The following is a 51359-nucleotide window of genomic DNA, read 5'->3' on the forward strand; positions in this document are numbered from 1 at the left end:
GATTGTCATTGAAACTGGAATTGCTTCTGTAACAACTCCTGCTGTTGTCTTAACGAGTGTTTCTCCACCATTAGCTAAAGTTAGAGGAATAGAACCAGAAAGCCCTCCATGCCAGATAACGAATCCCGAATACGCAGAAGCAATAAGGAGTCTGTAATCCACTCCTCGTACGCTCTTGGCAATTTCTTTAGCAAAAATTGCACTAATTACCAATCCAAATCCCCAATTAATCCAATTTGCCACCAAACCCAACAAAGTAACCAATACAATGGCACTAAGATAGGTTTTAGGTAAGCTAGCAAGATACTTAAGAAACTTCGCAATAATCTTTGCGCTTGCCAAAGCTTGTCCCAATACCAGAACTAACGCCATTTGCATAGAGAATCCAAGCAACGACCAAGCTCCTCCTCCCCAATGCTGCATCATATCTAGCGCGCTTTGCTGTGTAGAAAACATAGCGACACAAAAAACAAAAAGCGTAAGAATAGCAACAATAACAAACGAATCAGGTAAATACCTAGAGGCTAACACTACACAGGCATGAGTGAATCTTTGTAATAAAAACATTAAAAGTCTCCTTCTATAATATTTAATTATGCGGTATTACATAACATTACATAATCAACTCGGTACACAATTAAACATAATAATTGCCATACAGATTTTAAGAGTTTATAAATTTTGGATTGTAAGCTACCTACTATAACCAGAAATCTTGACTTACGTAGGTTCTCGTTATTTGATTCCGCGACTTCCATCAATCATGTATCAATTAGTAACCCATTACCCAAGAAGAATCTACATCATGTTTTAACATAACACAATGTTCTTAACGAAGTTTTACAGACTAAAATAATAATCAATAAATACCAAAATAGACCATTATTATCCCGACTATCAAGGCAACAATAGGGATAATGACTGCTACCACACAAATATCCAAATAGCTCTTTTTATGCGTCATACCTGTAATAGCCAATAAAGTGAGGACAGCACCATTATGTGGTAAGGCATCAAGCCCTCCTGATGCAATGGAAGCGACACGGTGAAAAAGTTCTAAAGGGATATTCTGCGTTATCGCTATTTCTTTATATTTCTCACTTAATGCTTGTAGTGCTATTCCCATGCCTCCCGATGCAGAGCCTGTGGCACCTGCTAGAATATTCACTGCAATTGCTTCCGAAATAAGTGGACTACCCTTGATGCTTAAAAGCAAATCAGTCAAACTATTAAACCCTGGTGCGGACTTTACGACAGAACCAAACCCCACTGCGGCACTTGTATTTAATATAGCAATCACAGAACCTTGTGCACCCTCATTAATCGCCGCGACAAAACTTTTGGCTTTTTTGAAACTCAAAAGAAATATAGCACCTATACCACAAAGCAAGGCATTAATAATCTCAAATTGAAAAACATTAAGAGCTACAACTACACACAATAATGGAACTAAAGAAATAACAAAATGCGGGGGATTAGAATCTGTTTGATTTGCTTTAATATTCTCTGAAATATCAAAATGTTCGCCTTTAAGCCTCAAAGTACTTTCTCTATACTTGAGATAAAAATATCCACCCAAAAACATAATAAGACTTGCGATAATCCCCATAATCGGAGCAGCCATAGGCGTTGTCCCAAAATACTTCATAGGAATGAGATTCTGTATTTGTGGCGTCCCAGGTATAGCTACCATAGTGAAAGTGAAAGCACCAAGCGCAATAGTAGCAGGGATAAGTCTCCTTGGAATGTCTGCTGCCTTAAATAAAGAAAGTGCTAAAGGATACACAGCAAAAACAACAACAAAGAGGCTAACTCCCCCGTATGTAAGGATTGTTGCAGAAAGAATAACGCCTAAAATTGCTCTTTTCTCACCTAAAAGCCTACCAATTAAAAGAGAAATAGAAGATGCCATTTGAGTAACTTCCATTAACTTACCAAAAATAGCACCCAACATAAATACAGGAAACCACTTCACAACAAAATCTGTTAGTCCATTCATATAAACATTTGTGTAGCTTTCAAATAAATTTAACCCACTCCATGCCGCTACAATCCCAGCTGCAAGAGGTGCTACCCATAAGATAGACCAACCAAAATAAGCAAATAGCATTAGGGCTATCAATCCCACAATAATAGCTGTCATGTTGTTCCTTATCGTGCTATTATTGCGCGGTATAACCTGCATCAATCACTAAAGATTGCCCTGTAATATGTTTTGCAGAATCTGAAGCAAGAAATAATGCTAAAGCGGCAACATCCTGAATATCAATAAGCTTCTTTTGTGGAATAAGCGGATACAGCACTTCATCTAAAACTTGCTCTAAGCTTACATCTCTAGTATTTGCTAAATCCTGCATCTGCCCTCTTACTAAAGGTGTGTCTATATATCCTGGACAAATTGCATTGGCTGTGATTCCATATTGCGCACATTCCAATGCAATAACCTTAGTTAATCCTATAAGTCCATGTTTTGCACTATTATAGGCAGCTTTGCCAGCAAAACCTATCAAGCCATTGATAGAAGACATATTAATAATACGTCCAAATTGTTGCTTTTTCATAATTGGTAAAACATGTTTTACTGAAATAAATGCTCCAACCAGCATAATCTTAATCATAAGTTCAAATTTATTTGTAGGAAAATCTTCAATCTTAGCAACATGTTGCAACCCTGCATTATTAATCAATACATCAATGCGTTTGTAATGTTTGTATGCTCCATTTATAAGTTCTTTAATTGCTTCCTCATCACTCACATCACAAAGGATTCCTATGCAACTATTTGACTTATTGTGTAATGCCACCACAGAATCTAATGCTTCTTTATTAATATCTGAAAAAACAACTCTGTATTGAGAATCTAAGAAAGCCTTTGCCATCTCTAATCCTATGCCGCTCGCACTACCCGTAATAATTGCAACTTTCTCCATCTATAACCTTTCAATAAAATGAAATTATACTAACAGAAGTTAGTATAATACTTTTGAAAAAAAGGACTTTTATTGCGTTTACTTATTTGCTAAAGAATAATTTTGTAACATTACTTTCTGCAAAAACAACATTGGTTCAGAAAATAATTTAAATTCTTAGCATATCTTCAAAATTATCTTTAATTTCTTTATCCATATTGCATTTATAGTGAAATTATTGTAAGATTAGCTTAAATATAACCGCAGATTATACATTCACTATAAGGAGTCAGCTTTATGGAAAATACGCAAAACTCAGCTAGAAGAGAGATTTTAAAGATTGGAGCACTTATTGGCGGTACGTTTGCCTTAGGAGGAATGTTATCCCCCATGAATGCTGCCACAACGCAATTCAAACAACCAACTAGAGACAATCCTTTAATGCTTAATTATAATGAAAACGCTTATGGGTATTCACAACTAGCTCGAAAGGCTATTGAAAGGAGTTTAACTAAGATTCCTTTCTATCCACATGAAGCAGTAGATAAATTACGAACTGATATTGCGAATTTCCACCAAATCAAGGCAGATAAAATTTGTCTTACCAATGGCTCATCTGCTGGAATCCAATCTTCTATCTATGCCGCTAATAAAATGGCACAAGAGCTTAATTTGCCGATTCGCATTATTATCCCCAATCCAACTTTCGAATTTATTGAAGAATATGCTAGACCTTTGAATATTGAAGTTGTAAAATTTAACCTCGATTCTGAATTTAATGTTGACATTGATTCTATGAAAAGAAATGAAAGGGAATTTGATGGCGTTTCCCTCGTTTACTTATGTAATCCCAATAATCCTACCTCTAACATCATAGGAGCAAATGACTTATACTCTTGGATACGCACAGCAAAAACTACTACCGTTTTTTTAATAGACGAAGCATACGCTGAGTATGTTGTAAGCAATCTATTCAAAAGCGGTATTGATATTCTTAAGGATAGTACAAAGAATGTTATTGTGTTACGTTCTTTCTCTAAAATTTTTGGACTTGCTGGATTGCGTGTGGGTTACATTATCACGACGTCAGAATTAAAACGTAGGATTGATGAATTTTTGGAGCTTGAATCTATTAACGTACTAGGAGCAATTGCTGCGAGTGCTGCCATTAAGGATTTTAATTTTAGACAATATTGTGTAAATTCTAATCTCAAATCAAAGCAAATCATTACTAAAACCTTAGATTCTCTTGACTTGAAATACGCCCCATCACATGCAAACTTTATTTTTCATGAAATTACGGGTCAATTCGATGATTTTGCAAACAACATGAAACTTCAAAATATCCTTGTAGGAAGACAATTCACCAGATATGATAACTTTTGTCGAGTCACATTAGGAACTCCAGATCAAATGCAATATTACACAAAAGTCCTTAAAGACTTTAGAAAGAAAAGGTTAATATAAGTTCCCTGGTATTGCCAAACAAATCAAAGAGATTCATCAAAATCTCATGAAAGATTTTGGTATAAGATTCCAAAGTATTTGATATTCTATAAAATGAACAAATTACCACAGATACCACAATCAAGAAACTGCCACAGAACACTTGACATAAATAACCATAATGTAGATAGCCAATGTTTAGTGGATTAATTCGACAATTTGCACGCGTTAGAAATTATCGCAATAATATCTTATGTTTAGAGTCTCCTCTATTCCCGAGTTTAGGCGATAGTATTGCAATAAATGGTGCATGTCTTACAGCTATCGAAACGCAAAAAGATTATTTTTGTGTAGAGATCAGTAAAGAAACTGCACAGAGCATTGCCATCGAAAATTTAATAGGGCTTGTACATATTGAACCTGCATTACAATTTAGCGATGGATTACATGGGCATATTGTTCAAGGGCATATAGATTCAATAGGTTTAATTATCAAAAAAGAAACAATAAGCAATCAAACTATTTTTCATGTCCAAGCAGATTCTAAAACATTAGAACTTATGATTAATAAGGGAAGTGTATGTGTTGATGGAGTAAGCCTTACAATTAACTATGTGTGTGATAAATATTTTGAGTTAGTTGTTATTCCGCATACAATGCAAACAACACTTTTCCATGCCTATCAAACAGGCAGAAGAGTGAACATTGAAACAGATATTATTGTTCGCTCATTGTTTTCCCTTATGCAAAAACACATAGCCAACAAGCAGCACAACAATATCACACAAGCAATATTTGATAGTATCACACTAGGATACTAAAATAAATTTTTGTCAATGAATAAAAACTCTCTTGTGAAATATTAGAATCACAAAAATTGAAGAGCATGCTCCTAAAATAAAAAATATTCGTATGCAATCAGTGTGCCATATCTTTCTTAAATATTTCTTAAATTCACTATATCAATGCTTATCGATAACATTTCAAAATACTCTTCTCTAACATCGTATTGTCAGAATTCATTGTAAAATAGCGATATATTTCAGGGGGAGTGATATGGAAATTTACATATATATTGCTATTATAGCCTTGTCTACTGCTTTTACACGTTTTGTGCCTTTTATAGTTTTCTATAAATACATTCCGAAAATAGTTTCTATTTTAGGTATAATCCTGCCTCCAAGTCTTATTGCTATGATATTTATATATGCGTGTAAGGACATTGTTTTACGCTTTCCTGATTTGCATGAAATAGATCTTTGTAATATTGTGGGCATTATTTTTGCATTAACTATACATAGTATTTTCAAAAATATTTTACTTAGCATTATTGGTAGCACGATTTTTGTTGTAATACTGCAAAGTGAAATCTTCTAATGTTTGCCTATCTAATTACTTCAAGAGAGTATTATGGTAATCTTGACAACATAGATTTATTACATTTCAGACAAAAATTACATTATGCACACAATAAGATGACGCAATTTAACAAACAATCTCTTCCTATTAAACTTAAATTTGCTTCTTTGCGCTATCACAATGCTATTTGCGATCGACAACCCCTTAGCCGTAAAGAATGGGATTTAATTGAAATTTTTCTATCAATGTGTAGCACGCTTGACATAACGCCGATTCTTAATTTTTCATCTAATAAACTAGCAATCCTGCAAACACTCTATGAGCAAGAAAAATTTGTAGGTATTCATCTAAAGGAATCAGATATGCCGCTCCTAGAGACAGGGATATTATTTAAGATTCTGCCATTAGAAACCATTAAAGCTTGCTCTGCGCCCATTATTTACAGTGCACATAACCTTGCCAACGCGCAAAAGGCTATTGGGCTAGGTAGTAATTTTGTAACACTTAGTCCAATTTTCTATGAGAAAAATGGCAACAAGGCTTTGGGTACAACGACATTACAGAAAATAAACAACAAACTCAAACAACATATCATTGCGCTTGGGGGTATCACTACTGATACAAGAATTTCAGAAATACAACAATGTGGAATTGCTGGATTTGCAAGCATAAGCTATTTTTTAGAAGAATCTTAATAATCCATTTCCAATAATATTGCCAAATGCTGCTGTATTATAGATGATCAAATGTCTAAATAATAATTCTCATAGCACCTCAATAAATGGAACAATTCGCCTATTGTTTTTCATAAACACTTAAAACACTCTACTGCCTTTCTCAATGCAAATAAACTAAGGTAAACAATGTATCACGTCTTATCAAAGACTCGAGTTTAGCTATACGTCTTATTCATAAACGTCATAAAAGTTAAGACACTAAATTAATATATAACAGACAATCATCTAAACTATAAGTGCTCTAATCCCTCTATTTCAGAATCCGCACAAAGAAACACAGACTTTGTATTATCGTCATTCGCTCTAAGTACTGCTCTAAGAAAAATATCTGCTTCATTGAGATTTGAAAAAATCGTTATTGTATCTGCAAAAGTCATAACCTCATAAAGATTCGAAAAAACGCCCATCTTTTCCATGGTTGTCTCAAACCCGCTTACATTATTTTTAAATTGCCTTTCTTCAGAATCAAGTTTTCTCATAGTAAGTTTGTAAAGATAGAATTTATGCACCACGCCCTGGGTAGAACGTACATCAAATCTACCGCCTGCTTTTGGCAAAATGATATTTGTTCCATAAAACTCATTAGCACTTGCCACTAATTCATCAGCTTTTACCACAGAAAAAACCATAGGTAAATCTACAAAGAAATCTGATTTGTTATCATTGTTTTTGATAGCCATAGCACTCTCCTGAATCTTATGCGTAACTTTTTAGTAAAATCAAAACAAACTGCCAATATTGAGAATCATATCAATAGATAAAATAACTTCAGTTCTAACGTTATTGCAACTATGATTGTTTCAATGCCCATAAAATACAACGCAATTATACATTAATTTTACATAAAGAATATGGCAATAATCAAAAACTTACTAACACAACAAGCTAAAATCGATGAGACTGGAAAATGGGAATATAAGGAATATAATATAGTTTGCTCTTAAAGGCTTAAAAAAGCAATTTCGTTATTTTGCCTACAATCCATAATTGTACATAGTAAATATAAATATTTCTTTTGAAAATCTATCAGTAAAATATCAAAATAAGTCAAAACAAAGTTATAATTAGTAGGTATATCGCATCAACATTTATTGGAGAAAAAGAATATGACAATAAAGTTACTGTGTCTTTCTGCTGCAGCCACAAGTCCTTTTGCAAAAGCATTCCTAGAGTATATGTCAAAAAATGGTCAAATCGAATATGATTTTGCTGAAATCGAACCTCATATTCTCGCAAATCCAAAATTTCCATTAAGCAAATTACTTTCTCATTTTTGTTCCACGACTCCAGATTTTATCATGTCATTTGACGGACATTATCGCTATATGAAAACCGAACCAAGTATTCCATTTATCGAAATGAGCAATTCTATTGCAGGTCCAACAAGACATAACAGACCTTTCGTTAAAACGCCAGTAGAGTGGGAAAAAAAGGTAGTTAAAGTTGAACCGCAATGGTATAGCAAGATATTGCCTCTCGAAGAACAAACTATTTATCAAATGGTTGACTCATATCGTTATGTTTATTTGCGCACTCTAGTGTCAACTTATAAAACAAATCCGCCAAAAACAGAACCGTCTGTCGCCTTTTATCTTCCTGATTGGAATACTCACACAGATGACATCTTACAGAGTGCTTACCGTTATCTGGATTTTTGTCGTGACGTACAATGCGGTTTATATATTGGGCTTTCAAAAGCCGTACTTGATTCTAAAGACACAAGTTTAGAATCAAAATACAAAATAAAACGTAAAAGTATTGACATTACATTGAAAATCTTACATGATGAAATCAATAAATTTAACAAAGAGTATCAAGAAGATGGACTTGTAGCACGTATTGAAAATAACCTCAATTGGCATCTCGCTCTATTACAACACGACATTAAATTATTATCTATCGAACCTAGCAGCACAACATGGCTAGAAGCCCTCTATCTTTTAAAAACAAAAGAAGTAGTTTGCAATAAAAAAGAAATGGCTTGTAACAAAATACGTTTAGTTCTTGCTAATGGACAGAGGTTTCCAGGAACAGATGATTTTGACAATGAGTTACGAGAAGTAGAAAAATACTTTAAAGAAAACCTTATGAGAAAAGACAGACATTCTACATTGGGGCAGATATTTACAACAACAGACAGATTTTATCATTTCTTGGGATTCCAAGAAAATTTTGCATTAAGCATGGATTTCGATAAAATCGCTAGCTTATACCCAAAACAAAATTAATAGTCGCACTCAACAATCTATTATTTTTTATTAACCTAGAATCAAAGTGCATAAAGCACTTGATTGTAAATGAAATTTCTCTTATAATTATGCTCTTTAAATATTCCGGATTAGCTCAGCGGTAGAGTAGGTGGCTGTTAACCACTTGGTCGCAGGTTCGAATCCTGCATCCGGAGCCACTTCATTTTCCTCCTTTTATCTATTAAATTTAAAATATAATCAAACCATTATGCGTTATCTATAATGGGGTAGCGCCGCGCGAATTAATTACGGCTCATTTCATTGAAAAAGTCTCGATAATTCTATCTTTTACACTCTATAAATATTACAATAAAGAATAAATCATTAAAGTTAAACACACAACAACTCTATAATAAGGAAAAATATGAAAGTTTCTCAAAATTTTTTTACTCTTGACTGGGAGAAAACTAAAGCAGCAATTTTGCGAAATGTAGGCAATATCTGTTATCTACACCCCATAGAAGAACTTGATATTGTGCAAGAAACTGACTTATTGGGGTTGCAGACAGAAATAACAAGATTGGATTCTAACACCTTCGCTTTTTTAACAGGCAAACCAGCCTGTAACGCGCTTTTATGGGGTGCTAGAGGTTGCGGGAAAAGCTCTGTAGTCAAAGCCGTCTTAAGTAAATATCTTGCAGAATCACCTTTGCGAATCCTTGAAATCGAGGGCAAAGATATTGCAATGTTTCCTATTATCATGGACTTTTTACGTCCCTACAAACAATATTCCTTTATTATTTTTTGTGATGATTTGGCTTTTTCACTTAACGATTATTCATATCGCAGTCTGAAAAGCTCGCTAGAGGGTTCATTTGAGAAAAAACCTTGTAATATACTTATCTATGCGACATCAAATCTTCGCCGTATTATACAAGAAGACACTTCACAGAATCAGGAATATACTCATGAAATACTCTCTCTTAGTGATAGATTTCCCTTAAGTATAGGATTCTACACGTTTGGCACAACAGAATATCTCACAGTGTTAGAATTTATTATCCTAAAAAGCTTTCAAGAAACAAATAAGAGAGGAGCAAAAGCCAAAGCAAAAAAGCTATTTGAAACCATACAACAAGACGCTATCAATTTTGCTACACAAGCAGGCAATAAAAGTCCTCGAACTGCGCATGAATTTTGGAATCTCTACAAAAATCAAAAGAAATCTAATCATTGCTAGAAAATAAGTAAGAAATACAATAGTGAAAGAAGTGGTGGATCTTGTAGGACTTGAACCTACGACCACTCGGTTATGAGCCGAGCGCTCTAACCAACTGAGCTAAAGATCCTCATTGGAATTAAAAGATAAGAATTATACTTTAAAAAGACAAATAAAGACTACTATTTGTATCAAACTAAGTAACTTTAATACATGTGTTGTATCTTGAAATCAGTAAAACCATCTATGAAGTGTCTTGTTATGAGGCTTAATTGCGTTGACTTAATTGCAAATCTAACAAACACACTAATTTATAACCTCTTGTGTGTTATCACTTATTTTAGCTATATCATAGTCTCCCTCTTTCAATAGCTCTGCTTCAAAGAGAAAAACAGAAGGTTTATAATGTCTCTGCTCGCGCATATCTTGTAAAGCAAAAGATAAATAAAGCAAATCCTTTGCGCGCGTACAAGCTACATAAAAAAGTCTGCGCTCCTCTTCTATACTCCCACCTTTGGAAACAAGTTTATGATTCGGAAATCTCCCATCCATCAAATCCACCAAAAACACACAAGAAAATTCTAAGCCCTTACTCGCATGAACACTAAGAAGGTTAACGCCTGCGCCCTCGCCCATTTCACTACTTCCTAACACCATAGCATTTAAGAATCCTTGCAAATCTTTATAGTTTTTTGAAATATTATGCAAAATCGCAAGTTTAGAATCAATCCTTTTTTTTGTAGATTCTAAAAGCAATGTGTCAACTTTCCCTTCTTTGTCTTTAGCGCGTTCTTTAAGGAGCGTTTGCAAATATTTTTGATAAAAATGAGAATCTATAAGATTACTTAAAAGTAGAGAAGGATTATAAGTCGTGCAATTTCGCTGATACGCAACAAAAAAGTCATTCAAAAAGACCGCCGCCTCTTTGGTGATTCTATAATGCTCTAAAAGTGGATGAGAACGAAAATCTGGGTGTAGGATAGAATCGAATCGACTTCTTTCTTCTTTGCGGAAAAATTCATCAAAAAGCCCGACACCGCTATTATTCGCGCGCATGCGATAGCATTCTTTTTGCTTATTTGGTTGTAGCAATCCCTTTTTACAATCTCCATCGCCTACTATCATGAGTGCTTCAAACAAATCTTTCGCTATAGAATTTCCAATACCCTTTGCATGACTGAAAATATGGATATAGCTCATCATGTCCTTTGTATTTGCCAAGACGCCACACAAACAAAGCAGAAATTCTATTTCTTTGCTATCAAAAAAACTTGTGCTTCCCTTACGTTTGCTATTGATATTAAGAGCTCTAAGTCCAGCTTGGATTCCGTCAGCACTTGCATTATTGCGATAAATAATGGCTATGGAATCATAGGCAACCCCTCTATGGTGCAACTTTTGAATCTGCCTAGCAATGCCACTATACTGCGCAAACAAATCATTATATTGTAGAAGCACAGGAGTATGTGCATGCCCCGTTTTGACTACCTCAAGAACTTTAGGGTAAATTCTAGGATTATTAGAGATAACCTTATTGGCAAGCTGCAAAATATATCGCGTGGAACGGTAGTTCTTACTTAAAGAAAAAACTTTCGCGTTAGCATAATTTTGCATGAAATTGGTGATAATCTTAATATCTGCCCCATTAAAAGCATAGATACTTTGATCATAGTCTCCCACACAAAAAAGGCTCTTTGGATTAATAGTGCGCAAAAGAGAATCTTGCAAAGGATTAGTATCTTGATATTCATCACAAAGCACCTCAATATAAGGAATAGAATCATCGTCTGCTAATTGCTTTAGTTCTTCACGATAGAGAATCAATAAATCATTATAATCCACATAGCCATAGCTTCTCTTAAGCTTATTAAATTCAGCAAAAATATCCTCATAAATCTCTATAAACTCTAATTGCTCAACATTCTTTTGTTGCAACCAATCACGATAACTTCCATTCACTGTGGTGTTATGGAAAAGTCCATAGGATTCATAAAGGTATTGATAAGAATAAGGCATTTTATCTCTGCCAAAGAATCGTCTCTCATAAATACTTTTAAAAAGTATTTTTAACTCCCTGTGTTGTTTGAGTACAATAGGCTTGCATGCCTTAAGATAACGATAAGCTACGCTATGAAAAGTCCCTGATTCTATTTTATCTGCGACATCTTTACCAAACATCGTTGCCACTCGCGTAATCATTTCATTAGCAGCCTTATTCGTAAATGTAAGCAATAGAATCTGTTCCGGGCGAATATCTTGCTGCAACAAATGCGCTATACGGCCGACTATAGTTGAAGTTTTGCCTGTGCCTGCACTTGCGATAACAAGGTTGTAGCCCAAGGGCGCATTGCACGCAAGCTGTTGTTCATGATTGAGATTCATAGCCGCCTCATTGAAGAAATAACTTATAATTGTAACAAAATAGCACAAACGCTATCTTATGCCTTTCAATCACCCCATAAGAATCCGCTTATTACAAATTCCTAGCATTTCTAGCAGCCTTGCATAACATCTTTTAAGTGTCACTAAGAAATTAGATTCCAATGTTTGCAAGATTTTTAGAAATTATTTATTTTTTGCTTGAATAAATCGCAAGATTCTTTCAAGGATTAAGGAAACACTGCCTAGCAAATTCATTTGTCAATCAATTATCTATTTCAATCCAAATCAAGAAGAAATTATGCAAGATGCAAATATTTTTATTAAAGAACACATTAAAGTAATTGACGTAATCTTAGTTGCCCCAAATATTCCAGAGAAAAAGCTCAATAACGTAATTAAGGCATTTGAATGCGAAGATTGCATGAAATCTATCTTAGCCTTGTATGATAATACGCTTTTTGGCTCTGCTAAAGAAGGTTTAGTTTTTACGGGTGAAAAGATGGTTTTCAAGTCTAGCAGTCGACAAGCCAAAGGGTTCTTCAATGGATAAAAATTTCCTTAAAGATGAGGGCAATGCATTGCTAGTGCAAAAGCATCAATTGAATCAGGCTGGAAATAAGCTTGCCGAAGTTAATAATGTGCTTGATTCCCTTTTGGAGAAGCAAAAAAAGACGTTGCCAATCTTGATAAGCTCATGCAAGATATGGATTTGATGCTAGCAAATATAGACTATGATGGGCGCTATTGGCTATCAGAAGAGGAAGAGCAAACGCATCTTGTAGCCTGCAAGCAGAGTTAGATTCTACAGCAGATAAAACAAACTTTACTATTTCCCTTGTTAAAGAGCTAGATAGTGTAGAATTTAACGAAACAATGAGCTTTAGCGACTATGTTGCTTCTTTTGAATCTTACGCGCAAAGAAATGGGCTAGATTTAAGCAAAGAACCATTTGATAGCTTAATGAGCAAAACAGAACAAATTGCATTGCAGAAAAGAATCCAAGAGAATTTACCTACAAAAATGCGTAATGTGATGAATATGATTATCTCATAGCGGGCACTTGTGGTGTGATTGGAGGGGTTATTGATATTGTCTTTGTTGGTGCTCCCAATACTATAAAAAACCCAAATAATAGTAAGCTAGGAAACTTTACCGATAAAATGGCACAAGGCTACGGAGAAGCTTGCAAGATTGTGCGGCTGGGAAGGCGAAGGCACAAAAAGCACGATTGGATTTTTGGAGAATAAATTTAGAGTAAATTATGAGCAAACAACAACAAACGGTAAAAATGGCACAGATGGCAAAGTTGCTAATCTTAACACAAAAAATCATCGCCTCAAAAGTTTAGGACATTCGCCTGATTTAATCGGACTATTCTTTTTGATTCTGAATCAATTCACAAATACATCGAGTTTTCTTAGTAATGGGCAGCTTATTACAATTGAGACAGAAGAGTCACAGATTAACCTGCAAGGTGGAAATTTCATTGCAAAAATCTTTTGTGGCTTTGTGAATTGGCTTGGACATCTTATGTCGGATTGGACGGGCTCTAGTGGCGCACAAGGGAGAGGGAGTGGGATTTTGATACCCTTTTATAATCTTTTTCAGCTTTGTAATTTTGGGAGATTCGGAGAAAAGGGACAAGAAACATTTGCAGTTATTACAAGCAAAGTCTTTGAACAAGGCTATGATTTTCGGCATGGAATGGTGATGGCGATTCCTGTTGTTGTTACGTAGTTATTGATTCGCTTGATGTATGTTATAAGAGCTAGATTTATCAATGGCAAGGATTGGAACGATTGCGTGCCAAAGAGTAGTATTCCAGAATTACGTAGAATGCTCTTGGTTGGGCATGGCACACTTTGCGCAATAGATGGTATTGATGCAGCCGTGCGCAGTGGAAATCCAATTGCAAATCCTGTGCAATTCTTGCTAAGAACAAATCTGATTGCATGGGCGAATTTTGGACAATTAGCGTTGAGAGAAGTTTATGCTTGGTGGAATGCAGGCAAAATAGACACAAAAGCACTTGATGATTATTTGGACAAAGACTTAAAGGCAATGATAAGAAAATAACGACATTACACTAAGATAAAGTAATAAACATAGACAACAAACAAAAAACAACTCTAACTACAATCACATATTAGCAAACCTTAAACTCAATTGCTAAGAATCAAGTAGCGTAATGAATATTAAAATGGCTAACTATCATAAATTATAAATCAAGGATTCTGGATTGATACTCAAATGGTTAATCCACAAGACAGACGTTAAATAATCAAAGTAGAAAAATGGAAAGGCGAATTTTACTTTTACTATTGCTCATTAATTCGGGAAAGATACAACATTTATCCTCAAATTGTTATTGGGATTCTCTGTGTTACTAGCAAGTAAAAGGATTGGAATCCTAAAATCCCAATCAAACATTACAAACAAATTTGAGTGAAAACTTAGCTTCAAAGCATCAATAATAATTCAAAGGCTTGAATTTAAAATTTCTTTCTATTCACATCGTTCATGATTTTTTCAGCTATTTCATCTACTGCATTGCTAATTTCCTGCGAATGATTAGCGATTTCTAATGTTTGTTGTGTCACAGTTTCTAGTTGCTCAACTGCCTCGTTGATTTGATTAATACCTAAAGTTTGCTCTTTAATAGATTCTGCCATATCATTAATGCCCTGTATAAGTGTATTAGCATTTGCTTCTATTTCTCCTAGAGACTTCTGTGTTCTTTCTGCAAGCTTTCTTACTTCATCTGCTACAACTGCAAAGCCTCTGCCATGTTCTCCTGCCCTTGCTGCTTCTATGGCTGCATTTAATGCTAAGAGATTGGTTTGGTCTGCAATGTCTCTAATGATTCCAATTACATTTTTAATGTCTTCACTTTGTTGGATAACCTCGCCTGTATGACCAGAAACATTCTGCATAGAAGAGGTAATCTGCTCTATCGCAGATGCAGTTTGATTAAGAGAGCTCGCTTGTGTATTAGATCCTTTAACTAGTTTTTCAGAAGTTTCTTTTAGAATGTTGCTTTTAGATTCTAATTCATTAGCAAAGCCACTGGAAGTAACAAGCATTTCACGAATCTCTTCTCCTAAGCTGTTAGCTACAAGCTCAACGCGACCTTTCGCATTCTCAATCCCTGTTGTAAAATTAAGTCTCATATATGAATTAAAGACACGTTCAATTTCATCAAGACTACTGCCTATTTTTTCTTGTAAGACTTGAAGCATTTTATTTAGTACTTCTTTTAGCTCAACAAGTTGTGGGCTATAAGGGCTTGCAGATATTCTAACGGTGAGATTACCCTGCTCTACCGATCGGGCGACTTCAACAGATTCATCTATTGTAAGTTTATCTTGTGTAAGCCCTTTTTGTATTTTCTCTATATTTTTATTAATAGTATCTGCCATAGATCCTAATTCGTCTTCTGAACGAGGGCGGATAAGCGCAGGGGCAACTTTGATTTCATGGTTGAGATATTTAAAGAAAGATTGTAGTAAATTAGAAATATTAACAATACGCGAAAGAATCTGCGTCCTAACATAAAAATAAACCACCAGCATAATAGCAAACAAAGTAACAAGCATGGATATGATAATGACATTTCTCAATTCAGCAACAGGTGCAAACACCGAAGACTCTGGGACAATCTCTAATACAGCCCAAGATGAGCCTGTATTTTCACCTAAGTTAAAAGTAGAAATCCCAACATAGCTTAAATGTCCGCGAGAATTAACAAATTCATAAACTCCGTCTTTTTTGCTCGCTAATGCATCATATATAACATTCATACTAGCATGCTGGTTTAGTTGCTTAACATGCCCGCCTAATCCTGAAACATTGGGATGTGCTGCCACTAAGCCATCGCCTGTTAAGAGCACTCTGTAATCATTTTCAAAAGCCTGATATTGAGAACCTGCTAATTCTTCATTTATCTTAGCCAAATCTACAAAGATTCCAATCACTCCTCTAACTCTCTTTTGTTTATCCAATAAAGGGATATTAATACCCATACCGAATACTTCTTCTCCACCACCAATGCGTACTTTACGTGGATTACCAATAACGGGCTTTCCTGTATTTAATGCCTGCACAACACTAGGCAAAGTAAGTACTGTAGAGTCAGCTTGTAATAATTCTACGCCGCCTTCGTTGTCGGGTAATTTATCTTGCATTAGAATAAGAAACTTGCCATCAGGAAGTTTGTGTTTAGGATTTTCTATGTTTGATCCGCTGAAATTCTCCTGATTGACATAAATATAGCCATAATTACCAAGGCTATTATCTAGTGCACTTCTTAAATTGTCTGCCATTATTTGCTGTTCGCCACCTTGATTGCTGTCTATAAGTTTTTGAATGCTATATTCAGACACTTTAATAGCAACAATATTTTGTTCTAGGCTTCCCTCTATTACGGCTGACATACGTTTAGCAACATTATCAACAAGTTTGTGCGACTCTCTAAGTTGAATGCTACTTGACTGCATAACAACAACGGAGGACATAGCCACCATGCAAATAATTAATACCAAACTTACGCTTAGAACAATTTTCGAACCGACACTTAATTTAGAGAAAAAGTTCATTAGGACTCCCTTATAGTTGTGTTTTCTTCACTGAAATACTTTCAGATTAGCTATTTCATTTTAGGCAAGCTATATAAAATGATTTTTAGTTGGCATTCTCAAAAATGAGATAACCTTAATGAAATTAATGAAGTAAAAAGCAACATCATTACAAGACAATACTAGTAAATAATGTGTTCCGATTGAGAATTGTAACATAAAATTATTGAAAAATTGAGATAAATATTCTAATAAAGAAGTTATTGTTTTAGAACATCTTATATTATTTTGTTATATATTTTCATATATTTTAAATCAGTTCCAAATTATTACGAATCAATTTAAGAAATATTGTTATTTTAAGTCATAAAGTAGTGAACATTGCAAAATAATCGATATTAGAGCACATAACTTAACGCTTTTTAAGTAATTTTTAGATATATTCCACAATTCTAAATATAAATTTACAAGGATAATCATGGGCAAAAAGCAAATCGTCGTAAGACCAGAAGAATCTTTAGAGCCAAAAGAAGTGTATAGCAAAAAGAAAATTATTAATCATCACCATCTTTTCAAAGATGATTTTTATGAAAAAGAATTACGAAAACTAGAGATAGAGCTCGTTAAATTGCAAAATTGGGTAAAGAAAACAAAACAAAAGATTGTCATCATCATGGAGGGAAGAGATGGTGCAGGCAAAGGAGGAACGATTAGAGCATTAACGACACATCTCAACCCTAGAGGATGTCGCGTCGTTGCATTGCCTAAGCCCACAGAGGAAGAAAAAACAGAATGGTATTTCAAACGCTACATCAGTACACTTCCTACTGGAGGGGAAATTGTATTTTTTGATAGGAGCTGGTATAACCGCGCTGGCGTTGAAAAAGTTATGGGATTCTGTAGCCAAGACGAATATAAGGAATTTATCTATCAAGTAAGCAACTTAGAGCAAATGCTTGTAGCAAGCGGAACAATGATTTTTAAATACTTCCTTAACGTTTCTCAAGAAGAGCAAAAAAGAAGAATAGAAAGACGAAAGAATGACCCTCTAAGAATGTGGAAATTAAGCCCTATTGATGCGAAGTCTCTGAATTTATGGGACGACTACACCGAAGCCTTTGAGAAAATGTTCTCTCGTACGCATACTCCTTATTGTCCTTGGATTATTGTAGATTCTAATGATAAGAAACGTGCAAGGCTAAATGTCGCAAGGGACTTATTAAGTAAAGTAGATTATGAGGATAAAGACCAAAATTCAGTTTGTCTGCTAGCCGATCCGAATATCGTGCATTTATATTCACAGCAATCAAATTTCATTAAGAAGAATAAAAACTTCAAAATCTTTAAAGAAGAGAAAGGCAAAGATTCCAAAGAAGAAAAAGCAACTACCAAAGAACAATAGTTTAAGCAATCCTAACGTACGTTATATTTTATGGGTTGTGCTAGAGTTGGCGATAATTAGAATCTTTTACTGGCAATCAAGGAAATTTATGAATAAAAAATCTTACAAAAAATATATGTTTTCTAGTAAAGATTCTAAAGATTATCCAAAAAAAGACAACCGATATAAAAGAAAAATTTCCAAGTTGTTAGCATTAAAGAAAAATAATATAATCGACGCGCAGAATCTCGCCCATTCCTCAAAGCCTCATAAAAGCCCACCTAAATCCCCTACAACCAAAGCAAAACAAACGGTTGATTCACAAAAAAAGTATAACCATTCTTACAAACACCAATCTGTACCTATAACACAGAATCATGACCAAGAAAACATTTGCTTCGAGATATTAGGGTTCGAACAACAAAGTACATTACAAATTATTGGCGGCTATGCCAACAAACACCATATTACACTCTCATGCCCCCCTGATAATCATTACGAAATAATTGCGCAAGGCAATCATTCTCACTTAGAATCTTTCTTTCAAGAGCTGCAAGCACTATTCGGAGAAAAGCTCTTAAAAGGAGACTTGGTAGCTTTCTTTATACAAAAGCTCATACGCGAATCATTAACAATTTGTGTAGCCGAATCTTGCACGGGTGGTGTGTTAAGCGCAATGCTAACAAGTGTAAACGGTGCTAGTCAAGTCTATAAAGGGGGTATAACTGCTTATAGCATAGAATCCAAAAAAAACATTCTAAAAATACAAGATTCCATATTGCAAGAATCTGGCGTCTATTCTGAAGCATGCGTAAGGGCTATGGCAAGAAGTGCTATGCAGCTCTTTAATGCAGATATAGCTATCGCGACAAGCGGCTTAACGACAAAAGACACAAGTGCCAATAATTTTCTGAAATTACCTGCTGGATATGTTTTTAGCTGCATATTGTGTAAATCAAAATTACCTATCGTCATTTCACAAAATTACCTCTCAACGCCCCCTCTTACCTCGACTCATACAGCCATCCCATCAAGACTCTTCATTCAACAACAAGCAAGCCTTTGGGCGATACGGCTAGCACTTAATGCGTTAAATGTATAGCCAAATCTCAATGAAATACAAACTGGCATAATTATGCCAGTTTGATGTAATTATCGAATCTCCGAATAATCTAAAGATTATAAAGCTTTTCCTAAGCAACAACCATTTTAAATAATCGCTTACAAAACTATCAAAAGTCTAGCCCAAAGAAAGAAGAAAGAAAAAGCAAATTATATCCCCGTACTACCGAATCCTTTCTCTCCACGTTCTGTGCTATTCAGAGTAGAAACTTCTACAATCTTCACGATAGGCAGTTTTTGCACAACTCCTTGTGCTATTCTATCGCCTTTACGAATTATAAAATCTTCCCCAAAATTCACAATAATTATTAATAATTCCCCTCGATAATCGCTATCAACGGTTCCAGGGGAATTCAGAATAGTAATTTTATGCCGCAAGGCTAAGCCGCTCCTTGGTCGCACTTGCATCTCATAGCCTTTTGGCAATTCCATACTAAGACCGGTGCGAATAAGAGCATGTTCATTGGTTTTAATGCAACAAGAATGGAGTGCATAAAAATCAAAACCAGACGCCTCTTCACTTCCAAACGTAGGAATCACTGCTTCCTTGTCTAGCTTGCAGAACTTCACAATGACCTCATCAGCCAACAATCGCTTATCGTTATCCATATTTCTACCCTAAACTTTCAATTATAAATTTTAGTATTTTATAAAACAATTTATAATGCACTCGCTTCTAATAGTAGAAACTACAACATTGCTCAATGAAGAATCTGCAATCTCACAGAGGGAATAATATGCAAAGCCTTTTTCTGTTTCTCATCACAATGTATCAGCGATATATTTCCCCATTTATCCCGCCTGCATGCCGTTATTATCCAACTTGCTCCAATTACGCTCTGCTTCTAATCAAATTTGATAATATACTTTGCGCTTTACTCAAAATTTCTTATAGAATCTTATCATGCAACCCGCTAAGTAAAGGTGGATTTGCTCCAGCGTTTGTATTCCTTGCAGCCAAAAAATACAAAGAGAAGCAAAGGCATCAGAGATTGCTTTGCTTTCAGCAAACACACAATTTATCCCGAATATGCCCTCAAATACCGCAAAAACTTACCTACTTTTTCGTGGAATCCAATACGCATTTATTATTGCGTAGATTCCAAAAATTCTATATAATTTCAGTTTATCTAAAATAAAGGTTTGCCAGTGGATAAACAAAGTAACCTTCGATTAATTTTAGCAGTAGCCATTTCATTTGTAGTGATTGTTGTTTGGTCAAAGTTCTTTACTCCTGAACCCATACGAACACCTACTACAATTGAACCAAACTTGACTAAAAATAAAATGGAGAGTGAAGTCCCTAGCGCAGTTACCAATACTTCTTCACAACAAACAACACAATCACAAGCCGACTCTTCAAGCAATTCTCTTTTGCCCGATTCACTCACACAAAAAGACATTATCACCAGAGTGGAAGGTAGTCAATTTGATATGGATATAGATTCCAAAGGTACTATTGTTCAAGTATATCTCAAGGCAGATAAATACACACAACCACATCAAGAAGGTATTTTTACTCATATTGGACGATTATTCGGTATGGTAGGCGGAGAAAACAAAAAGCTTGAGAGATTACCTCTTCTAGCCAATAATTCTAGTCTCTATCCTTTGCAAATATTCTTTGTTGACAATCATTTGCGCGAGCTCGCAAATAGTGTTCCCTATACGGCAAACATCGATCATCTTGTAGTTGACAATGAAGCTCAAACACTAACCTTAACACAGAATCTCGGCGAAATCGTTGTAGAGAAACAGCTTACTATCTACCCAAATATGACATACAAAATTACAATTAACCTTAGCAAACCCGCACAATACATTATTAGTAATGGTATGCGACCCAATGCGGATGGCGATAGCTATGCGTTCCAAGGCGTGCTTTTACAAAAAACCGATACAGCAATAGAAAAGGTGGAAGACGGTGATGCAAAAATAGAAGGACAAAATTATTCAGATGCACTCTATATTGCGAGTGTAGATAGATATTACACGAGTTTATTCTTTAATATTGATAAGCCGCTTTCTGTTGTAGTCGGAGCTTTTGCTAAAGGATTGCCTAGACCGTTTGTGAATCTTAAAGAGCAAAATGAAACCCTTTATGGCTATATTGGACCAAAAGACTATAATCTCTTAAAATCCATTAACCCGCATTTAACGAGCGTTGTAGAATACGGCAGAATCACATTCTTTGCAAAATACATTTTCACTCTGCTTGACTATCTCTATCAATACATGGGAAATTGGGGAATGGCTATCATTGTGCTTACTCTAATTATCCGAATCATTTTGTTCCCTTTAAGCTTTAAGGGAATGGTTAGCATGCAAAAGCTTAAAGATTTAGCTCCCAAAATGAAAGAGATTCAACAAAAACACAAAGGCGATCCACAAAAACTACAAGCTGCGATGATGGAACTCTACAAAAAGCATGGGGCTAATCCGCTTGGTGGTTGCTTGCCATTATTATTGCAAATCCCTGTATTCTTTGCTATTTATCGTGTCCTCTATAATGCTGTTGAGCTAAAAAATGCGCCTTTTTTTGCTTGGATACACGACTTAAGTGTTATGGACCCCTATTTTATTTTACCTGTCCTTATGGGCGTATCTATGTATGCACAGCAAGCTATTACTCCAACCGCCTTTAGCGACCCTATGCAGGCAAAAGTTTTCAAATGGCTGCCTGTAATTTTTACAATTTTTCTTATCACTTTTCCTGCAGGATTAATCTTATATTGGACAATAAACAACATCATTTCCATAGTCCAACAACTCGCGATTAATAAAATACTAGACATAAAAAAACAGAAAGGGAAATATTCTCAACATAAATAACAACTCTAACCCTGAAAATAAAAACAATCACCACAAGTTACTATATAATAATTTTAACAATATCAAAACTGTGGGGTAAAATAAATGAAAAGGTTTACTGCGAATACTATAGACTCTTGTCTACTACAAGCTTCAAAATATTTTAGTTGCTCAATTGCGCAGCTTGATTATGAAATAGTGCAGAATCCAAGCACGGGCTTTTGGGGGTTTGGTAAAAAGGAAGCAATCATTATTGCGGATTGCATCACATTAGATGGACTGCAAACGTTACAAGATTCTCATGCAAATACTACCAATCAGCACCAAGATGATTCTGTCCGACAATCTTTGCATAACGAGCAAGTGATACAAGCTTATACCATCAAGAATGTTATCACTTCCGATAATGACTCCAATCAGCTGCCATGGAAAGATATTTCTGATAATTCGACAAGTATCATTTCCCAAGAGGATGCTAATCATACAATAGACACAACGTTAATTACAGAAACAAATACTCAAAACATAGTCTCAACGTGCTCTATTATAGAAGAAGAACTAACCGAACTTCTCAAATTACTGCCTCTTGATATAAAAAAGATTGAAGTAAAACCATACAACAATCACACCGTTTCTATTTTAATAGACGGCATTGATTCAGCCCTGCTAATTGGGCAAAAGGGCTACCGCTATAAATCTTTGAGTTATCTATTATTCAATTGGATACACACTTGCTATGGTTATGGTGTGCATTTAGAAATAGCGCAGTTCTTAAGAAACCAAGAAGAATCTATAAAGGCTTATCTCGAGCCAATTATACGCACGGCTCAAGAGCAAGGCAAAGCTGAAACCAAGCCTTTAGACGGTGTGCTTGCCTATATTGCATTAAAAATCTTGCGACAAGAGCTGCCACATAAATACATTGTCTCTCGTGATACAGGAAACGGTGAAAAATCGATTATCATTAATAGCTTCATCAACAATGCCTATACTGACACATAATAATTATATAAAAAGTGAGAATGTATGAATGAACAGCAACACACAATTGTAGCAATTTCTAGCGGTATCTCTAAAAGTGCTATAAGCATCGTTCGCCTAAGCGGAGAAAAAGCCTTAGAGATTGCCTATCAATTCATTATGCCAAAACACAACCAAGCCATTCATACAAATTATCCATCAAATTCTTCAAAAAATATTCGACTTATCCCACGTAAAGCTACTCTATGCTCCCTTTATGATTCAAAAGGGAGACTTCTTGACAAAGCAATTATGATTTACTTTAAAGCACCTTTTAGCTTTAATGGAGAAGATATAGTAGAAATTCAAAGTCACGGCGGATTACTTATCACACAAGAGATTCTCAAATCTGCGCTCGATTTTGGTGCAACTCTAGCTAGTCCGGGAGAATTTAGCAAACGTGCTCTTCGTAATGGTAAATTAGATATGGTAGAGCTTGAGGCAACAATAGCACTTATTAATAATACAAACACCAACCTAACACAGCTTCTTGTACGTAACCTTACAGGAGAATGTGCAAGAATGTTAGAATCAAGCAGGCAAGCTATCTTAGAAATTATCGCTCAAATCGAAGTGTGCATTGATTATAGCGAAGAGGATTTGGATCCTGCTATTTTGGAGAAATCACTCTCTTCACTACAATTTCTCATTAAAAGATTCCGCGCCATTAGAGAATCTAGTGCGCATTACTCTCGCTTACAAGGGGCAAAACTAAGTATTCTAGGCAAACCAAATGTAGGGAAAAGCTCCTTACTTAACCTGCTGCTCTTACGCGATAGGGCAATTGTCAGTCAAGAAGCAGGCACAACAAGAGATGTGATCACTGAAAGCTTAGATATTAACGGCAATATCATCTCTCTCTCCGATACTGCAGGTATTAGAACAAGCTCAAATTCTATTGAGAATCAAGGCATGCAACGTAGCCTAGAATGCGCAAAAGAGAGCGAAATACTGCTTTGTGTGTTTGATTTATCGCGTAATATGGATGAAGACGACTACAAAATACTTGACTTTATTCATTTAGATTCTATAAAAACCAAAAGTATTCTTATTGTGCTCAATAAAAATGACTTACCGAAAAAAAACACTTACGACTTTTCAGATTTCAACTATTGCGTTATCAACACAAAAGACATAAACCATCGTCAAATAATCACAGACAAGATTCAAGAATATATCACCATGCACATTGATAGCGACACGTTTATTCTCACCAATGCCGCTCAAAATACTTTCCTAGAATCTGCCCTCAATAACCTTATGAAAGCTTCATCGCTTTTAGAAAAAAATATCTTAGAACTTGCAAGCTTCGAACTCATGGAATCTCTTAAAAATCTCTCTGCTATTACCAAACCATACAATGTTGAAGAAATATTAGATTCAATGTTTTCACAATTTTGTGTAGGGAAATAACTAGGGGGAATAACCTCTGATTAAAGAAACTCATAAAGAGAATTTGCATGCCGCATCCAATCCTCCAATTTATCCCATTCCTCTCTTTCAATATAACCTTTTGCAAGAGCTATATTTTTCTCAAATTCTCGAATAGATTCTAAAAGATGCTTTCTGTTATGCTTAAAAATATCTCTCCAAGTGATAGGCGAACTTTTAGATAATCTACTCGTGTCGCGAAAGCCGCCGCCAATAAGAGCTAAAATATTTTCTGGTTTTTCTTGTGCCAATACGGTATTTGCAAGAGCAAAACTAAGAATATGAGGCAAGTGTGAGATATAGGCAATATGCGCATCATGATTGCACGAATCCATTTTAATAATTTGCATACCAAGTGAAACAAAAATCTCCTTAGCAAAGCTTAATTGTAATTCGCCGCTCTGTTCAGTATCTGTAAGAATGACAATTTTATTTTTAAAGAGCCCCTTTTGTGCCGCTTTTGGTCCGCTATACTCAGTGCCGCTCATGGGATGTGCGCCAATGTAGTTTTTACGGATAGCTGGGTTAATGAGACTATGAATGAGGGATTTTGTGCTACCCATGTCAATAATTGTTTGACTAGAGGATATGTTAACCAAATTATTAACTATTGTTGCGACAATATCGAGTGGAACAGCGATAAAGATTACAGCGCACGAAGAAATTTCCTCTAAACTCACACATTCATCAACAAGTCCTAAATGAAGTGCTTGTTGTTCATGCAATGGCTTAGAATCGTAACCTAGAATACTTTGAAAAAGTCGAGTTTCTTTGAGTGCTAATCCTAAGGAACCGCCAATTAACCCTAGTCCAATGATACCAGCTTGCATAGTATTCCTTTGTGGAGAATAAGAATTGTAAAATTTATGATTCAAAAAATATTTGAAATTATAGAGTAGAATTATAACTCAATATATAGATTAGATGCAAAGACCGACAATCTATGAAAGGCAAATAGTCATGTTCATTGCTCATACTTCTTTATTACGCACGCAGCTTTCTCATCCTAAGGATTCTTTCTGCAATATATCTTGTATATTCCTCACAATAGCAACATTCATTTTTACACTATCTTTTGCATATTCACAAGAAACCAAAACACAACAAGAGAATGCGCAATCCTCTGATGATCTGACATTATTATTCCTTGACAACAAGAACATTACTATTGGCGATAAACATGTTTTGCTTATTTTCAACAAAAACGAATGTTATTACTGTGAGATTTTAAAAACCAGCCTGATTGAAAATCCAACCATACATGGCTATTTAATATTAAACTTTTCCACATATCTCATTAATATTAACTCTAAAACAAAACATAACATCCCTTATTTGAAACTTTCAGGCGTTAATTCCCTTGATATGGCAAAACTTTACAAAATCACTGCATTACCATCAATGGTTTTTATCAGCACAGATTCCAAAGAAATTATGCGAATCGTTGGATTCCCTGGGGAAAGAAGGCTTATACGGATTTTAGAATTTGTTAATAACGATTTATGGAAGCAATTTGACACACAAAAAGATCGCATTGAAGGATTCCTAGAATATGAAGAAGACTCCCATTAAATATTCATATATTGCAACTCCCACAAACATTTCTTGACAACAATGTCCGAACCTTTTAAAGGAGAGATTATGAACAAACAATCTTTTATTTGCGCTACCACGTGCGTAATTTTACCACTCTTAATTCTTGGATGCAAGGAGAGTAAAATCACTATTGGCGATGGCAATAACAACACGCAAACACTAGAAGAAATCAGCCAAAATATCGATACGGCGAGCTACAAAGGCTTAGAAGACGTTTTTAGTAATTCTGCACATATAGAATCCAAAAGCAAACCTATCATGTTAATTTTTGCTAAAAATAATTGCACTTATTGTGAAAGACTCAAAAACGATATTGCCAAAGACAGCTCTCTTAGAAACTTAATTAAAGAAAATTTTGTTTCATACTATATCAATACAAGCTACAGCAAATCACATCAAGTAAGCTTCCTTAATAAAAATATGCCGACAGATTCTCTAGCTTTAACCTATCAATTGGAAGCTACTCCTCTTATCGTCTGGGTTGAACCTAATGGCAAGAAAATCCTTAGCCTACAAGGCTATGACAAAAAATATTTTGTTTCTATGCTCCATTTTATTGAAGAAAAAAAATATGCAGAAGAAGAAAATTTCGAAAAACGAATGCAGCTTTTCACTCAAACACTTAAATAATGGCACTAAGGAGCAATTATGCGAAGGATAAAATTGCTTGTTACAAGCCTTTTTGCCTCTATGCCGTTAAGCATTTTTTTAATGGCACTTTATGCAGCCTGTATTGGCTGGGCTACATTTGTAGAAAGAGATTATGGCACTTTAGTAGCCAATGATGTGATATACCATTCATGGTGGTTTGAACTGCTCAATGTGTGGTTACTTCTAAACATACTTGGTTGTCTTAGGCAAAGTATGAGAATCGGAGTAAAAATAAGCATGCTTATTTTCCATTTTTCCTTTGTAATTATCATCATCGGTGCAGGAATAACAAGATTCTATGGTTTTGAAGGAAACTTAGTATTAAAAAATGGAGAAACTAGCTCATTTATTACTTCCACACAAAATTTCTTAAACGTGCTTGTAAGCAATGAACTTACCAATAACGCCACACCGCGAGATATAGAGCCACTTAATAGCTTTAAAGAAGGATTTGATATTACACTTAGCCCTTATATTAGATATTCTTCTTTTAATGTACAAAAAACAGTGTTTGACAAAACGTTATCCATCCGTTCAGTAGGCATTGTTAATTATTCTCTACAAGCACTTTATGCCAATGCTAGAGATTCAGACAAAGAACCAACAACGCAAGAAATTAGTGAAGCAAAAAAAGAAAATCACTATTTAGCAACCTTTGAAATTGAATATAATGGAATAAAAAAGCTCTTGCAAGTCTCCAATAGAGGAGAAATTGCCATTGAGAAGTTTGGCAATCGCTACATAACTTTATCATGGGGACCAAAGTCAATACTTCTGCCTTTTAGCATTACATTGCAAAAGTTTGAAGTTATTAATTATCCAGGTTCACAAATGCCCTCAAGCTATGCTTCCTATGTAGAAATACATGATGAAGCAACAAAAGATACTTTTGAATACAAAATTTTTATGAATCATGTTTTGGATTTCAAGGGGTACCGCTTTTTTCAATCTAGCTACACAACCGATGTTGATGAGCAAAGAAAAATGATTTATACAGGCACTGTCTTATCGGTCAATAATGACCCTGGTAAGATTCTCACATATATTGGCTATACACTTTTGATTCTAGGTGCAATTTGGCTTTTATTCGATAAAGACTCGCGATTTAAACAATTAAGCGACTTTGTGCGCCAACAAAAAGTACTACTCTTTCTTATCGGGATAATGATTATTAGCTCTGTACAACCTACTCTCGCTAAAGCTACCGATAAACAGCATTTAGATTCTGATGGCATAGTAGCAAAACAGCAAATCCAAACATTTATGCAGTATTTTGACGAGCTAGCACAAAAGCAACAAGAACTAGCCCCTCTCCTCAATGATACAAGCCAAGAAGCAATCCAAAGACATCTCGAATCGCTAAAACATGTCCCGCAAGAATATTTAGAAGACTTTGCCAAACTACAAATACAAGGTATGGATGGACATATCAAAATTATGGATACATACAGCAACGAAGTAATCCGCAAAATTGTAGAATCTTCAACGTTTCGCGGATTAGAACACAATCAATTTCTCATAGGACTTATTGCTTTGCCGCAAGACATGGCAAAACTACGTTTTATTCATGTCAAAAATGCTCAAATTCTTAAAATACTAGGAGTTACACAAAGCAGCTTCGTCTCATTTAATGACTTATTTGTTGCAGATTCTTTGCCAGATATTTATGCTTATGCGGCTTTTCCCACTGAAGAACTTTTAGAGAAATTTAAACAAGGCTATAAACTCTATCACTTTGTCATCACAGCAAGCAAAAAATCTGAAGCCGAACGTAATGAATTTGATAAGCAAATCCTCAAGCTGCATGACAAAATGGACTATTTAATGCCTTTTTCTATCTGGAATTATTTAAGAATATTCCCGAATCCAGATAACATTCAACGAGATTCCAAACAAGCACAAAACAACACTATTGGCAAAGCAAATAGAGACTTGCAACAAACAAATATAGACCCTGATACATTTCATAAACTGCATACTTGGCAAGCATTAGGCAATCCTTTTTTACTCAAGGACCCCTTACTCATTTATTTCTATAATAGCCTTGTAACGAGCTTGCAACAAGGCATTTTGCAAGATGATTGGAGTAGGCTTCCTCAAGCTTTACGCGCAATACATGATTATCAAGAAAGAAGTGCGGGAATCTTATATTTAGATTCTATGCGGGTAAAATCCGAATTATTTTTAAACAAAACAGATATTTTTCCTGTTTCACAATATTTTTATTTGCTATTAGGCATGCTACTTTTCTTTATTGCTTTGATTGCCATCATTACCAATAAGAAAATTCCACAATGGCTAGGTAAAACTTTGCATGCTATGCTATTACTTGTATTCCTCGCACATACCGTAGGACTTCTTTTGCGTTGGTATATTGGAGGACATGCTCCTTGGAGCAACGCCTACGAGTCTATGCTATATATTGCATGGGCAAGTGCTCTTTCTGGAATCATTATTCTACGAAAGTCTCTTTTTGCGCTATGTGGATCAAGCTTTTTAGCTGGACTAGCTTTAACCGTTGCGCATTGGGGGTTTATGGATCCACAAATCGGGAACTTGCAACCCGTATTGCAATCCTACTGGCTTAATATCCATGTTGCAGTGATTGTTGCAAGCTATGGATTCTTGGGGTTATCATTAATGCTAGGAATTATAAACCTCATTTTATTTATATTTAGAAGCCCTAATCGCAGCCAAATTGATACCTCAATTCTCTCATTGAGCGCGATTAATGAAATGAGCATGATTGTGGGTGTACTCATGCTAAGTGCTGGAACATTTTTAGGTGGTGTATGGGCGAATGAATCTTGGGGAAGATATTGGAGCTGGGATTCTAAAGAAACATGGTCTCTAGTTTCTATTGGAGTCTATGCCTGTGTCTTGCATATTAGACTATTAAAACCTGTCTATATTGTATTCCTCTTTAATGTGATGTCTGTATTGGCATTTTATAGCATTATCATGACATATTTTGGTGTGAATTACTATTTAGCAACAGGCTTACACTCCTATGCACGAGGCGATGTACAAAATGAAATAAATATTCGTCTTTTTATCTGTATGGGACTTACTTTGTTGCTTATTGTTTCTGCATTTATGAAAAGAAAGTTACTTTATACTAAAGATTTGTATGATTAAATACATCGAGATTCGATAAAGTAGCAAAGCCTTGCGCTTACAAACTCGCTATTTTTTGCTCATGCTTGGGCAGGGGTTAAGCGGCTCTTTTATTTCATTGCTTAACGTTGCTACGCACAAGTGCATTTCGATTTAAATGAGAATCAAATGGTGTCAATGGCGTTTTATAGCAATGTATTCGCCCTTGTTTTTCTCGGATTGTTGTATAAAACCATTTGATTCTATATTGCTCTATTCCGAATCTGACGGACACTATTGTAATATGATAATATGTAGCAATTTTGCTTTTATATTAAGGCTTAAGAACTACATCTATTTGTCGAATCTCCGCCGAACAGATAACAAAAAACGCTGTACTGCATTGATTAATTAATCACACAATCGCATATTTTTTTTGCAATACCGCTGCAATATATTTCATTATCAATGCAACTAACTTTCAATTTCTCCTTACTTGGAGGAACAAGAATACCTTCTTGTGCAAAATCGCCTATGCAGACATAAACAGCACTTGCTCCAGTACCACAAGCTTGAGTAACAGCTTCTATACCGCGCTCATAAGTTGCATAATAGGTTATATGGGAATCTCTAAAGGCAATATTGACATTGGCATTATATTTATGTCGCAATTGCGCAAGAAATTGGGTGTCTGCAACCAAAGTGTAATAATCTTTCATAGAGGAAACTAAGCACACTAGATGCGGAATTGTTATCTCAATCAATTCAAACTCATAGACATTGTTTTTTCTGTATTCTACAAAATTCCCTTTGATACTATACCCGCCCAATTTACTTTGAATATAGGCTTCTTGTGCATTAAGAATCTCTTGAATTTCAGTTGTGATGATGCCAGCCTTACTAAGAAAATTATGTCTATTGGAAGCTAAATTATTATGATACGCATAAAGACTCACCGCACGACTAGCATTCCCGCACATATTTGCAACACTTCCATCTGAATTATAAAACTCCCATTTATATGAGGCTTCTACATTGCTTTCGGCTATTGATAGTGGCAACAATACGACCAAACCATCAGCCCCTATACCATGGAATCTATTACAAAGACGTACAGCCATTTCGCTTCGATTGGCAGAAATAAAACTATGAAATATTAAGAAATCATTGCCGCTTGCACAATATTTACTAAGTAACATCTCTTTTCCTTATCGCTACTATATTTTAACACGATATTTATGCTATTTGCTAGATATTAAGCAATTTTATCTATAATTTGCACATTTTTGTTTATCGAGCGTAATATGACTACGAATAACATGCCCCCATGGGATATAAATGAACAACACAAGAATCCTATTGACATCAAAATGCCCTTTGTCATGCCAAGGGGTATTTTTGACGAAGTGAATCCCCCTACACCGCAAACCGAACCGGCACATATTAATATCACAGAAATAACCACAAAAGACACTGCAAGCTCCGCTACTATCACGACAACAACGACACATAACGACACGATAGGCAATAGCGTAACATCAAATGACTCATATAGCCAATCTTGCCACACAAAGAATATCGCGCTTGCTATAAAATACAGACCCAAACTATTCTCTGAACTCATTGGGCAGGAGAGTGTTACGCGCACTCTTTCCTTGGCACTTGCCACACAAAGAATTTCGCATGCCTATCTCTTTAGCGGTCTTCGTGGTAGCGGAAAGACTTCTTCAGCCCGTATTTTTGCACGTTGTTTGCAATGTCAAAAAGGCATAAGCTCAAAACCGTGCGGAATATGCCCAAGCTGTAAGTCGGCATTGCAAGGGAATAATCTCGACATTGTGGAATTAGATGGCGCAAGTAATAGAAAAATCGATGATATTCGTGAAATCATTGAACAAACCAAATACAAACCGAGCATTGGAAGATTCAAAATATTTATTATTGATGAAGTACACATGCTAACTAAAGAGTCGTTTAACTCTTTACTTAAAACGCTTGAAGAACCTCCTAGCTATGTTAAGTTTATTCTAGCAACCACCGACCCACTAAAAGTCCCGCCCACTATTCTTAGCAGAACGCAACATTTCCGATTCAGAAAGATTCCAACAAATACGTTAAAAAATCACCTTATCGCTATTCTTAAACAAGAACAGATTCTCTATGATGAAGCAAGTATTGATATGATTGTTCGTAACGGGCATGGCAGCGTCCGTGATACTCTTACCTTGCTTGATCAGGCAATTATTTTTTGTCAAAATCATTTAAACGCCCAGAAGCTAGCAGATATGTTAGGCGCGCTTGATTTGCAAAGTTTTAATGTCCTCTTTCATGCTTTATTGCAGAAAAATAAACAAGAATGCTTGCGCTTTGTTAGTTCCCTTGATGATTATGAAGTTGAAATGGTGTTAGATTCTCTTAGCGTATATATCAAAGAACAATTGATACAAGATAAGATTATGCCTGTCATGGCTATGCGATATGCAAATATCATTGCAGATTCTAAAGTGTTACTACAACTTGATTGCGATAGTGATTTTTGCTTATTGCTAACAATATTAAAAATGCTCGAGGCGCAAAAAATACATGACATAGAATCTAGCATTGCACAACTAGAATCTAATGCAAACTTCTACCGTGAACTTGAAACAGCCAAAGACGTCGCTACGGTTGCACAACCAACCAACAAACCAAGCCCCATAATGAAACCGCTAGATTTCACAGAGGCAAATGCTAAGTCTCATCAAGACGCTCAAGTTGGTATCTCTACTAATAGAATATCAAACGTCACTGCCCCAGCAGATTTAGAAACAGAATCTCCCAATAACACAGATTCTACTCTTTCAATAGCAAAGCAGCAATATGCGCAAATGTTGGAGGCAATTAGTCAAAGGGATTTCACCACGGGAGAAATTTTTGAGAAACATATTGTTTTTGAAAAACTAGATTCTTCTTTTCTCTATCTGACTGCCTATACAACTGAGAAACAAAATCTCACTTTGCGACATGCCTACAAAGGTATTATGGACATTACACAACATATTTTTGGTCCAAATATCAAGATAAAAGTCGATAAAAAAGCCCCTCATTTACATCCATCTCTAGCACAAATGCAAGCAGATTCTGCAGTTATGCCTACCAACACGTCCGCATTGGATTCTGTATCCAACAACATTACAGAGGCAATAGAATCAGAATCTAAGCCCCCCAAAGAAGTCAATATCACCGAAAATACATTACAAGATTTTATGAAAGAAAATCAAAAGATTCTAGGAACAATCAAGAATGAATTAGACATTAATGCAATAAAACTTGTGGATTATAAATAATGCCTTATCTAGCTTTCTATCTTATATTTCTTTGTCTGCTGCAAGCTAGTGAAACTTCTCTCTACGACACACAGCCTGCGGATTCTGTGCAATATAACGCTCAAGTTCCCAATGAAATACAACAAACATCTCCTGAACAAATCCAATGGATTCGCAAGGAATATAAAGGCAATCCTGCGCAAAGCGATATGTTATATTATCAACAAAGAGAAGCACAAAAAGCCATACAAAAGGACTCTAGCCTACAAATACCTGCCGAACGTACTCCAGAGATAGAACAAATAGCCGAAAGCCCGTGGCATGAGTTTGTTGTTTCTTATGTGTTTAAGCTTGTTAATGACGCTCCTTATGGGGAATCCTATAAAATCGCTGTGCCACTTGTCTCTAAAGCACACGGCAAGCAAATAGCAAAAGCCTGTGAGATTCCAACAAAAGAAACTTATTATTCCTTAACACTCTACCCTTTCTATACAGAATCACAAACCAAAGCAAGTATCAAAAAACAAACGCAGCATAAGCTATACGACTTTTTGCGAGAATATAAAAACGATGTGCTTTTATGTCTAATACAACATAATGCAATGATTGATGATACAAGTCTTACTATTAATTTAGAATCTCGCACGAAGACAATTGCTAGTTTACGCGCTCATCTCCTTGCGCGTTTTAGTGGCGGTGTCTTAATGCTGAATATCCTTGAAATGCGGGAGAATAGATTCTAAGGAAAGCTACTTTTGCAATAACTCTAGCCACAGCGGTAAAATTTCCTCTTTACTAAATTTGCTGCTGACATATTCCCTTGCATATTGCCCCATAGATTCTAAGAGCAAACTATCTTTCATTAAAATTAAAAGTTTGTTTGCAAAATCTTCAACATCATTATCTGGAATAAGAAATCCACTTTTTTCATGTACAATCACATCACTAGGACCGCTACAAATATCAAAAGCCACTAACGCCAATCCAAAAAAACTCGCCTCGAGCAAAACCATAGAAAAACCTTCGGAGTAGCTAGTCAAACAACAAATATCACTTGCGATATAGCTTGATTCTATATCTGTTCTAAAATCCTCTATACGTACAAAAGATTCTAATCCCAAAGATTGTATTTTACGTTGCAATGGTTGTTTTAATATTCCATTCCCAATGATTACCCATTCCCAATTCTCCAATAGCTTGCACGAATCTTTCAAACACATCTCTTGGAGAATCTTCGCGATAGTAACCAATCGAAAGAAACCCTTTATATCACCTTTACCCATACTGCCAATAGACAAGATTCTTTTTTTGCTTTTTTGAGGTGAGCGCAATTTGGTTGGAATCCATGCAAGAAAATTCGGGATTACTTTAATTGTGTTATGGTAAGTTGTCCATACGTCATATTCTTTTCTTGAAAGGATAATAAGAATATCAAACAGACGTAATGTTAAACGAGCGTTTTTAGGCGCTCTCATGTGCCACAATCGTAGATATGTTATCCCTTTCACTTTGAAGAAAGGGATAAATAGCCCATCGTTTGCAAGCAATTTGATTGATTGAGAATCTTGCTTCCACTTCGTAAGCATGAGGCATATTTTTATGCTAAGAAAAAATCGATGTATTGTTTTATAGAATAACTTGATTAAAGGCTGCCTACTTACCTTACCACAATGAAGATATATCACTTGTATATCTTTGTGTAATGGATAGATTGGCTCTGGATTTGCCCGATAGAAGCTAATAATTGTAACCTTGCATTTTTGGCTTTTATTTTCTTGCAAAGCATTGGCGAGATTGATACCTACACGTTCGCCTCCACCAGATTCTGTAATATCCTTTGCTGTGATAAAAAGATGTACATATTCTTCCATAGTATTCTCAAATCTATTAACCCTAAACAAAGTATTTGCTTGTTATTTGGCTTTCATTATTGATAAAGGAGCAATGACTATTAAGTTAACTCGCAATATTTTTTGAAGCATCAATGGTTTGAGATTCTGGCAAAGCAGATGACGTTATAGGTTGAGAGTGTTGATTTGCTTGAAACTCCATAGAATCTAATCTATTGGATTGGCTAGGATTCTGAATAGATTGAGAATTTACATCGCGTCTTTCTGACTGCAACAAAGCATCAAGATTGTTCGGTTTCGTATCTACATCAGACTTAGCAGATGGCAAATGCGATAATTTATCTAATTGTTCTTGTTCTAATTGCTTGCCTTTCTCTGCGCTATCTAGCATTTTTTCATATTTTTTCATCTCCTGTGCTTTTATAGCATCCTGCTTGGCTTTTGCCTCGGCTGCAAGAGTTTCTTCATCTTTATTTGCTTCTGCATTTGCTGCTAATTGTGATTCTCTTTCTGACATGATTTTGTGGTATTTATCGGCTAGAGATTCTGTTTTGAAATCATCATTATAAGCATTCATAGCTTTATCAGCTTCTTGTTTAATGGATTCCACAGATTTATGTGAACTCTCCCCGCGCGGATAAAATTCTAAGGCACTTTGTACAGGGACAATATGGTCTCCTAAACGCATAAGCGGCATACCTTTATCATAAATAATGCTTTGCACTTCGCCTCTGCCGATACGCGTTTCATCATACTGTTTAGTTATGGGATCAAGATTGTAATGCGCTTTAACCTGATAGCTGCCACTATCAACCATTCTCCCTTGAGAATCCTTACCATCCCATCTAAATTCTATATAACCTTGTTGTCCGTCTTTATCATTGAGTGGAATTGTACGAACAATTTCGTTATTCGCATTAAGAATCTCAATGACAGGGCTGCCTTTGGTAGAATCTATCTTGTTATCAAAATAGAGATTGAATCGATTCTCGCCGCTTCCTGCTACATTGAGTCCCATCACATCAGTCTCTGCAATTTTGCCAATCATCGCAACAGCGTTTAATGTATTCGCACGAGCACCTTGTGTTGTAGCATGTGTATTCTCTTCCATACCCATATTTAGCATTTCAAGGGATTTTTTCATTTCGTTTTGAAATTCCTGCAAAGACTTATTAGTTTCTTGGGAGGCTTTCATGGCTTGCGCCACTTCTTTCATAGTCTTTTTGTTCTCTTCTTGCATTTCTACTTGTGTAAGCTGCGCAGTCTGTGTAATGATTTTATCAGTTTCCATAGGAGAAGTCGGGTCTTGATTCTTTAGCTGCTCCAAAAACAATTTCATGAAAGCATCTTTATCGAGTCCATTTGCAATTTTTGTAGCTTCTTTCTTTTGCGCTCTCGAGGCTGTTGCGCCAGTTACTTCACCCAAATCTATTGCCATGCTTCATCCTTAAAGTCTTATATTCTAAGTTAAAGCACTTTGTGTTCCTTTATAGAATCTTATGATTTTATAATGTAGAAATAGCGAGATTCCAATAATTGTGCCGCCTATAAGTAACTTACCTATATCGCTATTGCTCCCAAAAAACAACAAATCAACAGCGACAGCTGCGGGGATAAGAACGTTATTCATGATGGCTAATATTCCGCTATCAACTAGGGTAGCACCTTTATTCCAAAGAAAATAACCCAATCCAGAAGCAACTATGCCCAAATATATAAGAATAGCCCATTGTGTTCCAGTAGTAGGCATACGGTCTATATTGCTAAAACACATAAAGCTTATCACTCCTACACATAAAGCACCAATATAAAAATAACCAAAAATATCCTGCTGTCTTAATGACGGGTTATTTTTAATGTATCGTTCTATTGCCACTTTGTAGAAAGTCTGCCCTGCTCCAAAGCAGATATTTGCCCCTTGCACAAGCAAAAAACCCAGTAAAAAATCAGAATCTATCTTGCCGCTGCGAATAATAAACGCGCCAAAAACCGCGAGAGTGATACTAATAAGATAAAGCAAGCGAAATCTTCTTAGACACATATCATAAAAGAGGCTTATATAAAACGGTGTAAAAATTGTAAATAGGGCAACTTCAGACGGACTTAAATAATAAAAAGAAAAATAATAAAAAAGATACATAACGCCAATTTGAATAGCACCAATACCCACAAGTTTGCATTTTAACCCCAAATCCACTCCAACAAAACGGATAAAAGGCAAAAAAACCAATAATGCTAGTCCGAAACGTAGGACAATTGCAAAATAAATATCTACCTCTTTAGCAATAAAATGCCCAATAAGAGGAAACGAAAAAGCCCAAATGCAAGTTACAATTATCAAATATCGCAAGCTTTTCCCCTAACGTTTAGAATCTCTGCCGTCCTTGAGAGTAGCAAAACCTTAGCTTCAGCTTTTAGTAGATTATTGATAGACTATTATAAGCAAGTGCCTATCCTCTAATACTCTCTAGTCGCTCTTTTTTTGTACCTATTTCTGTAATTTGCACGGCAAAATTTCCATCTACTACAACCACTTCACCCTTAGCAATAATTTTGTCATTCACTAGAATTTCAAGCGGATCACTAGCCAACTGATTGAGCTCAACGACACTTCCAATATCCATTGAAAGTACATCTTTAAGTAACATACGTTTTTGCCCAATACGTACCTTGACACTTAAACCAATATCAAGTAACATACCTATATTGCGCATTTCTTTGCTGCTTAAACTCACATCTTTGGCATTAGTAGCTGGTGATGAGGCCTCTTCTTTTGTATCTTGTTGTGCATGTGAAAGTAAATCGTTTTTAGTCAATAAAATAAATTCAGATTCCACAGAATCAATGCGAATATCAAAATGCGCAGCCTTATCATAGCCGCTCAACTCACCTTCAGTTTGCACATTATCAACATTTGTAATGCTAAAACTAAAATGAGGTAATTTTTCATGCCCGCCCAATGCGGTAGCAAATGCCCCAGTAATAGACTGAAAGACTTCTTTGAGCCCGTCTTTATCATCATCGTCCATTAATTCTTTGCCTGTATTGCCTTCTCCACCCATCATCAAATCAGGTAAAGATGTGGCTAAGAGTTCTGGCATAATAAACGCAAGAGAACTAACATTCGCGCCATCTAATATAACATTTACATCGACTTTACCAAAAGGCTGCGACAATAAATCATCTGACACATCGCTATCTTTCTGGTGCGTAACAACGGCGGTTCTACCCATCATACCATCAATAGTTGCTACAACCTCTTGCACAAAGAGCTCTATAAAATCATTCATTAGCAAATCCTTCATCTTGCATATCAATCACTTTGCTTTTTCTCTGTGCTTCGAGCATCTCAATCACTTCTTTAACTTGGTCTTTTTCAGTTTTAATCTCATCTAAAATCTGTATTGTTTTTCTAAACCTTTGTAAGCCAATTCTAGCATGATATTTTTCTCTGCCATCGACACTAACATGCACGGTATCATCAGCAACCCTATCAAGCATGATAACATCGCCAACTTTTAATTCTAAAATATCATTGAGGCTTAAATGTGTCCCCCCCAACATGGCTGCGATATGTACATCAGCACCACCAATCAAAGCCTGTAATTCTTTATTTCTGGATTTTTTCCCGCTTGTTTCACTCATCATTAAATCGCGGCTCGCTAAACGGCTAAGAATTGTCTCAAGTGAGATAACAGGGTAACAAATATTCATCATTCCACTGCTATGCCCAATAACAATTTCCATAACAACCATAACAACAACTTCGTTTTGTGCAACAATTTGCACAACATTAGGACTTGATTCTTTAGCGTCAATACTAGGGAAAATTTCTGCCACTGCTGCCCAAGATTCTTTAAGATTCTGCATAATTTGTCGCAAAATCGTATCCAAAAGATTTAACTCAATATTAGAAAATTCCCGTGTATCATCATACTGATCTCCCCTTCCACCAAGCAATCTATCAATCATGGGAAATGCAATGCTAGGGTTAATCTCTAAAACGCCTGCTCCATCCATAGGTTTCATGGAAAACACATTGAAGCTTGTGGGAGTAGGCAAGCTCATTAAAAACTCACCATAAGTCATTTGATCAACACTATGAAGCTGAATCTCAACAATGGAACGCATAATGGCAGAAATCTGGTTAGAAAGATTCCTTGCCATTTTGTCATGAATAGAGCGGAAACTTCGTAGTTGCTCCCTGCTTACTCTATTTGGTCGTCTAAAGTCATAAACAACAATTTGTTTTTCGGGAACTATATCTGCTTGTTCGGCATCTTCTACTGCACCCTCTTCATCAACGACATTTAATAGAGAATCTATTTCTTCTTGACTGAGTATCTTAGCCATTTGCTTCTCCTATTTCTCTTCTGATTTTCTTAATCACCTCTTTTGAGATTTGTGAGATTCTTGATTCTGTAATTTCTAAAATCTCGCTAATTTCAGCCAAACTCAATTCTTCTAAATAATACAGCTGGATAATAAGCTGTTCCCTTTCTGGGAGCTTTGCAAGAACCTTATGAATAAGTGCCATTAATTCTTTCTGTTCGCAAAACTTCAACATATCTGTCTCTTCTAATGCGCTAAACTGCTCATCTAACGGAACCACTGTATAAATATCACTTGCCAAACGTGCTTGTTTAATCTTGTCTAAATCTTCGCCTAGCTTTTTTGCAAGATATTCATTGCTCGGCTCTTCTTCAAACTCATTAAAATAACGTGACACTTCAGAATCAATTGCTTTAATAAGCTTACGTGAACTCCGCGAAAGTACGTCAAGTGTCCGAAGATAGTCAAGCATTGCACCATTTACACGTGTCCTTGCATAACCCCAAAAAGAATCATTCTTATTAGCATCATACCGTCTCGCAAGCTTCACAAGCTCCTCTGCACCAATGGATACAAGATCGTTCATATCAATTGAGCTAGGTAACCTCTCTTTCAAGCGAAAAGCCATGGCTTTAACAGCTGGCAAATATTGTAGAGCAAGCTCATCTTGACAATTTTTAAGATACTGATTATAGCTACTTTGCCCTTTGAGTGCTGCATTTAAGGCTTGTTGCATGGAGTTCCTTTATACTTATTCTTGCTCTATTAGTCAGTGCTTCGTAAGCCTCTAATGAAAGCGCGAATATTTTGCACTTCCTGCTCTTTTTTATCAAATTCTTTGCGATAGTACTCGAGGCTTTCCTCTAGCTTCTCTTTATGAACTTTCTCATTGCCACAATCCATAACAAGATAATAAAATGAAATTGCAACAGTAGTAATAAGATAAATTCCAACAGTAGAAAGTATTGTCCATAGTATCATAAGCTCTGGTTCATCAAACTTCACAAAACCTATTATCAAACCAATGAAAAAACCTACAACAATTGCGAAACTCAAGTAATTATCTTGTTTTAGCATAACAATCCTTTGAAAATCAATAAATTAGGATTCTTGTCCTTAAGAATCTGTTGTTTACAAATAGCCTAGCATACGTTTAAAAAAGCTCTTAAAGCCCTTAGATTCTAAAAGCATATTGTGTTCCATATCTGTAATTTCGCTTGCTAAAAGTGCTGCAATATCCCCGATACCGATAGATACTGGATTAAGTGGTTCCACTTTGGAAATCAAAGCGCGATTTCTTGTGGCTTTATTGACTGCTACATTATTCTCTAATCCACCAAGATATTTTAGAGTAAGATTAGGAATATGTTTTTTAGTAATATTTTCCATTCTTTCAAAGACTGCTAATGCTTCTTTTTGATTTTTACACATATTAATAATCATAAAAATCTGATTCTTTGTGTGCGCATTAAGCTTAATGGTTGCATAAGCATCGGTAATGGCGGAAGGATCTGGCATTGTAACGACAATAATATGCTCGGCTGCTTGCAATGTGGATTGATTAGGCGTTCCAATGCCCGCTCCTGTATCAATAAGCAAAAAATCTAATGTATCTAGGACATTGCTATTTTGTATGAAATTCTCGACAAGATTATTATTTGCATATTTTAGAATCTCTTCGCCACTATCGCCGGGGATTAAATAGAGATTTGATTCAATTTCGTAAATAACCTCATCAATCCTTACCTCACCTTTAAGCGCATGCAAAATATTTTTGTCTGTTTTTATTCCAAAAATTAAATCAAGATTTGCTAACCCAATATCTGCATCAAATACACCAACCTTAAAGCCTAGTTTATTAAGTTTATAAGCCAAATTGGCACTAATGGTTGATTTTCCTACACCACCTTTACCTGAAGTAATAGCTACATATTTTGTATGCACCCTATTGTTTATCATAGATTCTAATTTTTTTGCCTGATTATCCATCATAAATTTCCCTGCCAAATACCCTTGTTTGCCTTTGGTGTTACATAACTATTAAATTGCTGTTATTCAAAATAGTGTCAAAACCATGCTTTACTTGATTATTATTATTTATTGAAAGAATTTTACCAAAAAATAACCAAATTAACGGCACCTTTAACTTCTATTTAAGAACGTCTCGATAAGTACTGAAAACTTCTTCATAACAAGAGAAATGTAATGTTCCTCAACTTGCTTGCTCATTTTTCCTGTTGGCTGTTTAAGCATAACAAAAAATTCTGGATTCATCGCATCTCCCATCCAAAGATGCCTATCTCGCTTGCTGCACAACCAAACCATAGGAATCCGCAAATTATTAGCAATATGGCTAATGCCCGTGCTTGGGCTAATGAGCAAAGAACTAGATTCTAAAAGTGCTACGATATTAAGTAAATCAGAATCATTACAGAAAATAGCAACATTGTGTAAATCACGTAAAGATAAAGATATATCAACATTGTCTTTATATGTTGGAATAACGATGCCTATTTGTGGATAAGAGCTTGCAAGCCTACGAATAAGCAAGCAATAGCCATCAATGCTAAGATTGCAATGCGTGCTACGTACAAAAGGGTTTACAATTACTAGGGGCGATTGTATGTTGTGCGCGGCAAGAAATTGCGAAATTGTTACTTTATTGCTCTCTTGACTAGCAAGCCTTATAGCAGAAAAATCTATAAACTTAAAATTTGCCTTATAGTGCGCGGGGTCTATTTTCCATACAAGTCGTAAGATTCTTTGATATTGTGGAATATTGCTAAGATTACGTGAAATAAAAATAGTCTCAAATCGTACCCTTGTAAGATTCCATAATGTCCGAAAAGTAACAATCCTCTTAACGTTTGTTCGCATAAGAAGCTTGCATTTCGCGCGATTTGGTTGCGTAAGAATAAAACAAGTAAATCCCCGCATAGTAATATCTTCGGTTAATTGCTCATCACAAAGAGAATCTACATTAACAAGGGCATCAATAAAATAAAATTGACTATATAGATTAATGCCAAATGTATTAGTGTAAACAGTTAAATGACTTTGGGGATACAAACATTTTATAGCATATATTGCATGTAACGCAACAACATTGTCGCCAATCAACCCAGCCCGATAAAATCCAATATTCATACTTTTCCTAGAGACAACTTATAACACAAACCTCTTTGATTCTGTAAGTATATCTTAAGCTTTGCGACATTTATAAACTACAAAACGGCTTTTAACAAAGTAAAATATCTCTTTGCTCTTGTTACAATTTGCATGCTACGTCATAAGGAGAAGCTATGGGCTCTTTACTTGCTTATTGCTTAGAACATATTCCCAAGGGATATTTTTCAACTTACCTTATAGATTCTCTAACGCAAGGACAAGAAGGCGCACTAAAGATTCGGGTTTTTAACATAAAGAAATACAAAACAACACTTTTCATAGAAGCACAGGCGTTAACGTTTCAAAAACCAATACGCATTGTAATCTTCAACTATCGACCTTATCATCACAAAATATTTTCGGCGGGCAATGAGCTGTTCGTGCAAGGCTTTATTGAACAAGAAAAAAACGCCTACGGCGATAATCTCACACTCATTAATCCTAAAATCATTACAGAGATTAACACCATAAAAGCAATTTTCAAAAGACGTGGCATACATCTCGACATCCTGCAAAAACGTATCTGCTGGGAATCGCTGCTCGCAACGCAGATTGGAGAAAAATACGCAAAATACCTCTATGAAATATTCCATCCTAGTTTAGAGTTTTTTAAAGCCTATAATGCAATCAAAGCTTTTCCTAGTGAATATATCCAAGCAATAAAATTCACTGAAATTTTTTCATATATCCAAAAATTACAAAATAAACGTACAAACTTCCCTGCAAAATTCCAATGTCAAGGGGATCTGCAACCCTTCCTTAACAAGCTTCCTTTTCGTCTCACAAAGGCACAACAGGCGGCCATCAATGATATAGCAAACGATCTTTCTTCCATGAAAGCGACTAAACGTATCATTATGGGAGATGTGGGCTGTGGGAAAACAATGGTGATTCTTGCAAGTGTTATGCTTACTTATCCTCAAAAATCTATTCTTATGGTGCCAACTAGTATTCTTGCGCAGCAGATTTACAATGAAGCAAAAAAGTACTTGCCCGCCTTTATCAAGACTATTTGTATTACTTCAAGGAGCAACGGCAAAAATGATATAGTAGGTGATTTTGTTATTGGCACACAGGCTATTCTTTATAGAGGTGGAGATTTTACTAATTTTGCACTTGTAATGACAGATGAGCAACATAGATTCGGAGCAGCTGTACGAATGAAACTAGAGAAAATGTTTGAATCTAAAGACGGCATAAATATCAAAAAACCACATAATTTACAATTTTCAGCAACGCCTATTCCACGAACAATGGCAATGTTACAAAGCAATATGATAGATTTTTCTTTCATTAAGGAATTGCCTTGTAAAAAAGACATTACTACCCGCATCATTGACAAGACTGGATTCTCTTCGCTTATTACACAGATTAAACAAGAACTTGCAAACAACAACCAAGTGGCAATTATTTATCCACGTATTGAGGATACAGCAATAGAAACTAACACACAAGATTCTACAAGAAAAAACAATATTCCTTATATGTCCTTAAAAGATGCGCAAAGTTATTGGGAAAAGCACTTTACATCAGTGTTTAGCACGCACGGTAAAGACAAAGAAAAGGAGGAAATACTGCAACGATTTGGGCAAACCAAGGGAGCTATTTTGCTTGCGACAACAATGGTAGAAGTAGGTATCTCCTTGCCACATCTGACTATCATTGTCATTGTAGGAGCAGAGAGACTAGGGCTAGCTAGCTTGCACCAACTACGCGGCAGAGTAAGCCGCAATGGAACTAAGGGGTATTGCTATCTCTACACTCATCAAGTTTGCAATGAACGTCTTATAAAGTTTTCACAAACATTAAGTGGGTTTGATATAGCAGAACTTGATTTGGAGTATCGTAGCGGAGGCGACTTACTCGATGGTATCGCACAAAGCGGGGATACTTTCACCTATTTTAATATGCTAATCGATAAAGAACTCTTGCAAGAAGCCCAACAAAAACTCGCTAACCAATTGCTCATTTTGAACGACTAAACAACTCAAAATTACAGAGCACATAACGAAATATCTTCTGTAATCGCTCTATATCCTGCAAACTTACACGTTCATTAATAGCATGGATTCTATCATTGCAAACGCCAACTTCTGCCACATTCGTACCAAATGCGCTAAAAAACCGCGCATCGCTTGTGCCGCCGCTTGTGCTTCTAGTGATACTTGTCTTGTCTTTTGTCATTGCAGATTCTTGATAAGATTGCGCAATGTTTGATTCTAAAAACTCCAAAAACAAAGTATCAGTGGTTAAAAAGCTCTGTGCACTTTGCTGTAATTCTAAAGTATAAGGCAATCCATCAAGAACATGGTCAAGATATTTTTTTAAAGAATCAAGAGTAGTCTGTGTAGAGTTGCGCACATTAAACATAATTCTCACATCGCTAGGTGTTACATTAACCGCTTCAATCCCCCCACGAATATCTGTAATAACAAGCTTTGATGGCTCAAATTCCTTGCTGCCATTATCCAAATTTACTCCAGCCAATCTACCCAATCTCTCCCCCAAAAGTTCAACAGGATTAATACATTTGCTAGGATAGGCGACATGCCCCTGTTTGCCCGTTATATGAATCTTGCCGTTAATAGAACCTCGTCTGCCAATTTTAATAACATCTCCTGCAATATTATTACTTGTTGGTTCTGCAACAACACAATGCGTAGGTATAAAATTGCATTGCTTCAGAAACTCCAACACATATTTTGTACCGTAGAGAGCTTCCCCTTCTTCATCGCTTGTTAGTAAAACCGAAAGGATAAAATCCTGTTCAAGCCCCATAGCAAGATATTCTCTTATCGCATGAATAAAGCAAGCAATGCCGCTTTTCATATCTTGTGCCCCTCTACCATACAAATACCCGTCTTGCAGAGTGGGAGTAAAAGGGTGAAATTTCCATTGCTTTGAATCCAAAGGAGACTCTATATCACTAGATTGATTGCCCGCCTTACCTTGATAATCTTGTTCCCATACACCGCCCGGCGGAACAACATCGATATGCCCAGCAAAGCACAAATGTAAAACATTGGCAAACCTGTTAGAGTGCGCTTTTGTAGTATTGCTTGGAGACGTAGATTCTATATGTTTAGGCATTTTATACAAAAAAAGATTCCGCACTCCGCCTTTATCCATCCGCAACAAATGAAAATCCGGTAGCAAACTCTGTATATATTCATAAATGCCCGATTCTAACGGGGTAATAGTGGGATAAGCAATAAGCTTTTTTGTAATATCTAGTACGCTTGGCAACGAAGTCATAAATATCCTTAAAAATTTAAAGTATAACATACAATTCAGTATACTCAAATCCAGCCACTGCGGTACATATAAGCTTCTTGACGATAAGCTGTTATAATTCTTACACAATAATAAAGCCGTAATGAAAGGAATGATTTTGAAGCTTATCTCGTGGAATGTTAACGGTTTGCGAGCCTGTATGAATAAAGGATTTATGGATTTTTTTACAGCTATCAATGCAGATATTTTTTGTATTCAAGAATCCAAAATGCAAAAAGAACAAAGCAATTTTAATTTTACAGGTTACTATGAATTTTGGAATAGCGCAGAGAAAAAAGGCTATTCTGGTACAATCATCCTCACTAAAGAGCAGCCTTTAAGTGTCAAAAATGATATGAATATCCCTCATCATGACAGAGAGGGGAGAATTATTGCGGCTGAATATCCTGATTTTTATCTCGTAAATGTTTATACGCCTAATTCTAAAAGAGAACTTGAAAGATTAGAATACAGACAGGAATGGGAAGATGATTTCCGTGCATTTCTCAAGAATCTTGAAAAACATAAGCCCGTTATTGTCTGTGGAGACTTAAATGTTGCCCACCAAGAAATCGATTTAAAAAATCCAAAGACAAATCGCAGAAATGCTGGCTTCACTGATGAAGAACGTGAAAAAATGACTAAACTTTTAGAATCTGGGTTTATTGATTCTTATCGGTATTTTTACCCCAACAAAGAAGGGGCTTACACTTGGTGGAGCTATATGGGCAAAGCAAGGGCGAATAACACGGGTTGGAGAATTGATTACTTTCTTCTCTCGAAATGCTTGCAAGATACATTAAAAAACGCGTTTATTTACCCCGAGATTATGGGTAGCGATCATTGTCCAGTGGGAATCGAGCTAGCATTGCAAATCTAACAAAGGATGTTTATGGATGATATTATCTCTTTCCTACAAGCACACAATGAACTAAAAGTGATTGATGTGCCATTAGATATTGAGCTAGAAATTCCTCATTTAGCGTATCTTGAAGTCAAGAAACAAGATTCTAAAGCACTCCTTTTTACAAAGCCAATTCACAAAAGCCCGCAAGGCACTTCGACTTTTGCTATGCCAGTACTTATGAATGTTTTTGGTTCTTTCAAGAGGCTACAACTTATTGCTACGCAATATAATAGCAATCGCAATTTCACTGATATAGAATCTATTGCCACAGAAATCAAATCTCTGCTTGATCCTACCTTACCCAAAGGCATAAAAAAGCTCTTTGCAAAATTACGAGATATATATCGCATGCGGCATATATTCCCGAAAAATTATAAAGGCAACGCGCCCTGTCAAGAAATTATTATGCAAGGAGATTCTATTGACTTATTTTCTTTGCCTATTCTCAAGACATGGGAAGAAGATGGCGGACGTTTCATTACTATGGGGCAGGTATATACGCAAAGCCTAGAAACAGAGGATTCTCAATCACACACAAGCAAAACTCCAGCGAATAACATAGGCATGTATCGTTTGCAAGTGCATAGTCAAAAAACATTGCTTTTGCATTGGCAGATTCATAAAGACGGAGCGCACTTTTTCCACGAATATAAAAAGGCAAATAAAAGAATGCCTGTTAGTGTTGCTATTGGTGGCGACCCTCTTTATATTTGGTGCGGACAAGCACCTATGCCGCCTAGAATGTTTGAATTAATGCTTTACGGGCTCATTCGTGGCAAAAACGTACAGCTTGCGCAATGTATTAGCAATTCCTTACGCATTCCGTATGATTGTGATATAGTTATTGAGGGGTTTGTTGATACCAATGAATTCGCTCCGGAAGGAAAATTTGGCGATCATACAGGATTTTACACTCCTATCGAGGATTATCCCGTTATGCAGGTAACCGCTATTACCATGCGCAAAAAGGCTATTTTTACCGCTACGGTTGTAGGAAAACCGCCGCTAGAAGACAAATATATGGGATTCATGACAGAGAGATTGTTTTTGCCATTGCTACAAACAAGCGTTCATGGTTTATTGGACTATTCTATGCCAGAAAATGGTGTTTTTCACAACTTGATACTTGCAAAAATAACAACAAATTACCCCGCTCAAAGTCTGCAAATTATGCACAACTTCTTTGGATTAGGGCAATTAAGCTTCGTAAAACATGCGATTTTTCTAGACTCACACGCTCCTAGCTTGCACGCTGATTATAGGATTCTGTGTGATTATATTTTAGAACGTATCAGTGTCAAGCGGCTCGTTATTACAACAGGGATTTGCGATGCACTAGACCATGCTAGCGAAGAGTTTGGTGTCAGTGGTAAGCTAGCCATTGATGCAACAGGAGAATCTGTGGATTTCTCTTTTACACCTATAGATTCAAAAACATTGCTCGAAAAAATGCAATCTATTGCTAGCGAAATAGAATCTTTGCATATCTATCCGCATAAAAACCCTATTATTATTTGCCGTATTACAAAAAGAGAGAATCCTATATTTTTTTATGCGCAAAGATTCTATGAAAAGCTAAAACAATATGCGAGTTTTTTTGTCTTTATAGATTCTGATGAAGACTTGCAGAATTACTATTTACTTATTTGGCGCATTGTCAATTCCATTGATATTGCACGTGATTTACGAATTATAGAATCCTGTGCTTTCTTAGATGCAACAAGTAAGGGGGCACTAGAAAACTACACAAGAGAATGGCCAAAAGACACGTTGTGCACAGAAGCTGTTATAGAATCTCTGCAACAAAAAGGGCTTTTAGAAGGAATAGATTCTGCATTTATCAAGCAATTTGGGATTCTATAATCATTATCCTCTTACAAAATTCTATAACACCATAATTCATGTGGGAATCTGACACAACTTTGCATACAGATTCATAAAACAATCCAAGCTATAAGCAACGGCTGCTTTGATAATAACTTATCATTATTAGTTCATAAGAAATTTTACTGTCTTGATTTATTATTCTTTTTCTTATAGCATAGATTCCAATAGACTTAAGATAAGGATAATATATGCAAAAATGTATTTTTTATCTATCTGTTTGTATTGAGGCAATATTAGCAAGTGGATGCATTGCCTTCCACGACCCTCAGACTACTTTACTGCAAGAAGCACAACATATAGTTATCGTTTATGAAAAACCAGACAACTGTAAAATGCTTGGAGAAGTAGATGGCTTCAAGAAAAATACTTGGGGCGGTCTGGATCTCAAACAAATCAAAGATTCTGCAAAAAACGATATGAAGAATAATGCTTCTGCAATGGGTGCTGACACTATCTTTGTAGTCAGTGAGGATAAGCTAACAAGCTCAAACGAGGTGATATCGGGAAAGAAGAATACTAATGATTCTATCTTTGGTAGTAGGACTAGAGAAGAAATTGTGAAAGAGATTCATATACAAGGAACAGCCTATAAATGCAAAATGGATAACAATGACTTTCGTCATAAAGAATGACTAAATAAACGTTCTATATCATTATAGATTCCTATCCCCATAATGGTTATGATTAAAGCTATCCCGATAACGACTAACACTTTAGCAACTTCTGGATTAACTTGTCTGCCCGTAAGCCATTCACAACAAACATACACAATCTGCCCTCCATCAAGTAGCGGCAAAGGCAATAAATTAATAATACCCAGATTGATGGAAATAAACGCAATAACCCAAAGAAAGACGAGGAAATCCGCATTCAATGCCTTTAGGCTCACTTCGGTGATTCCAATTACGCTACTAACCGCATTCAATCCAATAGCACCAATAAACAAATCTTTTAACCCTCGATACAATACCAATGCTGTGTCTAATGTTTGCTTAGCAGAATGTACAAGGGAATCTTGCAAAGAAACAGGTTGCATTTCTTGTAATGGGGATACGCCTAATATCAATCGGTTATCAGAGCTATGCCTAAGTGGAACTTCTAATTCAAGGATTGCCGATTCCTTATCTTGACTCGCGCCCTGTCGTGAAACAACAACTAACGCGGTAGCATTGACGGTGGTATTTGATAAAACAGAATCTTTTTGAGTATCTAAAAGTGCAGGAGATTCTGTCGGATTAAGCGATTTAGAAATCTCCTCGAAAGAATGTATCGTTTGTCCATTAATGCTAAGAATCTTGTCGTTTGTTTGTAACATTTTAGAAGCAGGGAAATGCGAATCTATCTTGCCTACAATCGGTTCTTTGCTATAACTTGGCACGCCCTGCAGGAATATATACACATACAGCAAAAAAGCAAGCAACACATTAAATAAAGGTCCAGCAAAAAGAATAAGGACTCTTTGGAATGGATGCTTTGCAAAGAGAGAGTAAGAATCTTGCTTGCAGGCTATTTGATTATCTTGCATGTTTCCAGCATTAGTAGAAACAACCTCGCCTTGTAATTTAACATATCCACCAAGAGGAATAAATGAGAGGCAATATTGCGTCTCTCGATGTCGATACGCAAAAAGCTTTGGACCAAAACCGATGCTAAAAACCTCCACTCGCACACCAAAAATCTTCGCAAAAAGAAAATGTCCTAATTCGTGAAAAAACACAACAAAAGAAAGGGCAAGCAGGGAAAAAAGAAGATTCATCAAACAATGGCTTTGTAGTATTTAATCGTGTAATCTAATCCAGAATACACCGTAACAAAAACAGCAATCCATAAAAATAATTCACCGCCAGGGAAAAAATTCGCCAACAAAAAGGCAATAGCTAGAATCTGAAAGCCTGTCTTATATTTGCCTAATGCACTCGCCGCAACATTTTGTTGAAAATTTGCAGCAACAACACGTAGTCCTGTGATATAAAATTCACGTGAGAGGATAATAAAAACAGCCCAAGCATTCGCCCGCTCAAGCAACAAGAGCCCCACAAAAGCACTAAGCATTAACATCTTATCAGCCAAAGGGTCAAAAACTTCTCCAAAAGTACTCCCTAAATTAAATTGACGAGCAATATACCCATCAAAAAAGTCTGTAATCGAAGCCACACAAAAAATCAAACACGCAAAATAATCTCGCCATGCAATATGTACATAATGAGGTACAAGAGATTCCCAATGTAAGAGAATCACGAGTAGTAAAATTGCTAATATTATTCGCGAGATTGTAAGGATATTGGGAATATTTTTCATAACATTGTCCTTAATGCTAGCCCAAAAAAGTACTATTTAGAATCTTAAACTCCATAAAATCTCATTATAACAAAAAGAGTGGTACATTCGGGCTTTTATCTAGCGAATTTAAAGCACTGCCAATTTCTCTGTACTTATAAAGCAATTAAATTATAGAACAACATATAAAAAATTTAAAAAAAACAAAAAATTGCCGATATAAAGCTAACAAGCAAGGATGCTTGGGATATTTTATATCAAAATATAATCACAAGGAGTGACAGATGGCTTTTCAAGTCAATACCAACCTTAATGCGTTAAATGCGCATGTACAGAATGTCGTTACTCAAAGAAATCTTAAAGATTCTTTGGAAAAGTTAAGTTCAGGTTTGAGAATCAACAAGGCAGCTGATGATGCTTCAGGTATGATTATTGCA

General features: G+C 35.8%; 48 protein-coding genes and 2 tRNA genes (1 of these 50 only partly in view). 28 read left to right on the forward strand and 22 right to left on the reverse strand.

The window, feature by feature from the left end:
• From CQA66_RS02625 to CQA66_RS02635, 3 genes are all read right to left on the reverse strand, one after another.
• Positions 1-567, reverse strand: the 5' end (the start) of a protein-coding gene (locus CQA66_RS02625) for a TIGR00366 family protein (protein ID WP_104762715.1). 795 nt of this gene lie to the left of the window's left edge; the window shows 567 of its 1362 coding nt (coding positions 1-567); it begins with the start codon at positions 565-567; the stop codon falls past the left edge of the window.
• Between the two features lie 292 nt (positions 568-859).
• Entirely contained in the window at positions 860-2143 is a 1284-nt protein-coding gene (locus CQA66_RS02630) for a GntP family permease (protein ID WP_104762714.1), read from the reverse strand.
• A 19-nt stretch (positions 2144-2162) separates the two neighbouring features.
• The gene (locus CQA66_RS02635; protein ID WP_104762713.1) at positions 2163-2930 is read right to left on the reverse strand and encodes a 3-hydroxybutyrate dehydrogenase; all 768 of its coding nucleotides are present in this window, start codon (positions 2928-2930) and stop codon (positions 2163-2165) included.
• A 276-nt stretch (positions 2931-3206) separates the two neighbouring features.
• Between CQA66_RS02635 and CQA66_RS02640 the strand changes: the two genes are divergently transcribed.
• From CQA66_RS02640 to CQA66_RS02655, 4 genes are all read left to right on the forward strand, one after another.
• Positions 3207-4376, forward strand: coding sequence for a pyridoxal phosphate-dependent aminotransferase (locus tag CQA66_RS02640; protein WP_104762712.1), 1170 nt, complete (start codon positions 3207-3209; stop codon positions 4374-4376).
• Positions 4377-4549: 173 nt separating this feature from the next.
• Positions 4550-5176 carry a riboflavin synthase gene (gene ribE / locus CQA66_RS02645; RefSeq protein WP_104762711.1) on the forward strand — a complete coding sequence of 209 codons (627 nt, stop codon included), beginning with the start codon at positions 4550-4552 and terminating at the stop codon, positions 5174-5176.
• Positions 5177-5411: 235 nt separating this feature from the next.
• Entirely contained in the window at positions 5412-5732 is a 321-nt protein-coding gene (locus CQA66_RS02650; RefSeq protein ID WP_104762710.1) for an AzlD domain-containing protein, read from the forward strand.
• Positions 5732-6409: a thiamine phosphate synthase gene (locus CQA66_RS02655; RefSeq protein WP_104762709.1), complete on the forward strand. Its 678-nt coding sequence runs from the start codon at positions 5732-5734 to the stop codon at positions 6407-6409. The genes CQA66_RS02650 and CQA66_RS02655 overlap by 1 nt, the downstream gene beginning before the upstream one ends.
• A 272-nt stretch (positions 6410-6681) precedes the next feature.
• Here the strand turns inward: CQA66_RS02655 and CQA66_RS02660 are convergent, their stop codons facing one another.
• Positions 6682-7131, reverse strand: a complete 450-nt coding sequence (locus CQA66_RS02660) for a hypothetical protein (RefSeq protein WP_104762708.1) — start codon at positions 7129-7131, stop codon at positions 6682-6684.
• 426 nt (positions 7132-7557) lie between these two features.
• Between CQA66_RS02660 and CQA66_RS02665 the strand changes: the two genes are divergently transcribed.
• The 3 genes from CQA66_RS02665 (at position 7558) to CQA66_RS02675 (ending at position 9880) form a co-directional block, all read left to right on the forward strand.
• Positions 7558-8679, forward strand: a complete 1122-nt coding sequence (locus CQA66_RS02665; RefSeq protein ID WP_104762707.1) for a hypothetical protein — start codon at positions 7558-7560, stop codon at positions 8677-8679.
• A 104-nt stretch (positions 8680-8783) separates the two neighbouring features.
• Positions 8784-8858, forward strand: a tRNA-Asn gene (locus CQA66_RS02670).
• 206 nt (positions 8859-9064) lie between these two features.
• Positions 9065-9880 (forward strand): DUF815 domain-containing protein, encoded by an 816-nt coding sequence (locus tag CQA66_RS02675; protein WP_104762706.1) that lies wholly within the window; start codon positions 9065-9067, stop codon positions 9878-9880.
• A 32-nt stretch (positions 9881-9912) separates the two neighbouring features.
• Here the strand turns inward: CQA66_RS02675 and CQA66_RS02680 are convergent.
• Positions 9913-9989: transfer RNA gene (locus CQA66_RS02680), tRNA-Ile, on the reverse strand.
• Positions 9990-10165: 176 nt separating this feature from the next.
• Entirely contained in the window at positions 10166-12241 is a 2076-nt protein-coding gene (locus tag CQA66_RS02685) for an ATP-dependent helicase (protein WP_104762705.1), read from the reverse strand.
• Positions 12242-12539: 298 nt separating this feature from the next.
• Between CQA66_RS02685 and CQA66_RS02690 the strand changes: the two genes are divergently transcribed.
• The 5 genes from CQA66_RS02690 to CQA66_RS09230 all read left to right on the forward strand — a co-directional run bounded on the left by CQA66_RS02690 (position 12540) and on the right by CQA66_RS09230 (position 14317).
• Positions 12540-12791: a hypothetical protein gene (locus CQA66_RS02690; protein ID WP_104762704.1), complete on the forward strand. Its 252-nt coding sequence runs from the start codon at positions 12540-12542 to the stop codon at positions 12789-12791.
• On the forward strand, positions 12784-12954 hold the full coding sequence (locus CQA66_RS09220) for a hypothetical protein (protein ID WP_158657002.1): 171 nt from the start codon (positions 12784-12786) through the stop codon (positions 12952-12954). Before CQA66_RS02690 ends, CQA66_RS09220 begins: the two co-directional genes overlap by 8 nt.
• Positions 12955-12985: 31 nt before the next feature.
• Positions 12986-13294 (forward strand): hypothetical protein, encoded by a 309-nt coding sequence (locus CQA66_RS09225; RefSeq protein ID WP_104762703.1) that lies wholly within the window; start codon positions 12986-12988, stop codon positions 13292-13294.
• A 138-nt stretch (positions 13295-13432) separates the two neighbouring features.
• Positions 13433-13978 carry a hypothetical protein gene (locus CQA66_RS02700; protein ID WP_181882218.1) on the forward strand — a complete coding sequence of 182 codons (546 nt, stop codon included), beginning with the start codon at positions 13433-13435 and terminating at the stop codon, positions 13976-13978.
• A 66-nt stretch (positions 13979-14044) separates the two neighbouring features.
• Positions 14045-14317: a hypothetical protein gene (locus CQA66_RS09230; RefSeq protein WP_181882219.1), complete on the forward strand. Its 273-nt coding sequence runs from the start codon at positions 14045-14047 to the stop codon at positions 14315-14317.
• A gap of 416 nt (positions 14318-14733) precedes the next feature.
• Here CQA66_RS09230 and CQA66_RS09565 read toward each other — a convergent pair whose 3' ends face one another.
• A complete protein-coding gene (locus tag CQA66_RS09565; RefSeq protein WP_104762702.1) occupies positions 14734-16836 on the reverse strand; it encodes a methyl-accepting chemotaxis protein in 2103 nt (700 codons plus the stop codon).
• Between the two features lie 457 nt (positions 16837-17293).
• Between CQA66_RS09565 and ppk2 the strand changes: the two genes are divergently transcribed.
• Both ppk2 and CQA66_RS02715 read left to right on the forward strand, forming a co-directional pair.
• A complete protein-coding gene (gene ppk2 / locus CQA66_RS02710; RefSeq protein WP_104762701.1) occupies positions 17294-18217 on the forward strand; it encodes a polyphosphate kinase 2 in 924 nt (307 codons plus the stop codon).
• Positions 18218-18305: 88 nt separating this feature from the next.
• Positions 18306-19298, forward strand: coding sequence for a CinA family protein (locus CQA66_RS02715; RefSeq protein WP_104762700.1), 993 nt, complete (start codon positions 18306-18308; stop codon positions 19296-19298).
• Between the two features lie 170 nt (positions 19299-19468).
• Here CQA66_RS02715 and dut read toward each other — a convergent pair whose 3' ends face one another.
• Entirely contained in the window at positions 19469-19927 is a 459-nt protein-coding gene (dut, locus tag CQA66_RS02720) for a dUTP diphosphatase (RefSeq protein ID WP_104762699.1), read from the reverse strand.
• Between the two features lie 128 nt (positions 19928-20055).
• On the opposite strand from dut, the gene yidD reads away from it, so the two are divergent.
• From yidD to mnmE, 4 genes are all read left to right on the forward strand, one after another.
• On the forward strand, positions 20056-20457 hold the full coding sequence (gene yidD / locus CQA66_RS02725) for a membrane protein insertion efficiency factor YidD (RefSeq protein WP_104762698.1): 402 nt from the start codon (positions 20056-20058) through the stop codon (positions 20455-20457).
• A 10-nt stretch (positions 20458-20467) separates the two neighbouring features.
• A complete protein-coding gene (yidC, locus tag CQA66_RS02730; protein ID WP_104762697.1) occupies positions 20468-22150 on the forward strand; it encodes a membrane protein insertase YidC in 1683 nt (560 codons plus the stop codon).
• A gap of 84 nt (positions 22151-22234) precedes the next feature.
• Positions 22235-23131, forward strand: coding sequence for a Jag N-terminal domain-containing protein (locus tag CQA66_RS02735; protein WP_104762696.1), 897 nt, complete (start codon positions 22235-22237; stop codon positions 23129-23131).
• A gap of 24 nt (positions 23132-23155) precedes the next feature.
• Positions 23156-24562, forward strand: a complete 1407-nt coding sequence (gene mnmE, locus CQA66_RS02740) for a tRNA uridine-5-carboxymethylaminomethyl(34) synthesis GTPase MnmE (protein WP_104762695.1) — start codon at positions 23156-23158, stop codon at positions 24560-24562.
• A gap of 20 nt (positions 24563-24582) precedes the next feature.
• Here mnmE and CQA66_RS02745 read toward each other — a convergent pair whose 3' ends face one another.
• The gene (locus CQA66_RS02745; RefSeq protein ID WP_104762694.1) at positions 24583-25410 is read right to left on the reverse strand and encodes a prephenate dehydrogenase; all 828 of its coding nucleotides are present in this window, start codon (positions 25408-25410) and stop codon (positions 24583-24585) included.
• A gap of 130 nt (positions 25411-25540) precedes the next feature.
• Here CQA66_RS02745 and CQA66_RS02750 point away from each other — a divergent pair, with 130 nt between their 5' ends.
• From CQA66_RS02750 to ccsA, 3 genes are all read left to right on the forward strand, one after another.
• Positions 25541-26152, forward strand: coding sequence for a thioredoxin family protein (locus CQA66_RS02750; protein WP_158657001.1), 612 nt, complete (start codon positions 25541-25543; stop codon positions 26150-26152).
• Positions 26153-26221: 69 nt separating this feature from the next.
• Positions 26222-26806, forward strand: a complete 585-nt coding sequence (locus tag CQA66_RS02755; RefSeq protein WP_104762692.1) for a thioredoxin fold domain-containing protein — start codon at positions 26222-26224, stop codon at positions 26804-26806.
• Positions 26807-26824: 18 nt separating this feature from the next.
• Complete coding sequence (gene ccsA, locus CQA66_RS02760; RefSeq protein WP_233707696.1) at positions 26825-29965, forward strand: cytochrome c biogenesis protein CcsA; 3141 nt, start codon at positions 26825-26827, stop codon at positions 29963-29965.
• Between the two features lie 365 nt (positions 29966-30330).
• Here ccsA and dapF read toward each other — a convergent pair whose 3' ends face one another.
• Complete coding sequence (dapF, locus tag CQA66_RS02765; RefSeq protein ID WP_104762691.1) at positions 30331-31122, reverse strand: diaminopimelate epimerase; 792 nt, start codon at positions 31120-31122, stop codon at positions 30331-30333.
• Between the two features lie 105 nt (positions 31123-31227).
• On the opposite strand from dapF, the gene CQA66_RS02770 reads away from it, so the two are divergent.
• Entirely contained in the window at positions 31228-33249 is a 2022-nt protein-coding gene (locus tag CQA66_RS02770; RefSeq protein ID WP_104762690.1) for a DNA polymerase III subunit gamma/tau, read from the forward strand.
• A complete protein-coding gene (locus tag CQA66_RS02775) occupies positions 33249-33971 on the forward strand; it encodes a hypothetical protein (RefSeq protein WP_104762689.1) in 723 nt (240 codons plus the stop codon). Before CQA66_RS02770 ends, CQA66_RS02775 begins: the two co-directional genes overlap by 1 nt.
• 6 nt (positions 33972-33977) lie before the next feature.
• Here the strand turns inward: CQA66_RS02775 and CQA66_RS02780 are convergent, their stop codons facing one another.
• The 9 genes from CQA66_RS02780 to CQA66_RS02820 form a co-directional block, all read right to left on the reverse strand.
• Positions 33978-35099: a glycosyltransferase gene (locus CQA66_RS02780; protein WP_104762688.1), complete on the reverse strand. Its 1122-nt coding sequence runs from the start codon at positions 35097-35099 to the stop codon at positions 33978-33980.
• A gap of 85 nt (positions 35100-35184) precedes the next feature.
• Positions 35185-36516, reverse strand: coding sequence for a flagellar hook assembly protein FlgD (gene flgD, locus CQA66_RS09660; protein WP_104762687.1), 1332 nt, complete (start codon positions 36514-36516; stop codon positions 35185-35187).
• A 24-nt stretch (positions 36517-36540) separates the two neighbouring features.
• A complete protein-coding gene (locus CQA66_RS02790) occupies positions 36541-37428 on the reverse strand; it encodes an EamA family transporter (RefSeq protein WP_104762686.1) in 888 nt (295 codons plus the stop codon).
• Positions 37429-37528: 100 nt separating this feature from the next.
• On the reverse strand, positions 37529-38368 hold the full coding sequence (gene fliY / locus CQA66_RS02795) for a flagellar motor switch protein FliY (RefSeq protein WP_104762685.1): 840 nt from the start codon (positions 38366-38368) through the stop codon (positions 37529-37531).
• Entirely contained in the window at positions 38361-39431 is a 1071-nt protein-coding gene (gene fliM, locus CQA66_RS02800; RefSeq protein WP_104762684.1) for a flagellar motor switch protein FliM, read from the reverse strand. Before fliM ends, fliY begins: the two co-directional genes overlap by 8 nt.
• Positions 39424-40146, reverse strand: a complete 723-nt coding sequence (locus CQA66_RS02805) for an RNA polymerase sigma factor FliA (RefSeq protein ID WP_104762683.1) — start codon at positions 40144-40146, stop codon at positions 39424-39426. The genes fliM and CQA66_RS02805 overlap by 8 nt, the downstream gene beginning before the upstream one ends.
• A 29-nt stretch (positions 40147-40175) precedes the next feature.
• A complete protein-coding gene (locus CQA66_RS02810) occupies positions 40176-40487 on the reverse strand; it encodes a hypothetical protein (protein WP_104762682.1) in 312 nt (103 codons plus the stop codon).
• A 54-nt stretch (positions 40488-40541) separates the two neighbouring features.
• On the reverse strand, positions 40542-41399 hold the full coding sequence (locus CQA66_RS02815; protein WP_181882223.1) for a P-loop NTPase: 858 nt from the start codon (positions 41397-41399) through the stop codon (positions 40542-40544).
• A 153-nt stretch (positions 41400-41552) separates the two neighbouring features.
• The gene (locus CQA66_RS02820) at positions 41553-42557 is read right to left on the reverse strand and encodes a glycosyltransferase family 9 protein (RefSeq protein WP_233707695.1); all 1005 of its coding nucleotides are present in this window, start codon (positions 42555-42557) and stop codon (positions 41553-41555) included.
• A 155-nt stretch (positions 42558-42712) separates the two neighbouring features.
• Here CQA66_RS02820 and recG point away from each other — a divergent pair, with 155 nt between their 5' ends.
• Positions 42713-44560 (forward strand): ATP-dependent DNA helicase RecG, encoded by a 1848-nt coding sequence (recG, locus tag CQA66_RS02825; protein ID WP_104762680.1) that lies wholly within the window; start codon positions 42713-42715, stop codon positions 44558-44560.
• Here the strand turns inward: recG and dapE are convergent.
• Positions 44544-45833 (reverse strand): succinyl-diaminopimelate desuccinylase, encoded by a 1290-nt coding sequence (dapE, locus tag CQA66_RS02830; protein ID WP_181882220.1) that lies wholly within the window; start codon positions 45831-45833, stop codon positions 44544-44546. The two genes, recG and dapE, sit on opposite strands and share 17 nt — an antisense overlap.
• A 136-nt stretch (positions 45834-45969) precedes the next feature.
• On the opposite strand from dapE, the gene CQA66_RS02835 reads away from it, so the two are divergent.
• The 3 genes from CQA66_RS02835 (at position 45970) to CQA66_RS02845 (ending at position 49277) form a co-directional block, all read left to right on the forward strand.
• Positions 45970-46731 (forward strand): exodeoxyribonuclease III, encoded by a 762-nt coding sequence (locus CQA66_RS02835; RefSeq protein WP_104762679.1) that lies wholly within the window; start codon positions 45970-45972, stop codon positions 46729-46731.
• 12 nt (positions 46732-46743) lie between these two features.
• Complete coding sequence (locus tag CQA66_RS02840) at positions 46744-48621, forward strand: menaquinone biosynthesis decarboxylase (protein ID WP_181882221.1); 1878 nt, start codon at positions 46744-46746, stop codon at positions 48619-48621.
• 212 nt (positions 48622-48833) lie between these two features.
• Positions 48834-49277 carry a DUF4156 domain-containing protein gene (locus tag CQA66_RS02845; RefSeq protein WP_104762677.1) on the forward strand — a complete coding sequence of 148 codons (444 nt, stop codon included), beginning with the start codon at positions 48834-48836 and terminating at the stop codon, positions 49275-49277.
• Here CQA66_RS02845 and rseP read toward each other — a convergent pair.
• On the reverse strand, positions 49265-50401 hold the full coding sequence (rseP, locus tag CQA66_RS02850; RefSeq protein WP_104762676.1) for an RIP metalloprotease RseP: 1137 nt from the start codon (positions 50399-50401) through the stop codon (positions 49265-49267). The genes CQA66_RS02845 and rseP overlap by 13 nt on opposite strands.
• Positions 50401-50943: a CDP-diacylglycerol--glycerol-3-phosphate 3-phosphatidyltransferase gene (gene pgsA / locus CQA66_RS02855; RefSeq protein WP_104762675.1), complete on the reverse strand. Its 543-nt coding sequence runs from the start codon at positions 50941-50943 to the stop codon at positions 50401-50403. The genes rseP and pgsA overlap by 1 nt, the downstream gene beginning before the upstream one ends.
• Before the next feature lie 263 nt (positions 50944-51206).
• Between pgsA and CQA66_RS02860 the strand changes: the two genes are divergently transcribed.
• Positions 51207-51359 (forward strand): flagellin N-terminal helical domain-containing protein (locus CQA66_RS02860; RefSeq protein ID WP_483401381.1); only part of this gene is annotated, 153 nt, incomplete at its 3' end.

The organism is Helicobacter aurati, assembly GCF_003364265.1.
Lineage (GTDB): Bacteria > Campylobacterota > Campylobacteria > Campylobacterales > Helicobacteraceae > Helicobacter_A > Helicobacter_A aurati.

What these genes read in the sequence shown, in the direction of transcription:
- CQA66_RS02630 (WP_104762714.1), bottom strand. Translation starts at nt 2,143, where the DNA reads ATGACAGCTATTATTGTGGGATTGATAGCCCTAATGCTATTTGCTTAT.
- CQA66_RS02635 (WP_104762713.1), bottom strand. Translation starts at nt 2,930, where the DNA reads ATGGAGAAAGTTGCAATTATTACGGGTAGTGCGAGCGGCATAGGATTA.
- CQA66_RS02640 (WP_104762712.1), top strand. Translation starts at nt 3,207, where the DNA reads ATGGAAAATACGCAAAACTCAGCTAGAAGAGAGATTTTAAAGATTGGA.
- ribE (WP_104762711.1), top strand. Translation starts at nt 4,550, where the DNA reads ATGTTTAGTGGATTAATTCGACAATTTGCACGCGTTAGAAATTATCGC.
- CQA66_RS02650 (WP_104762710.1), top strand. Translation starts at nt 5,412, where the DNA reads ATGGAAATTTACATATATATTGCTATTATAGCCTTGTCTACTGCTTTT.
- CQA66_RS02655 (WP_104762709.1), top strand. Translation starts at nt 5,732, where the DNA reads ATGTTTGCCTATCTAATTACTTCAAGAGAGTATTATGGTAATCTTGAC.
- CQA66_RS02660 (WP_104762708.1), bottom strand. Translation starts at nt 7,131, where the DNA reads ATGGCTATCAAAAACAATGATAACAAATCAGATTTCTTTGTAGATTTA.
- CQA66_RS02665 (WP_104762707.1), top strand. Translation starts at nt 7,558, where the DNA reads ATGACAATAAAGTTACTGTGTCTTTCTGCTGCAGCCACAAGTCCTTTT.
- CQA66_RS02675 (WP_104762706.1), top strand. Translation starts at nt 9,065, where the DNA reads ATGAAAGTTTCTCAAAATTTTTTTACTCTTGACTGGGAGAAAACTAAA.
- CQA66_RS02685 (WP_104762705.1), bottom strand. Translation starts at nt 12,241, where the DNA reads ATGAATCTCAATCATGAACAACAGCTTGCGTGCAATGCGCCCTTGGGC.
- CQA66_RS02690 (WP_104762704.1), top strand. Translation starts at nt 12,540, where the DNA reads ATGCAAGATGCAAATATTTTTATTAAAGAACACATTAAAGTAATTGAC.
- CQA66_RS09220 (WP_158657002.1), top strand. Translation starts at nt 12,784, where the DNA reads ATGGATAAAAATTTCCTTAAAGATGAGGGCAATGCATTGCTAGTGCAA.
- CQA66_RS09565 (WP_104762702.1), bottom strand. Translation starts at nt 16,836, where the DNA reads ATGAACTTTTTCTCTAAATTAAGTGTCGGTTCGAAAATTGTTCTAAGC.
- ppk2 (WP_104762701.1), top strand. Translation starts at nt 17,294, where the DNA reads ATGGGCAAAAAGCAAATCGTCGTAAGACCAGAAGAATCTTTAGAGCCA.
- CQA66_RS02715 (WP_104762700.1), top strand. Translation starts at nt 18,306, where the DNA reads ATGAATAAAAAATCTTACAAAAAATATATGTTTTCTAGTAAAGATTCT.
- dut (WP_104762699.1), bottom strand. Translation starts at nt 19,927, where the DNA reads ATGGATAACGATAAGCGATTGTTGGCTGATGAGGTCATTGTGAAGTTC.
- yidD (WP_104762698.1), top strand. Translation starts at nt 20,056, where the DNA reads ATGCAAAGCCTTTTTCTGTTTCTCATCACAATGTATCAGCGATATATT.
- CQA66_RS02735 (WP_104762696.1), top strand. Translation starts at nt 22,235, where the DNA reads ATGAAAAGGTTTACTGCGAATACTATAGACTCTTGTCTACTACAAGCT.
- mnmE (WP_104762695.1), top strand. Translation starts at nt 23,156, where the DNA reads ATGAATGAACAGCAACACACAATTGTAGCAATTTCTAGCGGTATCTCT.
- CQA66_RS02745 (WP_104762694.1), bottom strand. Translation starts at nt 25,410, where the DNA reads ATGCAAGCTGGTATCATTGGACTAGGGTTAATTGGCGGTTCCTTAGGA.
- CQA66_RS02750 (WP_158657001.1), top strand. Translation starts at nt 25,541, where the DNA reads ATGTTCATTGCTCATACTTCTTTATTACGCACGCAGCTTTCTCATCCT.
- CQA66_RS02755 (WP_104762692.1), top strand. Translation starts at nt 26,222, where the DNA reads ATGAACAAACAATCTTTTATTTGCGCTACCACGTGCGTAATTTTACCA.
- ccsA (WP_233707696.1), top strand. Translation starts at nt 26,825, where the DNA reads ATGCGAAGGATAAAATTGCTTGTTACAAGCCTTTTTGCCTCTATGCCG.
- dapF (WP_104762691.1), bottom strand. Translation starts at nt 31,122, where the DNA reads ATGTTACTTAGTAAATATTGTGCAAGCGGCAATGATTTCTTAATATTT.
- CQA66_RS02770 (WP_104762690.1), top strand. Translation starts at nt 31,228, where the DNA reads ATGACTACGAATAACATGCCCCCATGGGATATAAATGAACAACACAAG.
- CQA66_RS02775 (WP_104762689.1), top strand. Translation starts at nt 33,249, where the DNA reads ATGCCTTATCTAGCTTTCTATCTTATATTTCTTTGTCTGCTGCAAGCT.
- CQA66_RS02780 (WP_104762688.1), bottom strand. Translation starts at nt 35,099, where the DNA reads ATGGAAGAATATGTACATCTTTTTATCACAGCAAAGGATATTACAGAA.
- flgD (WP_104762687.1), bottom strand. Translation starts at nt 36,516, where the DNA reads ATGGCAATAGATTTGGGTGAAGTAACTGGCGCAACAGCCTCGAGAGCG.
- fliY (WP_104762685.1), bottom strand. Translation starts at nt 38,368, where the DNA reads ATGAATGATTTTATAGAGCTCTTTGTGCAAGAGGTTGTAGCAACTATT.
- fliM (WP_104762684.1), bottom strand. Translation starts at nt 39,431, where the DNA reads ATGGCTAAGATACTCAGTCAAGAAGAAATAGATTCTCTATTAAATGTC.
- CQA66_RS02805 (WP_104762683.1), bottom strand. Translation starts at nt 40,146, where the DNA reads ATGCAACAAGCCTTAAATGCAGCACTCAAAGGGCAAAGTAGCTATAAT.
- CQA66_RS02810 (WP_104762682.1), bottom strand. Translation starts at nt 40,487, where the DNA reads ATGCTAAAACAAGATAATTACTTGAGTTTCGCAATTGTTGTAGGTTTT.
- CQA66_RS02815 (WP_181882223.1), bottom strand. Translation starts at nt 41,399, where the DNA reads ATGGATAATCAGGCAAAAAAATTAGAATCTATGATAAACAATAGGGTG.
- CQA66_RS02820 (WP_233707695.1), bottom strand. Translation starts at nt 42,557, where the DNA reads ATGAATATTGGATTTTATCGGGCTGGGTTGATTGGCGACAATGTTGTT.
- recG (WP_104762680.1), top strand. Translation starts at nt 42,713, where the DNA reads ATGGGCTCTTTACTTGCTTATTGCTTAGAACATATTCCCAAGGGATAT.
- dapE (WP_181882220.1), bottom strand. Translation starts at nt 45,833, where the DNA reads ATGACTTCGTTGCCAAGCGTACTAGATATTACAAAAAAGCTTATTGCT.
- CQA66_RS02840 (WP_181882221.1), top strand. Translation starts at nt 46,744, where the DNA reads ATGGATGATATTATCTCTTTCCTACAAGCACACAATGAACTAAAAGTG.
- CQA66_RS02845 (WP_104762677.1), top strand. Translation starts at nt 48,834, where the DNA reads ATGCAAAAATGTATTTTTTATCTATCTGTTTGTATTGAGGCAATATTA.
- rseP (WP_104762676.1), bottom strand. Translation starts at nt 50,401, where the DNA reads ATGAATCTTCTTTTTTCCCTGCTTGCCCTTTCTTTTGTTGTGTTTTTT.
- pgsA (WP_104762675.1), bottom strand. Translation starts at nt 50,943, where the DNA reads ATGAAAAATATTCCCAATATCCTTACAATCTCGCGAATAATATTAGCA.